44 protein-coding genes, 2 tRNA genes and 3 pseudogenes are annotated in these 49,694 nt (G+C 58.7%); 31 read left to right on the forward strand and 18 right to left on the reverse strand.

Annotated features, from left to right (window positions below; translation table 11 throughout):
* Nucleotides 1–192: 192 nt before the first annotated feature.
* Nucleotides 193–855, reverse strand: coding sequence for a DUF3386 domain-containing protein (locus ACVWZ1_RS09465; RefSeq protein ID WP_011431401.1), 663 nt, complete (start codon nucleotides 853–855; stop codon nucleotides 193–195).
* A gap of 326 nt (nucleotides 856–1,181) precedes the next feature.
* Here ACVWZ1_RS09465 and mutL point away from each other — a divergent pair, with 326 nt between their 5' ends.
* Both mutL and ACVWZ1_RS09475 read left to right on the forward strand, forming a co-directional pair.
* Entirely contained in the window at nucleotides 1,182–2,930 is a 1,749-nt protein-coding gene (mutL, locus tag ACVWZ1_RS09470; protein WP_457503235.1) for a DNA mismatch repair endonuclease MutL, read from the forward strand.
* Nucleotides 2,931–2,966: 36 nt separating this feature from the next.
* A complete protein-coding gene (locus tag ACVWZ1_RS09475; protein WP_414407907.1) occupies nucleotides 2,967–3,818 on the forward strand; it encodes a vitamin K epoxide reductase family protein in 852 nt (283 codons plus the stop codon).
* Here ACVWZ1_RS09475 and ACVWZ1_RS09480 read toward each other — a convergent pair.
* The 5 genes from ACVWZ1_RS09480 to ACVWZ1_RS09500 all read right to left on the reverse strand — a co-directional run bounded on the left by ACVWZ1_RS09480 (nucleotide 3,794) and on the right by ACVWZ1_RS09500 (nucleotide 8,827).
* Complete coding sequence (locus tag ACVWZ1_RS09480) at nucleotides 3,794–4,891, reverse strand: GGDEF domain-containing response regulator (protein ID WP_457466352.1); 1,098 nt, start codon at nucleotides 4,889–4,891, stop codon at nucleotides 3,794–3,796. The two genes, ACVWZ1_RS09475 and ACVWZ1_RS09480, sit on opposite strands and share 25 nt — an antisense overlap.
* Nucleotides 4,892–4,943: 52 nt before the next feature.
* On the reverse strand, nucleotides 4,944–5,831 hold the full coding sequence (gene btpA / locus ACVWZ1_RS09485) for a photosystem I biogenesis protein BtpA (protein WP_457466350.1): 888 nt from the start codon (nucleotides 5,829–5,831) through the stop codon (nucleotides 4,944–4,946).
* A gap of 31 nt (nucleotides 5,832–5,862) precedes the next feature.
* Complete coding sequence (locus ACVWZ1_RS09490; RefSeq protein WP_457466348.1) at nucleotides 5,863–7,008, reverse strand: quinone-dependent dihydroorotate dehydrogenase; 1,146 nt, start codon at nucleotides 7,006–7,008, stop codon at nucleotides 5,863–5,865.
* Nucleotides 7,009–7,130: 122 nt separating this feature from the next.
* Nucleotides 7,131–8,444 (reverse strand): O-antigen ligase family protein, encoded by a 1,314-nt coding sequence (locus ACVWZ1_RS09495; protein WP_457466346.1) that lies wholly within the window; start codon nucleotides 8,442–8,444, stop codon nucleotides 7,131–7,133.
* Entirely contained in the window at nucleotides 8,444–8,827 is a 384-nt protein-coding gene (locus ACVWZ1_RS09500) for a 2Fe-2S iron-sulfur cluster-binding protein (protein WP_011433852.1), read from the reverse strand. The genes ACVWZ1_RS09495 and ACVWZ1_RS09500 overlap by 1 nt, the downstream gene beginning before the upstream one ends.
* A gap of 197 nt (nucleotides 8,828–9,024) precedes the next feature.
* Between ACVWZ1_RS09500 and ACVWZ1_RS09505 the strand changes: the two genes are divergently transcribed.
* Nucleotides 9,025–9,468 (forward strand): phosphomannose isomerase type II C-terminal cupin domain, encoded by a 444-nt coding sequence (locus ACVWZ1_RS09505; protein WP_011433853.1) that lies wholly within the window; start codon nucleotides 9,025–9,027, stop codon nucleotides 9,466–9,468.
* Nucleotides 9,469–9,519: 51 nt separating this feature from the next.
* Here ACVWZ1_RS09505 and ACVWZ1_RS09510 read toward each other — a convergent pair whose 3' ends face one another.
* Together ACVWZ1_RS09510 and ACVWZ1_RS09515 are read right to left on the reverse strand one after the other, a co-directional pair.
* Entirely contained in the window at nucleotides 9,520–11,961 is a 2,442-nt protein-coding gene (locus tag ACVWZ1_RS09510) for a M48 family metalloprotease (RefSeq protein ID WP_457503237.1), read from the reverse strand.
* 206 nt (nucleotides 11,962–12,167) lie between these two features.
* Nucleotides 12,168–12,614 carry a Fur family transcriptional regulator gene (locus tag ACVWZ1_RS09515; RefSeq protein WP_457503238.1) on the reverse strand — a complete coding sequence of 149 codons (447 nt, stop codon included), beginning with the start codon at nucleotides 12,612–12,614 and terminating at the stop codon, nucleotides 12,168–12,170.
* A gap of 356 nt (nucleotides 12,615–12,970) precedes the next feature.
* Between ACVWZ1_RS09515 and ACVWZ1_RS09520 the strand changes: the two genes are divergently transcribed.
* A complete protein-coding gene (locus tag ACVWZ1_RS09520; RefSeq protein WP_414389207.1) occupies nucleotides 12,971–13,351 on the forward strand; it encodes a hypothetical protein in 381 nt (126 codons plus the stop codon).
* 210 nt (nucleotides 13,352–13,561) lie between these two features.
* On the forward strand, nucleotides 13,562–14,767 hold the full coding sequence (locus ACVWZ1_RS09525) for a D-alanyl-D-alanine carboxypeptidase (protein ID WP_457503239.1): 1,206 nt from the start codon (nucleotides 13,562–13,564) through the stop codon (nucleotides 14,765–14,767).
* 154 nt (nucleotides 14,768–14,921) lie between these two features.
* Here ACVWZ1_RS09525 and ACVWZ1_RS09530 read toward each other — a convergent pair.
* Nucleotides 14,922–14,994: transfer RNA gene (locus ACVWZ1_RS09530), tRNA-Ile, on the reverse strand.
* Nucleotides 14,995–15,080: 86 nt separating this feature from the next.
* Here ACVWZ1_RS09530 and ACVWZ1_RS09535 point away from each other — a divergent pair.
* The 16 genes from ACVWZ1_RS09535 to ACVWZ1_RS09610 all read left to right on the forward strand — a co-directional run bounded on the left by ACVWZ1_RS09535 (nucleotide 15,081) and on the right by ACVWZ1_RS09610 (nucleotide 28,804).
* Nucleotides 15,081–15,620 (forward strand): TMEM165/GDT1 family protein, encoded by a 540-nt coding sequence (locus ACVWZ1_RS09535; protein WP_457503240.1) that lies wholly within the window; start codon nucleotides 15,081–15,083, stop codon nucleotides 15,618–15,620.
* Nucleotides 15,621–15,636: 16 nt separating this feature from the next.
* Entirely contained in the window at nucleotides 15,637–16,005 is a 369-nt protein-coding gene (locus ACVWZ1_RS09540; RefSeq protein ID WP_457440506.1) for a TMEM165/GDT1 family protein, read from the forward strand.
* 100 nt (nucleotides 16,006–16,105) lie between these two features.
* The gene (locus ACVWZ1_RS09545; protein ID WP_011433860.1) at nucleotides 16,106–16,255 is read left to right on the forward strand and encodes a hypothetical protein; all 150 of its coding nucleotides are present in this window, start codon (nucleotides 16,106–16,108) and stop codon (nucleotides 16,253–16,255) included.
* Between the two features lie 98 nt (nucleotides 16,256–16,353).
* Nucleotides 16,354–17,115, forward strand: coding sequence for a UMP kinase (gene pyrH / locus ACVWZ1_RS09550; RefSeq protein ID WP_011433861.1), 762 nt, complete (start codon nucleotides 16,354–16,356; stop codon nucleotides 17,113–17,115).
* Between the two features lie 451 nt (nucleotides 17,116–17,566).
* Nucleotides 17,567–18,619 carry an endolytic transglycosylase MltG gene (gene mltG, locus ACVWZ1_RS09555; protein ID WP_457503241.1) on the forward strand — a complete coding sequence of 351 codons (1,053 nt, stop codon included), beginning with the start codon at nucleotides 17,567–17,569 and terminating at the stop codon, nucleotides 18,617–18,619.
* 132 nt (nucleotides 18,620–18,751) lie between these two features.
* Complete coding sequence (locus ACVWZ1_RS09560; protein WP_457503242.1) at nucleotides 18,752–20,005, forward strand: RNA-guided endonuclease InsQ/TnpB family protein; 1,254 nt, start codon at nucleotides 18,752–18,754, stop codon at nucleotides 20,003–20,005.
* 24 nt (nucleotides 20,006–20,029) lie between these two features.
* Nucleotides 20,030–20,503: a YqeG family HAD IIIA-type phosphatase gene (locus ACVWZ1_RS09565; protein WP_414329713.1), complete on the forward strand. Its 474-nt coding sequence runs from the start codon at nucleotides 20,030–20,032 to the stop codon at nucleotides 20,501–20,503.
* 449 nt (nucleotides 20,504–20,952) lie between these two features.
* On the forward strand, nucleotides 20,953–21,600 hold the full coding sequence (locus tag ACVWZ1_RS09570; RefSeq protein WP_414343347.1) for a thermonuclease family protein: 648 nt from the start codon (nucleotides 20,953–20,955) through the stop codon (nucleotides 21,598–21,600).
* Between the two features lie 618 nt (nucleotides 21,601–22,218).
* A complete protein-coding gene (locus ACVWZ1_RS09575; RefSeq protein ID WP_457503244.1) occupies nucleotides 22,219–23,169 on the forward strand; it encodes a LysR substrate-binding domain-containing protein in 951 nt (316 codons plus the stop codon).
* 184 nt (nucleotides 23,170–23,353) lie between these two features.
* A complete protein-coding gene (locus ACVWZ1_RS09580; RefSeq protein ID WP_457503245.1) occupies nucleotides 23,354–24,268 on the forward strand; it encodes an alpha/beta fold hydrolase in 915 nt (304 codons plus the stop codon).
* A gap of 163 nt (nucleotides 24,269–24,431) precedes the next feature.
* Nucleotides 24,432–25,433, forward strand: coding sequence for a zinc-dependent alcohol dehydrogenase family protein (locus ACVWZ1_RS09585; RefSeq protein WP_414374213.1), 1,002 nt, complete (start codon nucleotides 24,432–24,434; stop codon nucleotides 25,431–25,433).
* 33 nt (nucleotides 25,434–25,466) lie between these two features.
* Nucleotides 25,467–26,036: a hypothetical protein gene (locus ACVWZ1_RS09590; RefSeq protein ID WP_414374212.1), complete on the forward strand. Its 570-nt coding sequence runs from the start codon at nucleotides 25,467–25,469 to the stop codon at nucleotides 26,034–26,036.
* 69 nt (nucleotides 26,037–26,105) lie between these two features.
* The gene (locus tag ACVWZ1_RS09595) at nucleotides 26,106–27,701 is read left to right on the forward strand and encodes a bifunctional aminoglycoside phosphotransferase/ATP-binding protein (RefSeq protein ID WP_457503246.1); all 1,596 of its coding nucleotides are present in this window, start codon (nucleotides 26,106–26,108) and stop codon (nucleotides 27,699–27,701) included.
* A gap of 46 nt (nucleotides 27,702–27,747) precedes the next feature.
* On the forward strand, nucleotides 27,748–27,879 hold the full coding sequence (locus ACVWZ1_RS09600) for a hypothetical protein (RefSeq protein WP_457503248.1): 132 nt from the start codon (nucleotides 27,748–27,750) through the stop codon (nucleotides 27,877–27,879).
* A gap of 139 nt (nucleotides 27,880–28,018) precedes the next feature.
* Entirely contained in the window at nucleotides 28,019–28,672 is a 654-nt protein-coding gene (locus ACVWZ1_RS09605) for a Crp/Fnr family transcriptional regulator (protein ID WP_414417624.1), read from the forward strand.
* Nucleotides 28,673–28,731: 59 nt separating this feature from the next.
* Nucleotides 28,732–28,804: transfer RNA gene (locus ACVWZ1_RS09610), tRNA-Phe, on the forward strand.
* Between the two features lie 315 nt (nucleotides 28,805–29,119).
* On the opposite strand, the gene ACVWZ1_RS09615 is transcribed toward ACVWZ1_RS09610, so the two are convergent.
* On the reverse strand, nucleotides 29,120–30,229 hold the full coding sequence (locus ACVWZ1_RS09615; RefSeq protein ID WP_414357451.1) for an RpoD/SigA family RNA polymerase sigma factor: 1,110 nt from the start codon (nucleotides 30,227–30,229) through the stop codon (nucleotides 29,120–29,122).
* Nucleotides 30,230–30,549: 320 nt separating this feature from the next.
* On the opposite strand from ACVWZ1_RS09615, the gene ACVWZ1_RS09620 reads away from it, so the two are divergent.
* Entirely contained in the window at nucleotides 30,550–30,807 is a 258-nt protein-coding gene (locus ACVWZ1_RS09620; protein WP_041436246.1) for a helix-turn-helix domain-containing protein, read from the forward strand.
* Between the two features lie 81 nt (nucleotides 30,808–30,888).
* Here the strand turns inward: ACVWZ1_RS09620 and ACVWZ1_RS09625 are convergent, their stop codons facing one another.
* The gene (locus tag ACVWZ1_RS09625) at nucleotides 30,889–32,151 is read right to left on the reverse strand and encodes an RNA-guided endonuclease InsQ/TnpB family protein (protein ID WP_457503249.1); all 1,263 of its coding nucleotides are present in this window, start codon (nucleotides 32,149–32,151) and stop codon (nucleotides 30,889–30,891) included.
* A gap of 436 nt (nucleotides 32,152–32,587) precedes the next feature.
* On the opposite strand from ACVWZ1_RS09625, the gene ACVWZ1_RS09630 reads away from it, so the two are divergent.
* Nucleotides 32,588–32,947 (forward strand): hypothetical protein, encoded by a 360-nt coding sequence (locus ACVWZ1_RS09630; RefSeq protein WP_457503250.1) that lies wholly within the window; start codon nucleotides 32,588–32,590, stop codon nucleotides 32,945–32,947.
* Between the two features lie 54 nt (nucleotides 32,948–33,001).
* On the opposite strand, the pseudogene ACVWZ1_RS09635 reads toward ACVWZ1_RS09630, so the two are convergent.
* From ACVWZ1_RS09635 to ACVWZ1_RS09660, 6 genes and pseudogenes are all read right to left on the reverse strand, one after another.
* A pseudogene (locus ACVWZ1_RS09635) lies at nucleotides 33,002–33,985 on the reverse strand (Glu/Leu/Phe/Val family dehydrogenase); the annotation flags it as partial.
* Between the two features lie 210 nt (nucleotides 33,986–34,195).
* Nucleotides 34,196–34,337 (reverse strand): annotated as a pseudogene (locus tag ACVWZ1_RS09640) (glutamate dehydrogenase); the annotation flags it as partial.
* A gap of 71 nt (nucleotides 34,338–34,408) precedes the next feature.
* Entirely contained in the window at nucleotides 34,409–35,080 is a 672-nt protein-coding gene (locus ACVWZ1_RS09645) for a diacylglycerol/polyprenol kinase family protein (protein ID WP_457503251.1), read from the reverse strand.
* Nucleotides 35,081–35,089: 9 nt separating this feature from the next.
* Nucleotides 35,090–35,419, reverse strand: a complete 330-nt coding sequence (locus ACVWZ1_RS09650) for a c-type cytochrome (RefSeq protein ID WP_457503257.1) — start codon at nucleotides 35,417–35,419, stop codon at nucleotides 35,090–35,092.
* Between the two features lie 263 nt (nucleotides 35,420–35,682).
* Nucleotides 35,683–37,530, reverse strand: a complete 1,848-nt coding sequence (locus ACVWZ1_RS09655; RefSeq protein ID WP_457503252.1) for a glycoside hydrolase family 3 N-terminal domain-containing protein — start codon at nucleotides 37,528–37,530, stop codon at nucleotides 35,683–35,685.
* Between the two features lie 118 nt (nucleotides 37,531–37,648).
* Nucleotides 37,649–39,064: a RecQ family ATP-dependent DNA helicase gene (locus tag ACVWZ1_RS09660; protein ID WP_457503253.1), complete on the reverse strand. Its 1,416-nt coding sequence runs from the start codon at nucleotides 39,062–39,064 to the stop codon at nucleotides 37,649–37,651.
* Between the two features lie 311 nt (nucleotides 39,065–39,375).
* On the opposite strand from ACVWZ1_RS09660, the gene hisB reads away from it, so the two are divergent.
* The 8 genes from hisB to ACVWZ1_RS09700 all read left to right on the forward strand — a co-directional run bounded on the left by hisB (nucleotide 39,376) and on the right by ACVWZ1_RS09700 (nucleotide 48,932).
* Complete coding sequence (gene hisB, locus ACVWZ1_RS09665; protein ID WP_011432314.1) at nucleotides 39,376–39,996, forward strand: imidazoleglycerol-phosphate dehydratase HisB; 621 nt, start codon at nucleotides 39,376–39,378, stop codon at nucleotides 39,994–39,996.
* A gap of 2 nt (nucleotides 39,997–39,998) precedes the next feature.
* Nucleotides 39,999–41,711 (forward strand): alpha/beta hydrolase, encoded by a 1,713-nt coding sequence (locus ACVWZ1_RS09670; protein WP_414357443.1) that lies wholly within the window; start codon nucleotides 39,999–40,001, stop codon nucleotides 41,709–41,711.
* Between the two features lie 85 nt (nucleotides 41,712–41,796).
* Nucleotides 41,797–43,635: an ABC transporter permease gene (locus ACVWZ1_RS09675; protein ID WP_414374197.1), complete on the forward strand. Its 1,839-nt coding sequence runs from the start codon at nucleotides 41,797–41,799 to the stop codon at nucleotides 43,633–43,635.
* A gap of 46 nt (nucleotides 43,636–43,681) precedes the next feature.
* A complete protein-coding gene (locus ACVWZ1_RS09680; protein WP_414357441.1) occupies nucleotides 43,682–44,605 on the forward strand; it encodes an ABC transporter permease in 924 nt (307 codons plus the stop codon).
* A 617-nt stretch (nucleotides 44,606–45,222) separates the two neighbouring features.
* A complete protein-coding gene (locus tag ACVWZ1_RS09685) occupies nucleotides 45,223–45,375 on the forward strand; it encodes a photosystem II protein Y (protein ID WP_457387433.1) in 153 nt (50 codons plus the stop codon).
* A 34-nt stretch (nucleotides 45,376–45,409) separates the two neighbouring features.
* Nucleotides 45,410–46,510, forward strand: coding sequence for an NAD(P)/FAD-dependent oxidoreductase (locus tag ACVWZ1_RS09690; protein WP_457503254.1), 1,101 nt, complete (start codon nucleotides 45,410–45,412; stop codon nucleotides 46,508–46,510).
* Between the two features lie 189 nt (nucleotides 46,511–46,699).
* Complete coding sequence (locus ACVWZ1_RS09695; protein WP_011432318.1) at nucleotides 46,700–47,605, forward strand: 6-carboxytetrahydropterin synthase; 906 nt, start codon at nucleotides 46,700–46,702, stop codon at nucleotides 47,603–47,605.
* A 10-nt stretch (nucleotides 47,606–47,615) separates the two neighbouring features.
* Nucleotides 47,616–48,932 carry a DNA double-strand break repair nuclease NurA gene (locus tag ACVWZ1_RS09700; RefSeq protein ID WP_457503255.1) on the forward strand — a complete coding sequence of 439 codons (1,317 nt, stop codon included), beginning with the start codon at nucleotides 47,616–47,618 and terminating at the stop codon, nucleotides 48,930–48,932.
* 1 nt (nucleotide 48,933) lies between these two features.
* On the opposite strand, the pseudogene ACVWZ1_RS09705 reads toward ACVWZ1_RS09700, so the two are convergent.
* Nucleotides 48,934–49,694: pseudogene (locus ACVWZ1_RS09705) on the reverse strand (RNA-guided endonuclease InsQ/TnpB family protein); the annotation flags it as partial.

Consider the following 49,694-nt stretch of genomic DNA (forward strand, 5'->3'; position numbering starts at 1 on the left):
GTGAAGACTTCTTTACTACTGATCAATCCATCCTCCTTCCGAAGTTGGTTTGCTAAGTGCTGCTATTGTACCCCTTGAGTCCTTAACAGGCTGTACCCTGTGGCCATCTGTTTTGAGCTTGGCTGTGAGCACCTCATCACCTTCTATAATGAGAGATGCCCACAGCCGCAAAGAAAAACTTATTTTTCTCAGCTATTCGAAAAATCGAATATTAGAGAAGAGGAAAAGTTGAGGGGATGAACTTTTTTGGCCATCCTGCTCTTCCCAAATTCTTCTCTCAACCAGAATCCAATACCGACCTATTTTTTGATAACGATCTTCGTAGATCATCTTTGCTTGAGTTTTTTCTCCAGTTCCTGGGCTACAATACTCAGCAGTGTAGTGAGTGGGTAGGTAGCCCTCACCTGTATCGTAAAACTCTTGAACTGAGACTGTAATTGTCCGATTGGCAAGATGGCGATGTACCATTTGAATGTGCTTGCCCTGAACCCAGTACCTATCGGTAGAAGATAAGCCCGAAACAAGAACTTCAGTGATGTCTGAATTTTGTGGCTCTCCATAGGCAAAGGTGTGGCCACCGTGTTCCTCGTCGAAGGAATGACGAACGCGATGCACCATGACTTCCCACATCTGTTCCCGTATTTTCTGGCGGATCTCCTCGTCCTCGACGCCGGCAACATCGATCTTCATGTTGCGGTCAATACTCACAACTCCTGAGAAGGAGAGGCTGCTGTCACCTTCTTTGGGAAAGTAGGTTATCTCAGCTCGGTAGCCAGGAAAGTCTTTGTCCCAGGTGTAGCGATTCTCAAAAGCCTCCTTGAATAGCTCTCGGGCCGGAGCTTGCTGTGCTGCCATAATCTCCTCCTTAATGAGAAATTTTACTATTTAAATCCTAGTAGAGGCTGATGGCTGGCCTTGGGATTTTAAGGTTTCCTTATGACTGGCCACCCGCTCAGCTCTCTTGTTCTCGAAGTTTCTCGAAGTTCTTGGCGGTTACCGATGGGCAGGAAGGCGGAACCTCAATCCTTCACTTGGCCTGAGGGGAGCCTTGAAGTTAATGAAAACCATTGGCAAGGCGCTGTCCACTGGCAACAGAGGGAGAGAGCTAAGCTAAAGCTCGGCGCTGTTGGCCTTTTGGCGACAAGCTGGCAGGAAGAGAGTCTGCTTTCTCAACTCACTCCATGTCCAAAATCCAACCCCTGAACCCAGAGCGGATCGCCCAGATGGCCGCGGGAGAGGTGATCGACTCGCTGGGGGCTGCTCTGCGAGAATTGCTGGAAAATGCCCTCGATGCTCAGGCCACCCGCATTCAGGTGGAGATCTGGCCCAGCCGCTGGCAGGTGCGGGTGGCCGATAACGGCCAAGGGATCCCCGCTTCGGAGCTGGAGCAGGTGGCCCGTCGCCACACCACCAGCAAGTTGGACGGTTGCAGCCTGGGGTTTCGGGGCGAAGCCTTGCACAGCCTGGCCCGGCTGGGATCCCTGACCATTCAGACCCGCCACGTTTCTGATGCTCACGGCTGGCTGGCCGCCTACGATCGACAGGGGGAGTTGGTTCACAAGCAGCCGGCAGCCACTGCCTTGGGAACGGTGGTGACGGTGGCGGATTTGTTTGCCGACTGGCCGCTGCGCCGTCGAGTTTTGCCCCAAACTCGCTCGCTCCTAACCCTGGTGCAAAATGCGGCCCTAGCCCATCCCTGGGTCAGTTGGCAGGTGCATCAGGAGGGGCAATTGCTGCTCAGCCTCTGGCCGGGAAAGTCTCTGCAAGATCTGCTGCTGCAGGTGTTGCCGCAGGTGGATCCCTCAGATCTGCGCTATCGGCGGATCCAGGATGGGGACAGCGATTGGGAAGTGGTGCTGGGCCTACCGGATCGCTTGCATCGCCCTCACCCCGATTGGATCCGCGTGGCCGTCAACGGCCGGTTTGTGCAGATGCCCGACTGGCAACGGCTAATCCAGTCGGTTTTTCACCACGCATTGCCCCGCCACCGCCATCCGCTGGTGGTTGTTCACCTGGGCCTGCCCCCAGAACAGGTGGATTGGAACCGTCATCCTGCCAAAAGCGAGCTCTACCTGGAGCATCTGACGGCCCGCCAGGAGCAGTTGCGCCAACACCTGCATGCCCTTCTGCAATCGGGATCCGAGCAGGCCAGCCGCCGCTCTGTGCATCTGATCCGGGCCAGCGAGGCCAAGGTGGTCTATCGAGTCTCGCCCGATTTTCAGAGCCATCTTCCTCCCTCTGACCGGCCAACTTCTCCCTTGCCTCCCCTCAGGGCGCTGGCCCAACTGCATCGGATCTACATCTTGGCGGAGCATCCCCAGGGGCTATGGCTGGTGGAGCAGCACCTGGCCCACGAGCGAGTTCGCTACGAGTACATCCGGCAGCATTGGCAACTGGTAGCACCGGAGACGCCCATAACGCTGCAAGGACTATCGCCCCAAGCCCTGGAGCGGTTGGAGCAGTTGGGGCTGGAGCCAGAACCCTTCGGCCCCAATACCTATCTCATCCGACGCATTCCTCTGGCCTTGGCATCGGAAGATCCAGAGGAGGTACAGGGATCCCTGCTAGAGCTCAGCCGTTGTCAAGATGTGCAGGCAGCCCAGGTGGCGGTGGCCTGTCGAGGGGCCTTGCGCAATGGGATCCCACTGACCCTGGAGCAGATGCAAAAGCTGTTGGAAGCCTGGCAGCGCACCGCCAACCCCCACACTTGTCCCCATGGTCGCCCAGTGTATCTGGCCTTGGCAGAAAAAGATCTGGCCCGTTACTTCCGCCGCCGTTGGGGTCTCTGCGACCGGCCTATCTCCGACTCCAAACTGGGATCCCTGTGGGGGCTGGATCCGCTGGGAGACAGGTTTGCTGCCCAGGTGCGGCGCTCAAGCGGCTCTTCTGCGTCGGAGCCCACGGACGAGGCCAGTTCTGCCCCACTATAATCGGGGGTGTCCAACTGCTGAAACCCCTGAAACGCCATGGCTTCTTATCTCAAACTCAAAGCCCAAGAAGAGACCTGGCTGCAGCGCCATTCCCGTCTGATCTTGGCGATCCTGGCCGGCCTGGGATCCCTGTTGACGGCCTATCTCACCTACACCAAGCTGACGGAGCAGCCCGCTGCCTTCTGCACGGGGGATGGGGGGTGTGACCTGGTGCTCTCCAGCCGTTGGGCAGAGTTTTTGGGGATCCCGACCGCGGCTGTTGGCCTGTTGGGATTTTTGGGAGTCTTGGCGCTGGCGGTGCTGCCGGATGGGATCCCACTGGTGAAGCGGTGGCGCTGGCCGGCCCTGTTTGGCTTGGTTTCCGCCATGACCGCCTTTGAGATGTACATGCTTTACCTGATGGTGGCGGTGCTGCGGCAATTCTGCATGTATTGCACCACCGCGATCATCTTGGTGGCGGGGCTGGGGCTGGTGACCGTGCTGGGCCACCGCTGGTTGGATTGGGGCAAGCTGGTCTTTGGCTACATTCTCATAGGCTTTCTCACGTTGGTGACCACGATTGGGGTGTACGCCAACCAAGTTCCCCCGCCTAGCCCCCTGGCGGTAGGGTTGGCAGCCCACCTGCGGCAGATCGGCGGCACCATGTACGGGGCCTATTGGTGCCCCCATTGTCAAGATCAGAAAGAGCTGTTCGGGGCAGCTTTCGACCAAGTGCCCTACGTGGAGTGCTCCCCCAACGGCCCCGGCACTCCCCAAGCTCAAGAATGCACAGAAGCGGGGATCACCAGCTATCCCACCTGGATCATCAATGGCCGCACCTACACAGGCGTTCGCTCTCTGGAAGCCTTGGCAGTGGCCTCTGGCTATCCGCTGGAAGAGGGCAGATAAACCTCTGGGGTTGGGGTGAGGATGTGAACTCGGTTGCGCCCCGCCTGCTTGGCCTGGTAGAGCGCGCTATCCGCCTGCTGCAAGGCGGTTTCCGGTTCTGGGCAGTAGTCTTCGCTGAGCACGATCCCACCAATGCTGAGGGTAACCGGCAAGCTGCGCTTGGGGGAGATGTCAATTGGCCGTTTGGCAATAGCCTGCCGCAGAGACTCTGCGTAGCGACCGCAGCAGGGGGGGCTAAGCCCGGGCGTAACGCAAACAAATTCTTCTCCACCGTAGCGGTAGAGCAGGCTGGAAGGCCGCAGTTGATTTTGCAGCCGCCCGACGATGGCCTGCAGCACACAGTCGCCGATGTAGTGGCCGTAGCTGTCGTTGACCTGCTTGAAATGATCCACATCCATCATCAGCAGGCAGAGATAGCGGTAGCGAGCCTCCCCGCGGGGCCCCACCTGCTTGAGCAAATGGGGCAGCGCCTGATCCAGAGCTCGCCGGTTCAACGCCCCGGTCAAGGGATCCGTCAAAGACAAAGACTCCAACAACTCATTGCGGGCTCGCAATTGCCGGTTGGCCTGGGCCAAAGCTTGGGTGAGCCGCTGGAGACGTAACCCTGCCCGCACCCGCGCCCGCAGCTCCTCAGGATCGACCGGCTTGGTGATGAATTCATCCGCCCCCGCATCCAGCCCCTCTACCCGAGCCTCAACTTCAGAACGGGACGTGAGCAAAATGAAATAGACGAACTGCCCTGCTGCGGATCCCTTGAGACGGCAACAGAACTCTACCCCCGACATCTCAGGCATGACCCAGTCGCAGATCACCATGTCGGGCCACTCGCTCTCTTCCAAGCTTTGCAAGGAATCCCAAGCTGCTCGGGCGCTTTCCCAGCTTTCCACGTAGTACTGAGAGCCTTTGAGAACATTGATAATGTAGCAACGAACCACTGGGTCATCATCGACAACCCAAATGCGGGGGGTGCGAGCCGGAACAGAGCTCCAAAAGGCTTCTTCTTCTGCAGGCCCAAGAGCCGAACCAGAAGGGTGGTATACAGAATCCAAGCCCTCCAGATCAAGGGATGGCATAGCTAAAGAGGAATCGCCCATTGTAGTCGGATCCCAATCTTAGCGCCAACAGCTAGTTGGAACCAGAACCGGGAGCGGCCAAATAAGCATGGTTGGAGACCCGCTCGCGGATCCCAAGGTGCAGTGCTTCCACAAACTGCCGCACCCGAATCGGGTCGATCATGGGAAAGGGATCCGAATAGCCTGCCGGCATGCCTGCGGAACGGGAAGACCGCTTCAGAGAACTGGCCACAATCACGCCATCTGCCCGCCGGATCAGGCTGCCGATGTTTTCAGCAGTAGCCCCCGAGCCGATGAGCAGCGGCACCTGAGGAGCAACTTTGCGGGCCAGCTCCAGCTCCTCCAGAAGGGGTGGCTTGCCGGTGGCCCAGCCGGAAAGGATGATGGCATCGGCCAGGCCACGTTCCACCGTGTCGGTGATGGCCGCATCCAGACTGATGGGACCTAGGGGTTGGGCGTGTTTCACCAGCACATCGGCGAAAATCTTGATGTTAGCCCCCAGCTCCCGGCGATAGCGCAGCAGGCGGTAGGCATTCCCCTCGATAATGCCTTGGTCGGTCACCATCGCCCCGCAGAGCACATTCACCCGGATGAACTGCGCCCCCACGCAGGCGGCAATTGCCAGAGCACTGCAGCCATCGTTGCGCAAGACATTGATCCCAACCGGCAGCGAGACCAGGGTTTTCAGCCGCTGGACGATGACGGTCATGGCGCTGACCACCGCTGCGTCCACCCGATCCTTGGCAAAGGGGGCATCGTAAAAGTTCTCGACAAGGATCCCGTCTACCCCTCCTGCAGCCAGGGCAGTAGCTGCCTGTTCTGCCTGAGCGATCACCCACTCCAAGTCCCCCCCCCAACGGGGTGAGGTGGGCAGCGGCAACAAATGAACCACCCCAATGACCGGATGGGGGGTTTTGAAGAGGTGTTGCAGCAGGTTCACCGGCAAGCTTCCTCAGGGATCCCTAACGATCTTACGCCTGGATCTGACCCACAGGGGTATTCTCTGGGGGAAGTGTAACATCAGGGCTGGGGGGAGAAGAGCGGGCTAGGCCTCGGAGCAATTGCGGCACCATCCCCGGCCCTTCGTAAGCCCAGCCGGTGTAGACCTGCAGCAGGCTGGCTCCCGCTTCCAGTTTCTCCAAGGCGTCGGCCAAGGTGAAGATGCCCCCCACTCCGATGATGGGCAATTTTCCTTGGGTGGAGCGGTGGATGTAGCGGATGACTTGGGTGGAACGCTCCCGCAAGGGGGCACCGCTGATCCCGCCGGCTTCTGCAAGGATTGGCCTAGACTCCGCCCGTGCAAAGGGGATCCCGTGGCCAGGTAGGAAACGGGTCTTCAGGTTATCGCGGCGGAGGGTGGTGTTGGTGGCCACAATCCCGGCCAGTTGATGGTCTTGGGCCAGCTCCAGGATGCTGTCGATGTCGGGCCAGTCCAGATCGGGGGCGATCTTCACCAGAAGGGGTTTTCGCTTCTGATTTTCCTGCTGTAAGGCAGACAGGATGGGCTCCAGTTGCTCAGCAGCTTGCAGGGATCGCAGCCCCGGCGTGTTGGGGGAGCTGACGTTGACCACAAAGTAGTCCCCCAGATCCTGGAGCAGCTGGAAGCTGGCCAGGTAATCGGCAGCCGCTTCTTCTAGGGGGGTGATTTTGGCTTTGCCCAGGTTAATTCCGATGGGGATGGGACGTTGGTGTAGCCGACGCAACCGTTCGGCCAGAGCCGCCGCCCCTTGATTGTTAAAGCCCATGCGATTGAGGGCAGCGCGATCTTGGGGCAGTTGAAACAGGCGAGGTTTGGGGTTGCCCGGTTGGGGCTGAGGAGTGATGGTGCCCACCTCTACAAAACCAAATCCTAGGCTGGGCCAGACGCCCAGAGCCAGGCCATCTTTGTCGAAGCCCGCAGCCAACCCAAGGGGATTGGGAAAGGTAAGGCCCCACAGCGACACCGATAGCCGGGGATCCCGGTAGCAAAACAGTCGCTCCAGAGCCGATAGGATCCCGGTGGCCTGGGTGGCATCGATCCAATGCAAGGCGCGCAGCAGGCCCATCTTGACCGCTTCCGGGTCGGCTCTCAGCCCAGAAAAAAGCAGAGGCCACAACACATCTCGGTACAGGTTCACCGCAAAGACCCTCTACAGGTAAACTGCCCCTTGGCTGTAGCTTGCTTCCGCGTCGCAAAAATCGGTGAGCAACTGATGGACTCCGGGCTCACTGCCAGCTAAGGGATATCCCATTGCAGCACTCAACGGTAACCTCTCTGGGCTTGCTCTTTGCCGGAGATGGAGTCCCTTTGCCGCTCAAGGCTGGCTCCCCAAACTGCCCCCAAGAGTAAGGTTACCAGCAGGTGAATGCGGCCATCCAACATCACCACGTCCAAAAGCCCTGAGGCAAAAAATGCCGTCAAGGCCAGCAGCATCCCCAACAGGACGCTTTCTTGCGAGCGCCGCCAAGCTTGCCATCCCCGCGCCAAAATCCAGCCCCACAGGATCAGATGGCCCAGCAACAGCGGGATCCCACCCTCAGCCGCCAGGTGCAGGTACAAATTGTGGCAATGGCCCAGCAGCTCCGGCGGATCTTGAGCATTGTAAAGAGCGGCAAAGCTTTGCCAGCCCCAACCGGTCAAGGGCCGCTCCTGCACCATCTGCAGGGCGAATTGCCAAGCATCCAGCCGGTTGGCGGTGGAACTAAAGTAGAGCGATTGAGGATCGAAGGTGTCTGCCAGACGGCTCCAAATCAATCGGGGCACTACGGCCCGCCAGCCCGGCCAATCCCAAGCAGCAGCCAAACCAGCCAACCCTATGCCGACCAAGATCCCGATCCCCCACCAACAGCGCCGTAGGGCCAGCCCTATCACCAGCGCCAGCCCCCCCGCTCCCCAGCCGTTGCGAGAGGCCGTCAGCAGCAACAAGAGGGATCCCAGCCCCAGCACAGCTCCCAGCCCTACTGCCTGTGGCCAGTCTCTATCGGCTCGATCCAGCCACAGCCCTGCCGCCAAACACAGGTGGATCACCAGGTAGATGGCCAGGATATTGGGGGAAGTAAAAGCTGCCGCCGGTCGCTCTCCCCCGGCAACCCCCGTGATCCAAACCGGCCCCCAGAAGAAGTGCCCCTGCCATTCCCACAGCACTTCTCCCCAACCCAAAAGCAGCATCAGCCCGCTGCCCAACACCAACATCTGGGCCAAACGCCGACGGCCTACAGGATGGAACTCCGTCCCGCTACCGCGAGAGGCCAGCGCATCGGCAAAGGCCGGCAGCATCAACAAAAAAGGCCAGTAGTTGAACATCCCCGGCAGGCTCAGTCGCCAATCCTCCCCCCAAAAGGCCACTCCCACCGCAGCCAGGCTCAGGAGAGCCGCCAGTCCAAATAGAGGATCCCGCAGGATCCGGCCACCGCAGCGGGTATAACCCTGAATCGTTCCCACCAAAGCCAACAGCAAGCTGGGGGCCAGATTCACCGGGATCAGCGCCGCTGCCGCCAGCAGCCAGCCCCTCGGCTGAGAGGGCAAGGGATCCGGCGACAGTTGTTGAGACGAAACCGGTGCCGAAGAAGACATCACTCATCCTCGATGGGGATCCCTGGCCTGACCTGCCCCTGGCCGAAGTAGCGCCCAAATTGCAGCTCGTACACCTCATCTTCATCTTGGGTTTCTACCCAGAGCTCCGAGCGGGCATAGCCCACGCACAACAGCCCATACCCCTGCTCCTTCAACTCCCGCGAAATGCCCATGGCTTCCGGCTGGTACAGGGATCCCCGCCGTACCCGCACCGCACAGGTGGTACAGGCGCCGTTGCGACAGGCAAAGGGCAGTTGGATCCCTTGGGCCTCGGCGCTGGCCAAAATGTATTGATCCGCCGGCACCTGGATTAGATAGTGAGTGTCCCGTTGGCGGTCATGGATGTGAACCGGGTAAGAAGGGACAGAAGAGGAAGAACGCATGGGGAAGTGGCCTTTTTGCAGAGCAGAAATCTTTTTCATGATTCCACAGGATTTTAACCACTGCCCTACCAAACCTGAACCGGCTGGGGATCCCCAGGAGCTGAAGCCGATCTGTTGGTGGTTCTAAAGATAAACAAACAGACTTCGAGTTGGTTGTTGAGATAAGCTACAGGTAGGCCTCCCAAGGAGAGCATCCCATGCTGGAAACCCCCAATGCCAATCTGGCCTCACCGGAAAAACCTTCGCCTTCCCTCTCTGCCGAAACCCTCAACAAGCTGATCGAGAGCAATGCTGAAAGTCGGCCTTGGGGGAGCTTTACAGTGCTGGAAGAGGGCCCTGGCTACAAAATCAAGCGGATCGTGGTTTTGCCCAAGCATCGCCTTAGCCTGCAGTTGCACTACCATCGCAGCGAACACTGGATCGTCGTTGCCGGCACCGCCAAGGTCACCTGCGGAGATGAAGAAAAGCTCATCACGGCCAACCAATCCACCTACGTGCCCCCTTGCACCAAGCATCGTCTGGAAAACCCCGGCGTCATCCCTCTGGTGATTATCGAGGTGCAAAACGGCCAGTACTTGGGCGAAGACGACATTGTCCGCTTCAGCGACGACTACGCCCGGGTTAACGGTGGGCAAAAGTAGCCAATCTCAAATGGCCTAGGCGAGCTCTTCGCTGCTGAGGATCGCGCTCCTCTAGAACAGCATCACCAGCAGGGCAACCACCAACAACAGCACAGCCCACATAGCCTGCCAGAAGGGATGGTAGCTGGTGATGGGCTGGCCATGGCGGGTTTGGAAGCGGGCCAGATCCAGGTAAGGGGCCACCCCCCGTCGGAACCACCCCACTGCGGATCCCTCTTGGCCGATTACCCCCCCTGCCTGGCGCGCTCCAAACAGGAAGTTGCCCAGCGGCCCAAAGCGGGAAGCATAGCGCAGGAAGATCATCCCTGTCTCATCCTGGAACTTGAGATCGGAGCCAAAGCGATAGCCCGGATCCCCCCGCCCGATCACCCGCCCCTCCAACTGCATCGGCAACCCGCGCAAGGGGCTGGCGTAGGGATTGCTCATGGCCTTCAACACGGTCAACGCTGGCGGGTTTTCTAAGCTGGGGTACATCACTGTCATCTTCAGCAGCAGGCCCAAGCCCACCCCCATCAGGATCAGCCCGGCAAACATTTCATAGAAGCCCATCCGCAAAGCCGGGATCCCGAGCAGCGCCCCCACAATCGCCCCCAGCCACTCGGCGTTCAACAGCAGTATATCCAGCAGAAAGTTCCCGTAGAGCTGTTGCCGGTTGAGCTGCTTGCCCTGGGCAACCACGCTGGCCATGTCGAATTCCACCGGCAGATCCAGTTGCTCCGCATAGGTGCTCAGCGCCCGCACCCGTTTGCCCGTGAGGGGATGGGTGGAGTTCAGCTCCATCCACCAGGCCCAAGGGTTAAACAGATCCCACAAAAATACCCTGCCCACCTGGCCGGGATCCGAGGCAACCCGGTAGGCCGTCCCTGCTATCACCGCCGCCTTGGCATCGTAGATCCCCAAAGCCCGCGTTCCTTCCAGCAGGCGAGCACTGCGCTGTCGGGTTTCCTCATCCCGCTCCCGCTCTCCCTCTTGCACAATGCCGTAGGCAATTTTCACCAAAGCCCGCGAGAGCCCATTGGGGTTGCCGGTGGTTTCGGCAGCAAAGTGGTCGGCAAAGTACTCCCGCACCCGCGACAGATAGAGCAACAAGTAGGAGCCGGCCACATAGAAAAAGTAGGCGACCAAGGCCAGGGAGCGGAGGCTGCCCCTTTTGCCGTTGTCGCGCGCATCCCGCATGTAGACGTAAAGAAGGTAGAGAATCTGCACCAACGTGGAAGCCAGGGTCATGACGGCGAAATCCCAGTGGATCACATGCCCCAGCTCGTGGGCATAGACCGTAGCCACCTCTTCATCTTCCAAGTAGGTGAACAACCCTTCGCTGACGACGATGCGGGCCGTATCCGGCAGGCTGCCGTAGGTGAAGGCGGTGGGGTTTTGGTCGCGGATCAGCCCCAGCTTCGGCTGCTTCAGCTTGTACTGGCGGCAAACCCGTTGAATCACCTCTGCACTCTCTGGGCTGCGACGCCCAATTTCCGCCAAGCTCACCCATTCGGTGCCATAGAGGCTGTGCTGGATCCAGTCCATCAGCCAGGGAGACAAGAAGAAAATCAAAGCGTTGAAGGCGAGGGTGAGCAGAACGGCAAGGATGAAAAAGCCCAAGGAAAATCCCCCCTCTGAGACGCCCAAGATGGCCAGGAAAAGCACAAACACCATACCGAACAACAGGCTCAGAGTCACGCCTGCGGCCATTGTCAGGTTGCCGGCAAAGCTGGCCAAAATCAGCGAAACCCCCACCTGAGGGGCGCGGTAGCTGCGCTTGGTTTGCCCAGTTTTGAGACCTGAGGTGGCGGGATCCAATTCCGCTAGGGTGCGGCTGGGGTTGAAGCAATAGCGGCTCAGCCAAACGCTCAGTAGACGCAGCTCGTGGGGATTCAGGCTTTTCAGAGGCTCCAGCCACAAGGCCGCTTCCACCGACAGCATCACCGTCGAGACGGCGCTGGGATTGCGAAACAAGGTGGGCAGGAGGGGCAGAACCTCCTGCTTTTGCCCAGAAGTGAGGCTGTGAAAACCCAAAACCGCCTGGCGGAGCAAACCAGGCGGCTGAGGAAGGTCGGCGGTAAGCAACTGGCGATCGCTGACAAAGCAGTGGCGGCTTAGATCCGGACTCTCCGGGGACTCCGTCCCACTGACGGGTTCGCGAGAGGGTCGCGTAGCGGTAAAGTGCTCTGCACTGCTAACACAACCGGGATCCACCTTGTCTGTCGCCGGCTCCGGATCCAGCCTCACCTGAGTTTTCCAGTCGGCAGCCTGCTGGCCCATGGGGCGGCTGTAGAGGGCCAACCGTTTGACTTGGGGGTAGCGAGTGGGAATCGCCTTCTGGAACCAGGCCGTCAACTCCTCATAGTTGAGAGCAAGGCCGGCAGGGCGGTTGATCATAATGACGAGGGCGTAAGCCTTGTGACTCTCCTGGAGCGGTTGGGCTTTGGCCTGTAACCTAAGGCAGGGATTGGCCAGCGCCTGCTCCAGCCACTGCACCACTTCCTGTTCGTTCATGGCCCTCTCCCGGATCTAGTGGGGTGAAGAAGAAGATCAACTATTCATCAACCATTCAACTGTTGCCTCGGTTGCCGACTGCCGATTGGCCTCACGGGAGCTATTCTGGCATTTCCTCCCGTTGACGGGATCCCCATCCTCCTACCAGCCCAGTACAGTTCCCCTTCTGGGAAAGCCTCAGAACCTGAGCCCTAGGGAATTTTTGGCTACAAAATCGAGCGCTGCCCTTCTGGGCTGATGCCGATGATGGTGAGCTGGCAATCCAACACTTTGAAACCGTACTTTTCGGCCACCTTCTGAGTAATGTTAAGAATGGCGTTGTTTTTGAACTCGATCACCTTGTTGGTCTTGACGCACACCAGATGGTGGTGGTGGTGGGGGGCCGGCTGGTTGATCTCGTAATGTTTGTGCCCTTCGGTCAGTTCCAGTTCTCGCAAAATGCCCATGCGGGACATCAGCTTGACGGTGCGGTAAATGGTGGAAAGGCTAATGTTGTGGCCGTCTTCCCGCAACTTTTTGTGCAACTCCTCCGCGCTCAGATGCGTGCCCTCAGGCAAGTTTTGAAACGTTTGCAGGATGATCTCCCGCTGCCGAGTGGCTCGCCAGCCTTTGGCATTGAGCTCTGCCTTGAACGCCTCTTCGGTGTAGACCATGATGCCGCCCCTCCGCTGTTGGGCAACGTCGCCGTAACAGTCAATAAGTTCTGTAATTGATAATAACTTCATTTATGACGACACCACCCGACTTGGTTGCTGAAGACATCGTTCAGGCTCAGTTCAGGCCCAATAGAACAGGGACGCAACTGAGGCGCATGGGCTGCCGGGAGAGCCTCGGGAAGGGTGCGGGAAACCCAATCCCTCATCCATCCGGGATGAGCTAGCCTACAGAGCAGAGCCATGTGGCGGACTGTTTCTGGTGTTCGGGCGCGCCTAGGCTAACATACTCAAGAAAAGGCCCGCGGCATCCTGACAGCGTTGGCAAGCGTAGTGATCGGGGAAGGAAAACGAAAATGCGGTTTGAGCAGCCCAAAACCTATTCCATTTCTCTGGGTGGCTGGGGGTTCTGGCTGGGATCCCTGGCGTTGGCAGCTTTGCTGACCAGTGTCGGGCTGGGGTGGCTGGTCGCCGGATTGGTAGCTCTGTTGCTGTTTTTGCTGTCCTTGCCGGTATTGGTGCTCCTGGCCTTTCGCTGGTGGGCGCGCCGCTGGATTACCACCGATCGCTGCCCGGTGTGTGGGTCGGAATCGCAAGCCATTGAGGGCAGCCATTTCTTTTGCCCCAATTGTGGAGAGCCGCTGTTTGTTGCAGACGGACGTTTTTATCGGCAAACGCCCCCCGGCACCATCGATGTAGAGCCTGTGGAAGAGGGTGGCTGGGAATTGACGAGCTGATGCCCCCTCGGTTGCCGGGATGTTTAGAGGGTGTTTTCCGTGAAAAGTGCTATGAAAAGTGCTATGCCTGCGGCACCCCATGGTGCTACACAACACTGCTGCTCCGCAACGCTGACGCCACGGCACGAACGACATCTGTGGGGCTGGCCCGGTAGGCGGCTGGTTTCGAGCTGGGTTGGGCTGCTCTCGGCGGCCACTCTGTTGCTGAGTTTGTCTCCCACTTCTCAGGCGACGGAGCAGGGATCCCTGCAACCTCAGGTGGAAACCTATCTGGCTCAGTTGGCCGGTCGGGGGTTTTCGCCCGCGGCTCAGGGGGTTTGGCTGCAGATGGAGGCCCGTTCCCGACAGCAAGACAGAATCCTTGTTTTGGGACAGCATCAGGGATCCACACCCTTGCCGGCAGCTTCTTTGACCAAGGTGGCAACGACCCTGGCCGCTTTGCAGCACTTTGGCCCACAACATCGCTTTGTTACCACCTGGCTGGCCACTGGCCCCTTAACTGCTGAGGGAGTTCTACAGGGGGATCTCTGGGTTCTGGGGGGGGAGGATCCCTTGTTCGTCTGGGAGGAAGCCTTCTCCGTCGGTAACCTGCTCAATGCCTATGGGATCCGCCAGGTGCGCGGGGATCTGGTGGTGGTGGGCCGCTTTTACATGAACTTTTCCCGGGATGTGGCGCAATCGGGATCCCTGTTGCGGCAGGGGCTGGATGCGCGGCGTTGGCCGCCAGAAGCGGAGGTCCAATTTTCAACCCTGCCCCCCGGCACACCCAGACCGCAGGTGGAGATCTTGGGTTCGGTGCGGGTTGCCCAGCAGATCCCGCCCGGCGCTCAGGTTTTGCTCAGACATGAGTCCCCCCCCCTCATTCACCTGGTCAAGCTGATGAACCTCTACAGCAACAACTCCATGGCCGAGATGTTGGCCGATGCGGTGGGGGGAGCAGACCAAGTGGCCCAAATCGCTCGGGCCATCGCCGGGATCCCGGCAGAAGAGCTGCAACTGATCAACGGCTCCGGGTTGGGGGTGGAAAACCGCATTTCTCCGCGGGCCAATGTAGCTTTGCTTCGAGCGATCCAATCTCTTCTGGAGGAGCAGGGGCTCACTCTGGCGGATGCTTTTGCCGTCGTTGGCCAAGATGTGGGAGTGTTGGAGCGGCGTCTGTTGCCAGGGATCCTAATTGCCAAGTCGGGCACCTTGAGGAGCGTCAGCACCTTGGCGGGTGTATTGCCAACCGCGCAGGGGGACATTTGGTTTGCCCTGATGAATGGCGGATCCGATCTGGTCGGCTTTCGCACCCAGCAGGGACAATTCCTCAGCCAGCTCCAGTCCCAATGGGGATCCCCCACCACCTTGCCTGAGCGTTGGATCCCTCGCTCTGGAGATACGGGATCCCGCACGGAGCTGAACCCGCGTCTTTGAAACTGTGCCCAACCGGTTCTCTCTCAGCCCAGAGTGACCTCGGTCGCGTTAGCGGAACGCAGTCCTATGTCCGCCCTCCCAGTTTGGGAATTGAGATCGACTTGGCCCGCTGTCAACAGCCCTCAACCCAGAAACCTCGTCCAGCAATTCCCGATGGGGCGTACAGGGATCGAACCTGTGTAAGGCAAATTATGAGTTTGCTGCCTAAACCGCTCGGCCAACGCCCCTGATTCTTCTACTCTAGCGCTCTTGCCTTCTCCAGAACCGGCTGAAAACAGGATAAGCTGCATGTCGGTGGTTAGGGTCTGACGCCATGGCTTCGCCGCGTTCTTGGCAGGGGCAAATGGCCCTGGGCTTGGGGCTGATTGTTTTGTCCTCGGCTCTCTGTTTCGGTTTCTTGGCCGTTGGGCAGCACTATCTCTACGGGGATGGATCCGCTGTGGATTTCCAGCCTGCCGGGGAGAGTTTGGCCTTGTCTTCCGCCCCCGAGATTGGACTTCCGACGACACCGCCCCTCCCTAACCCCCCCTCTTCCGACGGCAATCTCCCAGAGGGATCCCCACTGCAACTCTGGTTTGTTACTTTTTTAACCGTGTTTGTGGCGGAAATGGGCGATAAAACCCAGTTGGCAACCTTGCTCATGAGTGCCCAATCCCAATCTCCTTGGGCGATCTTTTTCGGTTCCGCCGGTGCCTTGGTGACCGCCAGTTTTTTCAGCGTGGTGCTGGGAGAAGGTCTGGGCCAAGTCATTCCCCCGGGCTGGCTACAATGGTTGGCGGGTGCAGGGTTCCTGGTGATCGGGGGCTATGTATTGTGGCAGGAATGGCGAGGGGATAATCTCCCAGAAGGCTAGCCCCCCTGAGAAACCAGTGCCAACCCAGCAAGATAGGGCGGAGAAGAACGTGTTGATCCAAGACAACGACAGCCAAACTCCATCTTTTTTGCTGCGGCAAATGGCCGGACGGGCCGCCCTAGTGAGCTTTGGCTCGATTCTGCTGGCCGAAATGGGCGATAAAACCCAATTGGCGACCCTGCTCCTCAGTGCCCGCTCGCAAAACGCTGGGGTAATCTTTTTGGGCGCTGCTGCTGCTTTGATCAGCACCAGCCTAATTGGGGTGTGGGCAGGAGCTTGGGTGGCCCGCCTGATCCCACCTCGCTGGATCAAAACCCTGGCAGGCGTGGGGTTTGTTGTGATGGGCCTAGTCTTGTTGTGGGGATCCCTGCCAATAGCCGGTTGAGCAGAAAGCCCCAGAAAAGTTCCAACCAGGCATGTTACGATGGGGAGCGCCTTATTTCAGCACTCCACCACATACCGGATAACCGGTTAGGAAAACCAGCATGGCCAAAAAACGCAACCTGAAGCGGGAAAAAGCCGAGCGCAACCGCGAATATGCCAAACAGTTCCAAAAAAGTCGTGCTCGCAATGGCCGCCGCTTCCGTTCTGCCCCCCGCGACAACGAGGCCAGCGCTGGCGAAGAACAGCAGTAAGGTTGTTTTTGTCGAGATGCTCTGTCGGTCAATCCTGTGAGCGGAGCTAGTTCAACAAACCTGCTATCGTATGCAGGGGTGGGCCGGAGCGGATAAGCATGAAATATCGACGGATTCTACTGAAGTTGAGTGGTGAAGCCCTGATGGGGGAGCGCCCCTACGGGATCGACCCCGAGGTCTTGAAGTCCATTGCCGGCGAAGTGGCCTCAGTGGTACGGGCCGGTGTGCAGGTGGCGATTGTGGTGGGAGGGGGTAACATCTGGCGCGGGCGCAAAGAGGCGGCTGCCCAAGGGATGGATCAGGCTTCTGCCGACTACGTAGGGATGCTGGCCACCGTCATCAACGCCTTAACCCTGCAGGATGCCATTGAGCGAGCCGGGATCCCCACCCGGGTGCAGACGGCCATCGCCATGCAGGAGGTGGCGGAGCCCTATATTCGTCGCCGCGCCATTCGTCACCTGGAAAAGGGGCGGGTGGTGATTTTTGGGGCAGGATCTGGCAACCCCTTCTTCACCACCGATACCACTGCGGCCTTGCGGGCGGCGGAGATCGATGCCGAGGTGATTTTCAAAGCCACCAAGGTGGACGGAGTTTACGATGCGGATCCCAAGACCCACCCCCAGGCCCGCCGCTACGATGTTCTCAGCTATCAGGATGTGCTGAACCGCGATCTGCGGGTTATGGACAGCACCGCCATCGCCCTCTGCAAGGAAAATCAATTGCCCATCGTGGTCTTTGACCTGACTACCCCTGGCAATATTTATCGAGTGGTGCAGGGAGAACCCATCGGCACTTGGATCGGACAGCGGACGGTCGAGAACAACGGGATCCCCAGCCCAGGAGAGTTGATCCCAAGTTAGGGGGGAAATCGGCCTTGAGAGTCCGGCGACGCCCTAGCCAGGATTGAGTCCGAAGGATAGCCTGGCTCAAGGGTGTGCTCAGGCCGTTTGGAGGGAAAGGCAATGACAGATCAGCTAGAAATTGCAGGAGCCCCGCACTGTACCCGTAGGGTCGGTGTCGGGAGGAATGCTATAATAATACTGCGGACACCAGAAACGGTTGTTTAAGGCACTGGTAACGGTCGATTGGGGGTGCTGTAAACCACCCCAGAGGCTCGTGGTTGGCTTGCTAACTGCAGGGCTACTAAAAGCCCGCTCCGTACCGCCTAGCGGTTGGTGTCGGGTAGTTTACGTTCAGCATTCGGCCCAAAAGGATCCCGTCTTGCCCAAATGCTCTGCTGCCCAAGGCGCTATACCCAGGTCACCCCATGTTGCTACGCAACGCTTACGCGAACGCTGGGGTCGGCGTCTTTTGCAGAGCTTGATTTTCCTGTTGGTTCTGGTCGGGGGATTGGGCTACTGGCAGTGGCAGACCTGGCTCCAGCCGGTGGGCGGCCCAGAACCGATCCAAGTAACAATCCAGCCGGGCAGCAGCAGCCGTCTGATCGGGCAAAAACTGCGCCAAGCAGGGGTGATTCGCTCAGCTCTGGCTTGGGAGCTGTGGAGCCGCACCTTCGGGCGCGACTGGGTGTTTCAGGCGGGCACCTACGCTTTGGATCCCAACCAGGACATGCTGGCCGTGGCCCAGCAACTGCGGCAGGGAAGGATCCTGCAAAGACGTCTGACCATCCCGGAGGGTTGGCGCATCGAGCAAATGGCAGAGGCTCTGGCCCAGCGCAACTGGCTGGCAGCCGATGCCTTCATTGCCGTGACCCGGGTGATTCCCCCCCTCGATTGGCTGCCCCCCCACTTGAGCTCTCTAGAAGGCTACCTGTTCCCAGACACCTATCTTTTCCCCATCGAACAGGTGGAGGGATCCCTGCCGGATCGGGAAAAGGCCCAGATGGTGGTCGACGCCATGCTGCAGCGATTTGTCGCGGTGGCCCTGCCCCTGTTTCGCCAGCACACCACTTCCCTGTCTCTGCACGAGTGGGTTACCCTGGCCAGCATTGTGGAGCGGGAGGCCGTGGTGCCGGAAGAACGCGCTTTGATTGCAGGTGTCTTTCTGAACCGGCTTAAGAAAGGGATCCCCCTGGGAGCCGATCCGACGCTGGAGTATGCCTTGAATATCCGGCAAACCCCAGATCGCCGCCTCACCCTTGCGGAGGTGCGTACCCCCTCTCCCTACAACACCTACCTCAACCCGGGCTTGCCCCCTGGTCCCATCGCCAGTCCGGGCTTGGCCAGCCTAAAAGCCGTTTTGCAGCCTGAGCAGACCGACTATCTCTACTTCGTGGCCCGCTACGATGGCACTCACATTTTCAGCAAAACCCTAGCAGAGCACGAGGCAGCCCAATTGCAAATTATTCAAGAGCGTCGGCAAGCTGCCCAGGGATCCCACCATAGTCCTCAACCCAGTCCTTAGCCGAGGAGGGCTGACAGCAGTAGGCCGAAAACCTTACAGTAGTCAACATTGGCTACCTAAAGCTGGAAGAGGCTGGTGAGCGCCAAGCCAAAAGTTGCACGAAACTCATGGACGCTCTGCGGTGTGGCGGACATGTTACTGGGCTTCCAAACACAACTCATCCTCAACCACAAGCAAACAACTCTAGCAGCTCAACATGCTGGGGTAGCCCGCCACGCCTACAACTGGGGCCTAGAGGTCTGTCGGCAAGCCCTGGAGAACCAGCAAAAACTCCCCACCGCCATTGACCTGCACAAGCGCCTGGTAGCTGAAGTGAAGCAAGCGCATCCCTGGTACTACCAGGTCTCCAAATGCGCCCCTCAGCAGGCACTCCGCAACCTGGAGCAGGCCCTTAAGCGCTGGCGCAAGGGGCTAGGTCAGTTTCCCCGCTTCAAGCGCAAGGGGGTGCAGGACAGCTTTTACCTAGAAGGCAGCATCCGCATTTCTGGCAACCGCATCAAGGTGCCCATATTTGGTTGGCTGCGCTGTGCAGAGCTGCTTCCGGCGACCACACCCAAGAACGTGGTCATCAGCCTTCGCGCTGGGCGTTGGTACATCTCCTTCAAGTACGAAGCTCCAACACCCCAGGTGGAGAAGACCGGAGAGGTGGTGGGAGTGGACTTGGGTATCCATCACCTGGCCACCTGCTCCGGCGGGGAAGTATTTGCGAATCCCAAGCCCTACCGCAAGGCCAGGCAGCGGCTGGCTAGGCTGCAACGGCGGCTGAGCCGCAAGCAGAAGGGATCCACCAACCGCAAGAAGGCGGTGGTGCAGTTGGGCAAAGCTCACAAGCGGGTGGCAGACATAAGGACTCCGTCCCGCTTACGCGATCGGCAAGACAGTCTGCACAAGCTGACGACTTACCTGGCCAAGAGATACCGGGTGGTGGTGGTAGAGGACTTGCAGGTAAAGAACCTGCTCCAGAACCGCAAGCTGGCGGGATCCCTGTCAGACTGTGGGTTCTACGAGTTGAGGACTCCGTCCCGCTATCGCGAACGGCGACAGCTAGAGTACAAGGCCCGGCTCTACGGCTGTCAGGTGGTGGTGGCGGATAGGTTTTATCCGTCCAGCCAACTGTGTTCAGGGTGTGGGCACCGACAGAAGATGCCACTGCAGGAAAGGGTGTTTTGCTGCCCGTGTTGTGGTCTGGAGCTAGACCGCGACTTGAATGCAGCCCTAAACCTGTTGCGGTGGTACAGAACTACCCCAAGCTCTGGGGGAAGTGACGCCTGTGGAGACTCCTCTGGCGGGGTGGTGGGGGTGAACTCTGCCGCTAGTCATGGGTCGCTGAAGCAGGAAGGAAGCAGAAGCGCGGCAGGCACTGAACACTCTGGCAGTGTTTGTTAGCGTTTCGTAGGTCTTTCGGAGCGGATGGTACACAAACCTTGGTTCAAGCTCCTGCAACCGGATCTGGTGGTGGCCGGCACTGTCTTAAAGTTGCGGGCAGAAGACCTGTGGGCCTGGCAGGTAAAAGGCATCATCTTTGACGTAGACGGTACACTGGTGCCGAGCCGACAAGTTGAGGTGGATCCCGCTGTGGCTGCTTGGCTGGAGCAGTTGCGTCCGCACTTTCAAATTTGGCTGGTGAGCAACAACCTCAATCGCAGCCGCATCCAACAAATCGGAGAAAGCCTGAACCTGCCCTACATTCACCGCGCTGGGAAACCCTCACGGCGGGCCTTGCGGCGGGCCGTAGCCCAGATGGGCTTGCCGGTAGAAGCAGTGGCTATGGTGGGAGACCGCCTGTTGACGGATATTTTGGCGGGCAATCGACTGGGGTTGGTAACCGTGCTGGTCAACTCCCTCTTGTCCGAAGCAGTCGAAAAGAACCCTGCTACCCTCTAGGGGCTGCGCTTTTGAGAGATTTGAGAGTTGGACAACTGTAATGTTTCAAACTGAATTGAAAAGGTTTCCAAGCACTCCCCCTTTCCTTCGCAAAGAGAGAAGACCAAAAGACAATCCTGCTGCTCGGAAGGACTTAGTCACTTCAGTTTAGGGTGAGACGCCTGGGCAGCTGAGAAAAGCCCTGTGGCCCCATGCATGTTTCATGCATGTTTTAGGTGTGGGTACAGTGTCCCAGTTTGAATCGAAATGACCAACCACAGGTTGTCAGCGCTGACAACTGCTGACCGGATGGGTAGCACATCTAAAAATCAAGACAAAAATCGAGAGAGATTTTCCAGACCTGACCCATCTGCCCCAATTTTTTGTAGAGTGACGGCAGGTGAGCCGGATCCCGCGTTGAAGCCCAGTAGGCGGCGGTGTGAGGGCGGTGTGAGATCCAAAGGTCAAGCATGCGAACCATCCCTATTGTCAAGTCCGCCATGCAACGGCTAAAGTCCATGCTGCAAAAATCCCTGCGTTCTGCTCCGACTTCCCCCCGCTCCAGATCCCTGCTGGCATCCAATGGACGGAGCCTGATCAAGCTGGGCAGCTTTCTGGCCTTGCCTTTGATATTCTCGACATTGCCCGGTTGGGCTTTAACATTGGTGGCGCGTCCAGATCTGCGCGACCTCAAACGTGCAGCCGTGGTTCGGGTGGTCAACTACAACACCCTGGTTGTCCAGCTTGAAGGAGACTTGAATTTGCGGCTGGTGCAACTGATCGGGATCGATCCCTTGCCTGACCCGATCAACCCCAACTGGACGGAGTTGCGCGGACAAACCCCTCTGGCAGTTTACAATGCCGGCCAATATCTGCAGACTGCTCTGCTGGGACGTGAGGTGTTTTTGGAGTTGGATCCTGCCCTAGCCCCTGCTCCCACCTTGCCTGCCTACGTTTGGCAAGCCAATACCCTCATCAACCAGGAAATGCTGTTTTTGGGGCATGGCCTGTTGTCGCCTCAAACCGATGGCTTGAAGTACGGCCCCATTCTTACTGAAGCTGCCGATGCAGCCAAAAGACAAGGACGCGGCTATTGGACAACCTACGGCCCTCGCTAGAGACCAAGCCAAACCCAGAGCTGGAATTGCCGGCCTGTTTGTTGAGAATAATCTCAACAGCCATCTTCCGCCGGTCGGTGAGAGCATGACTCTAGTCAATAATAAGCTCAACTATACTGAAAATAATGTATAATATGTTCAGTACGGATTACTACCAGTTGATCTTTCTGTTTACTTCCGAGTCTGCCAACATGGTAGCCAAAGCAAAGCAGAAAATTGGTAGTAAGACGACACGGAAACTGCGCTTTGGGTATTCTACTCAAAGCTTTGCGGGATACCGCCATTCTGGTTGGAAACAAACAGAATGCTATCGCTGCATAGTTGAACAGTGATGTGTGGCTACGCCACGCAAGCGAACAGCAGTGTTCAGCGTAAATGTATCAGGTAGGTATTGTGGGCATAGCTGCTCCGAATGGCAGAGAAACAGCCCGAAGATTCTGAGCTCTCCTCTTCACTCTTGGCTGGTCACCCCCCAGAGCCGAGCTGCCGGGAAAGGGTTGAGCTGCTCTCTTGGGATTTCTCGCTTGTTTATGATGATCTCGTGTGGGTTTCCAAACGCGGGCTGCCCAGCTTTTCAGGGAAACGTAAGGGATCCCACTGTGGGGTTTGGAGTTCCCTATGGCGGATGAGTTGCCGTTTACTCTAGATCAGCTCCTCATCGTGCGGGCAATTGCCCAGCAGGGTAGCTTTCGCCGTGCTGCCGATAGCCTGTTTGTCTCCCAGCCTGCCGTCAGCTTGCAAGTACAGAACCTGGAGCGACAGTTGGGGGTGGTGCTGTTCGACCGCAGTGGGCGCAAGGTGGAGCTGACGGATGCCGGGAAAGTGGTGCTGCAGTACAGCGAGCGCATCCTCAAGCTGTGCCGTGAGGCCGTCGAGGCCCTAGCGGATTTGCAGAAAATGGAGGGGGGGCATCTGGTTTTGGGGGCCAGCCAAACGGTGGGCACCTATGTAATGCCTTCTTTGATCGCCCAATATCACCGCCGCTATCCACAAATTTCCGTACAGCTCTTGGTGCAATCCACGCGGCGAATTGCCCAGAAGTTGGTGGACGGCCAGTTGGACGTGGCCATTGTTGGCGGGGAGATCCCCTTTGAGCTGCAGCGGCACTTGAAGGTGATGGCTCTGGCGGAAGATGAATATGTGTTGGTCGGTGCTCCCGGGTGTGCCATCGACTCTCCGGCTCTTGTGGATCTGCTGGCTTTGCCCTTCATCACCTTGGATCCCCAGTCTTCCACTCGGCAAACCATCGATCGGGTGCTGAACCGCCACGGCATTAACCCGGCCCAATTGAACGTGCGGCTGGAACTCAGCTCGATTGAAGCGATCAAAAATGCCGTCCAGGCGGGGTTGGGGGTGGCCTTTCTGTCCATGGTGGCAGTGGGATCCGATGTGGAACAGGGACGGTTCCAAAAGCTGGTGGTGGAAGGGCTGCAGATACGGCGTACCCTCTGGCTGGCTTTTAACCCAGAGCGCTATCAATCGCAGGCAGCCACCCGCTTCCTCCAAGGGCTGCTGACCCGCCAAGACTGGCTGAAAACTCCCCCGCCCCATTTGCAGTTGATCGGCTAAGTTGCGATGCGTTACGGCCTTTTCCGAGTTGATGGGATCCCAGGTAGATTCCGGTGGATTGAGCAGGATCCCTGTTCAAAGAGATACGAGAGATATTTCCGTATAGGTGCATTCGCTGTAGCCAATGCTGCTCCGGAAGAAACTGCATCTGCTGAATCTGTCTGTGTCTACTGACCCCAAGCCGATGACCAGGCAAACGCTGTTGGAACGACTCCCCCTGGCCCAGCGCTTGGCAGAGTTACAAGCCCGCGTTCAAGGGATCCCGCTGCACAGGGTGGAATTGAAAGGGCTGAGCATCGCAGGGGCAGAGTCCTGTTGGGCTGCCTATCGAGAGTGGGGAAAGGGGATCCCACTGCTGTTTCTGCATGGCTTTATGGCCACTCACGCCAACTGGTGGCCGCTGATGCAAGAGCTGGGAGACGAGTATCGCTGCATTGCCTTAGATTTGCTGGGGTTCGGGCAGTCCGGCCAACCGGCTTTGCGCTACGACATCGCTGCAGAAGTGGAGTTTGTGCGCGGATTTGTCCAAACGCTGGGCCTAGCTGCTCCGGTTTTGGTGGGCCATTCCTTTGGGGGATGGGTGGCGGCAGCTTACGCCGTGCGGTATCCGCTGCGGGGGTTGGTTTTGTTGGCTCCTGCCGGGATCCGCGACGACGGCTTTGTGAGACGCTACAACCATCTGCGGCCCTTGCTTTGGGAAAGCGCTTGGGTAGATTGGTTGCTGCGGGCGATCACCCCCTTGGCCCGCTGGTGGCATTGGGAAGACCAACTGGCCCAGCTCTTGTGGTTGCGGGGATCCCTGCGCCAACAGCCAGTCGCTCGGCAATTTCTTCGACAACGTCTGCGCCCGCAAGCTGCCGTCGATACGGTTGAACGTTATCTCCAACACATTCAGGCCCCCACACTGGTGATCGCCGCCGAACAGGACGACACCATTCCCCTCTGGCACTGCCAAACCTACGCAGAAGGGATCCCTGGGGCTCAGCTCAAGATCTTGCCCGGCGCCAGCCACGCCATCCCTGCCTTGCATGGGGAACAAGTGCTGCCCCTAATTCGGGAATTTCTCGACACAGCCCTTTCCGCCCAATGGGGGCTTTGAGCTGGGGGTGTAGCGTAACGCCTGACTCTAGAATGGACGGAGAGCGTCTGCAAGACTCCGCAGTGTTGCAAAGCAACACCGCCAATCTCCTCACCACTGGAACAAACTCTACCTTGCATCCTTTGAGCGGTTCAATCCAACTGGAACTGATCAACTTGAGCGCATGAAAGCCGTAGTCATGAGTGTGCCCGGCGGGCCAGAGGTTCTGCAGCTTCGAGAAGTACCTGAACCTCAGATTCGCGGTGAGCGGGAGCTGCGCATCCGCCTGAGAGCAGCCGGCGTCAACCCCATCGACACCAAGCTGCGGCGACGGGGCACCTTTTATCCAGAAGAGATGCCGGCCATTTTGGGGTGTGACGGTGCCGGCATTGTGGAAGCTGTGGGATCCGGAGTTAGGCACTTTGCGGTGGGAGACGAGGTGTACTTCTGCCACGGGGGTCTGGGCAAGCAGGCGGGGAATTACGCTGAGCTGATCGTGGTGGACGAGCGTTTTGTGGCCCCCAAGCCCAGAACTCTGAGCTTTGCAGAAGCTGCCGCTGCCCCGCTGGTGCTGATCACCGCCTGGGAAGCGCTGTACGACCGGGGACGTCTCCAGGCCGGCCAAAGTGTGCTCATCCACGGGGGAGCGGGTGGAGTTGGCCATGTGGCCATTCAACTGGCCCGTCTACGGGGATCCAAAGTGGCCACCACCGTGAGCACCCCGGAAAAGGCGGAGTTTGTCCGTTCCCTAGGCGCCGGCTTGCCCATCTTCTACCGGCAGACAGACTTTGTGCGCGCCGTTTTGGACTGGACAGGGGGGGAGGGGGTGGATCTTGCCCTGGATACCTTGGGCGGCGCGGTGTTGGAGCAGACCTTCCCCGCAGTGCGCGTGTACGGAGATATCGTCACCCTGCTGGCTCCGGCTCCGGAGACGGACTGGCGGGTGGCCCGCGACCGCAACTTGCGGGTGGGATTTGAGCTGATGCTCACCCCGATGCTGAAAAGCCTGACCAACGCCCAACAAAATCAGGCGGAAATCCTCAGGCAATGTGCCCGCCTCATCGACCAAGGCCAACTGCGGATCCAGCTCAGCCACACCTTTCCTCTGGCCGAAGCGGCTGCCGCCCACCGGTTGCTGGAGCAGGGATCCGTTCTGGGCAAAATTGCCTTAACCATCCCCCAGTAGGCATGCTGGAGAAAGCCCGTTGAGGATCTGCCCATGGTTGCTCCTCTCACCCCCCACCTGCTGGAGAACGAGAGCTTCTACGAAAATGCCCTCTGCTGGCTAGGGCGACCCCAGACGGCCTATCGACTGTTGAGCGAAGCAGTTTTTCCTGCCATCTCCTCTTGGGTGCGGGGGGAGGTAGATAGCCACTCTTTTAACCACTGGCAACTGGAGGATGTGCGCACCTTTCTGTATCCGGTGGTGGCTCTGGGGGATCAAGAAACCCTTGTTCTCTCCAGTGAAGCCCTGCTCCTCTGCGGCATCGGCAACTATTACAACCCCTGTGACTTGGCCATTGTGGTGTTTGTGCAGCAGCCCCAAGAGCTGTTCAGCCAACTGATGCAGCGCATTCGCCGGGCCGAAGCCACTATCAGCCGCGGGCCAGACGTGCGCATGCTCTCGGAACAGGTAAACCTGGCCAAGCGCGGACAAGACTACATCAACACCAAATATCTGGTCTGGCCCTACGCCCTTTCCAGCGCTGCTCAAGATACGCTAATTCAGCAGGGGATCAGCCTTATTCGTCTTTCCCCTCAGGAAGCCGCCTTGCCCTTTGGGGAATAGGAGAGTCTGCTCTGTTGGCAGAAGGTAGGGATCCCCGTCCAAGCCCTTTTTCCATCTCTATCGTTTTTCATGGTCGATACCCACCTGCCCCCCTTGATCCAAGCGATGCTGGATCCCGCCTTCTACCCCCATCCGGTACAGGATCCCATTCGGCTTATTCAAACCCACATTTCCTATATTCTGCTGACAGGCGACTATGCCTATAAAGTGAAAAAGCCTTTGGACTTTGGCTTTTTGAACTTCACCACCCTGGAGAGGCGGCGCCACTTTTGCCAAGAAGAGCTGCGCATGAACCAGCGCGGTGCTCCCGGCCTTTATCTGCAAGTGTTGCCCATTGTCCAGACCGATGGCCGATTTCAGTTCAACAGCAGCGGCGAGCCCATAGAATACGCTCTGCAAATGCGGCAATTTCCCCAAGAGCAACTGTTCAGCAACCTGTTTGAGCGGGGAGAGCTAACGCCGTCCTTGATGGAGGAGCTGGGGCGGGTGGTGGCGACGTTTCATGCCCAAACCGAGACCAACGACTACATCCGCAGCTTTGGCCGGCCAGAACGGGTGCGAGAAGCCTTTGACGAGAATTACGCCCAAACCCAGCGCTACGTCGGCGGCCCACAAACAGCTCAGCAATATCGAGAAACCCAAGCCTACACCGATCGCTTTTTTGCTGAGCGGCAGGAGCTGTTTCAACAAAGAATAGAACAAAACCGCATTCGTGAATGCCACGGAGACCTGCACCTAGGCAACATCTGTTTTTGGGAAGGGAAGATCCTGCTTTTTGATTGCATCGAGTTCAACGAAGCCTTCCGCTTTGTGGATGTCATGTACGACGTATCCTATGGGGTGATGGATCTGGATGCCCGCCATCGCCCCGATCTGGGAAACGTCTATTTGAACACTTACCTGGAAGAAACCGGAGATTGGGAAGGGCTGAAGATCTTGCCTATTTATCTCAACCGCCAAGCCTACGTGCGAGCCAAGGTCGCCTCTTTTTTGCTGGAGGATCCCAATGCAGCAGAGGAAGCCAAGGCCACAGCCTTTAGCACCGCCGCCCGCTATTACCGTCTTGCCTGGGAATACACCCTCCCCAAGCGGGGGCAGTTGTTCCTGATGTCGGGATTGTCGGGATCCGGCAAAAGCACGGTAGCCCGCCACTTGGCCCGTCAGCGGGGAGCCATTCACATTCGCTCCGATGCGGTGCGCAAGCATTTGGCCGGGATCCCTCTGCGGCAACGGGGGGGGCCGGAGGTTTATACCCCGGAGATGACCGATAAAACCTACCGCCGCTTGGTGCAGTTGGGAGTAGAGCTGGCCCAGGAAGGCTACACCGTGATTCTGGACGCCAAGTTTGACCGGCAAGCCCTGCGGGGGATGGCCATTGATCAGGCCCAACGCCAAGGGATCCCACTGCGCATCCTCCACTGCTACGCCCCTGAACCTGTTTTGCGGGAGCGCCTGCAACGCCGCAGCCCAGCTCCTCAACCCCTCTTGGCCCCAGCTGGTTCCAGCGATGGAGATCAGCAGCACTCTGCCGACATTGCTGATGCCACCGCCGAGATGCTCTCCCAACAGCAGGCCCACTGGCAGGATTTTTCCGATTCGGAACGGCCTTTTTTAAAGGTTTTGGATACCAGCCAAGATTGGCCATCTCAACTTCAGCAGGTCTAGATCTCGACTCAAACTGCACAAACTCGAGAAAATTGCTATCAGCAAGATGGATTTTGCCGTTTCTGGGTTAGAGAATGGCAGCAGCTTTTTTGGGCAGGGATCCCTTTCCAAAGTAGCGGTCAAAATTGGGTCTAAAGCCCTGCCCTATCGCTACGCAGTTCGCCTCGGCGGGCCATAGACCTGAGAGAGACGGTAGGCTGAGGGGCATGTTGACGTGTCTGTGCAGGCCTACCCTTTTCCCATCCCACTCAACCAGAACCAACCCCGTGCAGGAGGATCCAACAGTGAGCGATGTAACTCCAGATGACCTTCGCCTGATGCTCCTGTTCGAGGGCTTTCCTCCTGAGAGGCTAGAGCCGCTGGCCGGGCAAATGTCGTTGCGCTCCCACCCAGTCAATCAGGCCATCTTGTTACAAAATGACTGGGGTAACGCCGTTTATTTCATCCTGGAAGGGTGGGTCAAGATTCGCACCCATGATCTCGAAGGCCGGGAGATCACCCTCACCATTCTTGGTCCAGGGGAAATCTTCGGGGAAATGGCTGCTTTGGACGAAGCGCCTCGTTCTACCGACGTTGTAGCTCTAACCGCCACCAAAGTCAGTTGTCTGTCGGCCCAACACTTCCTGGCTTTTTTGGCTTCTGATCCTCAGGCCGGCATCCGCCTTGCTCAGCTCATGTCGCGCCGCTTACGGCAGATCAACCGTCGTCTGCAGTTGCGCGAGGCCAGTAGTACGGCCCGTGTTGCCGATATCCTGCTGTTTTTGGCCGAATCCCGTGGCCGGGTTAGCCGAAGTGGCGTAGAGATCCCCAACTTGCCCCATCGGGAGCTGAGCAGCCTAAGTGGCCTAGCCCGGGAAACGGTCACTCGCGTCCTGTCCAAGCTGGAGCAAGAGGAGCTGATCCGCCGGGATCGCACTCGAGATGTTCTCTGCATCCCCCAGATGGAGGCTTTGGAGAAATTGATTGGCTAAATTGGGGGCGCCACCAGTTGTCGAAAGCCCTCTCGGCATCGTAAGATAGTAGATCCAGAGCCGGGATAGCTCAGTTGGTAGAGCAGAGGACTGAAAATCCTCGTGTCACCAGTTCAAGTCTGGTTCCTGGCATCTGGTATGAGTATGCTGAGGCGGGCTTGGGTCAACGACCTGAGCCTTTTTACTATGCCGGTGATCAAGGGCAGAAATGCACAAAGGCCAAGGCGCTGGCAGTATCGTGCCTTAACACTGGAGAAAGCAGATCGTCCGAGTTAACAGCCAGAGAAGTTGCCCGCTAAAGTCGTCTTGACCAGATCTGGCCGTGGGGATAAGGGATCCTTATCATCGCCGCTGCAAGGGGCTATGGTGTTCAACCCAAGAAGATTGAAAAAAGGCTATCCCTGGGCAGAAGCTGGCCCGGAAATCGGTCTGCCAGGCCTGTAGCCACTAGCGAATGTACTGAGCCAAAGCCCGCGAAGAATAGCCCACCCGCAATTTGCGCAGGGCATCTCGCTCGATCTGACGAATCCGCTCCCGCGTCAGGTTGAAGTGATCCCCCACCTCCCGCAGGGTTCTTGCCTGTTGCCCATCTAACCCATAGCGCAACTCCAGCACCTGCCTCTCAATCGGCTTGAGGGTTTGCATGGCAGAACGCACATCCTGCTGCATGGATTGCACGAGGATCCCTTGAAAGGGCTGCTCTTGCCGCTCATCTTGCAGCAAATCTCCAAGGCGGCTTTCTCCTTCTTGGCCGACCGGCACATCCAGCGACAGGGGCAAAGCAGCAGCCTGCTGGATCATGCGCAGTTTCTTGACTTTAATGCCCAGGGCTTCTGCCAGCTCCACTTCGGTGGGCCGCCGACCCTGTAGCTTCATCAGCTCGCGGTTGGTGCGCTTGAGCAGGCGCACTTTGTCGACCATGTGTACCGGCAGGCGAATCGTCCGTGCTTGATTGGCAATGCAACGGGTAATGCCTTGGCGAATCCACCAATGAGCATAGGTGCTGAAGCGAAACCCCCGCTCCGCATTGAATTTTTCGGTGGCCCGGATCAACCCGATATTGCCCTCTTGGATCAGATCCAAAAACGGCACCCCCCGATTGAGGTATTTCTTGGCAACGCTGACCACCAGGCGCAGGTTGGCGTTGATCAGCTTGCGTTGAGCTTGCTCCCCTTGTCGGATGCGGGAGCGTAGGGTGGATACGGAAATCTGCAGGGCCTCGGCCAAAGCCTCGTCACTGGGATCCTCCCCCCGCTGTTGCCGCCATTCCTGCCGGGCTTGATCGATGAGGAGCTTTTGCTGAATTTTGCGCGACAGCTCGATTTCCTCAGCGTGATCGATGCGGGGCACGCGACCGATGGTATTCAGGTAGTGATCGACAGCGTCCTCGTTCAACCGGGATCCGCCGGCAACCGGCTCTGGATCAACTTCTGCAAGAGCATCTTGGGGGGCAGACTCAGGGTCGAACCAGAGATCGTCAAACTCCTGAGGCGAAGAGGCAGAGTGTTCAGGATGAGGACGAGAAAAAACCACGGCCAGGTGAGGAGAGAACTTCATCTCCCAGTCTAAAAAGGTTTCTGCTGCTGCTGCGAGCGAAAATCGATCATGACCCTCTTTTTTGTCCGGAGATTTTTCCGTTTAGATGCGGGAACAGCAGGGATCCCGTCCGCCAAGTCCTTGTAGGCAAGGGGTTGCCCGGCAAAAAGCGGTAAGCGATTTTCGATCTAGACCTTGAGATAAGATTGTTCCTGAGCCAGTCAGCTCAACGGCTGCCGGGTGGGATCCCAGGAAAAGGGAACCTTGCCAGCTCAGGCTACCATGTGAGGATCCCTCAACTTCCTCAGTCTGGAAAAGAATATTTACGGCTTTCTGCTCCTATGGAGTCTAACGACCGGCACCATCCATCGGCCAACTTGATTGGGGAGCGGGTGCGCTGGGTACGGGAGAAGCTGCAACTCACCCAAGATCAACTGGCGGGTCGCTTGGCCAAGTACGGTGTGCAGTTGGACTACGTCAAAATTGGCCAGGTGGAAAAGGGAAAACGGCGCGTCATCGACAAGGAACTGGTGGCCTTTGCCAAGGCGTTGGGGGTATCGGTCACTTGGCTGCTGAGCGGAGATGAATCCCACCTGTAGCGGCCTGCGGGAAAGTACATCCGATACAGGGATCCCGAACAAAAGGACGTGAAGATACGTGACATCCTCCCGACGCTGCCCCTACGGGTACAGCGCGGGCTTCCCAACCTCGCGGTTAGGCATTCCTGCCCCACGCCACTTATCTAGGTCATAGACCCCCGACAGACCGACTTGACAGGCGGTTTCCCTTCCCCAGAGTCCCTGGGCTACTACATTTTCTAGCCCACGATGCAAAACCATTTCTGCGGCGGCATGATCCCGATGCGTCCGATACCCACACTCAGGACAATGATGCTCCCTAACCCCCAACCCTTTGCTAACAGTAGCAAGGCAATTAGGGCAGGTTTGACTGGTTCCGTTGGGGTTGACCTTGGCAAAGTACACCCCCCGCTTCCAGCACACCCATTCCGTCAGAGACAGAAATTGCCCAAAGGCGGTATCAACACAATCTTTTCGCAGCATTCCCCGTGTCAAGCCTGTGACATTGAGGTCTTCTGCAAAGATGGTTTGCGCCTGGTCGCAAAGTTTATGAGCCGTTTTCAGATGGAAATCTTTGCGACGGTTTGCAATCCGATGGTGCATTCTAGCCACTTTGATTTGCGCCTTCTCCCAGTTTTGAGAACCCTTCTGTTTTCGTGCCGCTCTGCGTTGCAGCAATTTCAGCTTGCGTTGCATCGACCTAAAAAACTTGGGCCGCTCCTGGAAGCTGCCATCTGAGACCGTCAAAAACCGTTCCAATCCCAGATCAATCCCAATCGCACGACCGTGAACCGGAGCATCGGAAACCGATATGTCCGATTCGATGGTAACGACGACATACCATTGCGTCCCTCTTACCTTGGACAGTACCCTCACCTGCTTGACCTTGAACCCATCTGGGATAGGACGATGCAAGTTGATAGGCACTTTTCCTATCTTTGGTAGCTTGATACTGCTGCCGGAGATGGGATTGTCCTTGAACTGGGGAAACACAAAAGACTTTAATTGGCCTTGTTTCTTGAAACGGGGGAACCCATATCCCCGCTTCTGGAATGCTTCCCAAGTATCGTGCAGTCTGCGAATCGTAGTCTGCAAAACCTGAGAATGTACCTTAGCCAAATGCGGGAATTGCTTCTTTGCTTTGGGTAGGTTATTTTGCTGGCGATGATAAGACGGGAATGGCTCATCGGCAGGAATGATGTATTCCTTCTCCAGTGAGCATCTGTCTATGGGACACTTACGCGAAGCAATCCAGTCCTTGAGTTCGCGCAAAGCGTAGTTGTACACGCTTCTGCACGTCTCAAGCCACGACCGCAGTTCAGCCTGCTGCACGGCATCTGGATAGATCCGGTAAGTGTAGTTCATGGTCAGCATAGTGATAGTTTACCACAAGCTATAGCTACTGGTAAATGCCTATGCGCAGAGCGCAGGCTACGCCAATGAGGGGAGGCGGCAAGCGCGGGGAGTCCATGTATCCCGACGCTCACCCTACGGGTAGAGCGCGGGACTTATAGCCCCCCGAACCCCCCCATCAGTTAAATACCTTGTACTCTCGGACGTGATCTCAGTCATTTTCCCTGTAAACACGGTAGGCTGGACTCATGAATAGATTGGCTTGAGGCCAAACCCCAGCTTTTCCTTGACCATCCGCGGGGGTGGGAAAAGCAGAGAGATACAGCGCCGCGCCGGAAGTACGGGTTTTTCCAAGAAGGATCGGGATCACAGGCTTCTTCACCTAAACTTGATATTGTTGACTTGGCGTTAAGCTCCCGCCGTTTATCTGTTTGTGTGAGGTTTGCCGATGCTCTCTTTCTTCTTCAACTCCAACAAGGCCAACAGCCGACAAACCGGAGGCCACCGTGTGCCTGCTGCGAGCAAAACCACAGGCACGCAACGGATCCCTAACTACAACCGCCTTTCTGCCCCCCATGAGGTGCTCAAGCAGGAGAAGCAGAGGAAGCGGGAGCAAGAGTTTACCGAAATGGAGCAAAACATCAATCGCATTCGCTACTTCTACCAAAAAGCAGACATGCCCCTGGAGATGCGGCAAATTCTGACCTACCGTAAGCTGATGGAGCTGGACTACTTTACCCCACAGGCGGCAAAAGAGCTGCTCAAGCAATGGCAGCAGCAGGAAGAGCAAGAACGCCGTCGGGCTTGAGAAAAGGGCAATCGAACCTTGGCAAGTAGGCTTGTTGAGCCAAGAGTTCCCGGTCTACGGGTAAAGGCCGCGATCCTGTAGGGCTTGCGCCACTCGGCCTACCCCCAGGGTGTAGGCAGCCAGTCGCAGCGACACTTGCCGCCGTTCAGCCTCTTGCACCACCCGTTCAAAGGCACGTACCATCAGACCTTCCATCTCTTGATTGACCCGCTCCTCATCCCAGAAGATGTAAGAGAGTCCCTGCACCCACTCCAGATAGCTCACCACTACCCCACCGGCATTGGTCAGAATATCCGGCAATACCTGGATCCCTCGCGATTCCAAAATCCGGTCGGCGGCAAGGGTGGTTGGCCCGTTGGCAGCTTCTGCCACGATCCGGGCTTGAATTTGGTGGGCATTGGCTTCGGTAATTTGGTTCTCTAGAGCGGCAGGGATCAACACGTCCGCTTTTTGCACCAGTAGGTCGGCGTTGCTGATGGGCTCAGCCTGTGGAAAGCCCGCCATGCGGCCTCCCCGTTCCTTCATGTAAGCTTTGAGGGCAGGGATATCCAGTCCATTAGGATTGTAAAGGCCCCCAGAACTGCCGGAAACCGCCACAATCTTAGCTCCCGCCTCATGCAGCAAGCTGGCCGCTGCTCCACCCACATTGCCAAAACCTTGGATTAACACCGTTGCCCCTGCCAGGGATCCACCGCGTCGGGCCAAGGCTTCCCGTACCGTGATCATCACCCCCCGTCCGGTGGCCAGTTCTCGCCCCCGAGATCCCCCAATCGAGAGAGGTTTGCCCGTCACTACTCCCGGCACCGCATGCCCGACATTCATGGAATAGGTATCCATCATCCAGGCCATCTCACGGGCAGAAGTTCCCATGTCTGGAGCGGGAATGTCCTCTGCAGGGCCGATATCCTTGATCAGCTCGCTGGTATAACGGCGGGTAATGCGCTCCAGCTCCGAGACCGAATAACGCCTCGGATCGATAGGGATCCCCCCTTTGGCCCCACCGTAGGGAATGCCCATAAGGGCGCATTTCCAGGTCGTAAACTACCCGACACCAACCGCTAGGCGGTACGGAGCGGGCTTTTAGTAGCCCTGCAGTTAGCAAGCCAACCACGAGCCTCTGGGGTGGTTTACAGCACCCCCAATCGACCGTTACCAGTGCCTTAAACAACCGTTTCTGGTGTCCGCAGTATTATTATAGCATTCCTCCCGACACCGACCCTACGGGTACAGTGTGGGGCTCCTGCAATTTCTAGCTGAGGATCGCCACCCAGCCGGGATCCAGTTTCAGCTCGCCAGCTGCCCAATCTAGGTAGCTGCAGGCCTGGGCAAGGGGACAGATATGGGCGGGAGAGGGAGGGGCAGAAGAGGCCAGCGCAGGACTTGCAGCCATGGCGAAGAGAAGCAAGGGCTGTTTCCACACTATACCGCCGGGAACCGGAGAGGAACGTTCCGTAGCAAGCGTTACAAATAGTTGAGGATCTGGATCAAGACGAAACAGAGGCCGGCACTGGCCAGGGGCACGGTCAGGTTATCCAACCCCCACCAAGAGAACACCTCCAGTCCCATAGCCATCCCTCCCACTAAAAGGCTCACTCCGAGCAAAGGGAGAGAGAAGCCAAAGTACCCCAGCAGCAGAGCTGCAATCACCAAGCTGCTCACCGCCCACATGGTCAGGGATCCCTCCCAGCTTTTTTGAATGGATCCCAGTTGGTAGGGGTGTTTGCCCCAAGTTTTGCCCACCAAGCCCGCCAGGGCGTCGGCCCACGTCATCACCAATATGCCGATCACCGCGAAAACCTGTCGCTGTGGCCGCCAAAACCAAAACAGCAACAGACCAATGCTGATGGCGTAGAAACAGGTGCCAAAGCTGCGGCGACCGACCCCATTTAAGCTGGGCAAGATGGCCACCCGGTAGGAGAGCAGCGCCAAGCCGGCGAACACCAGAGAGAATCCCACCCCCAGCCAGCGGGGCACTTGCAAGGCCCAAGCCAACAAAATGATATTGCCCACGCCGATGTGGATGACCTTACGCACCCATTCCCCGTCCACCTGGCGGGAGCGCAACCATTCCGCAAAAGCGAATACGGAGGCCAGCCAGAGAGCATAGCAAGCAAGCTGCTGAGGCAGGCCCATGAAACGGCCTCAGAGGGTTTTCAAGTAGCTGAGCAAATCCGCCATCTCCTGGGGATCCGGCTGGAACTGGGGCATGGGAGGCGTTTTGCCACCGGTCACCTGCTGAATAATAAACCGATCCGAGCGGCGGCTGCTCACCCCCCGCAGACTGGGCCCCACTCGCCCATCCGCTTCTTCTCCGTGGCAGGCTGCACAGTTGAGGGCAAACAAGGATGCACCATGGCTAACCTGCCCCTGTAAGCTGAGGACGGCTTCCGTGTAGGGATCCAGACGAGCCTCAGCACTTAGCCAAGCCCAGGTCAATATCGCCAGCCCCAGGCTGAGGAGGGCAAGACCCAGCCGAGTTTTTTGAGACCAGACACTTGTAAAGAATCGCTGCAAGGATTTGAGGAAGGGTTGTAAACGCTGTTGGGATGAAGGCTGAAGTCGCTTTTGCTCAAAGCCGACGCAACTGCCAGTTGATGACTGGCTGCTGCGGGATTGAGTGGTCTCTGAGAGGGAGGGAGACACAGACAACGCTGAGAGAAACCGTTTCAATCTTTTACATTTCAACCAACACGATAACTCAGGAGCCTTTCCCTGCCAATAATCTGTAATGGCATTTACTTTTTCTTAATGGTTTGCCGAGCTGCCTGAGATTCCGATCCCTCTGAGAGGGTGCAGTTGGGAAAGAGCCGCTCCATCACCTCCGCTTGAGCCCAGGGATCCCGGTTGAGGCTGTGGATGGCATTGGCCCATGGAAAGTGCGCCTGCAGGCGGCGGTAGAGAGATAAATTACCATAAATGACGACCGCTGCCACCCGCTCCCGATGCTGTTGCAGCCAATCCAGCACATAGTTGGGCAAGGGATCCCGAAGGAAACCTTGGAAAATCAACCCTGGGGCGTTGTCTAGAGCGGCTTCCAACCAAGGCAGGGGGGTAAGGGCATCGCTGAGCACAGGAAGCATGCCTAAGGCAGCCGGAACATGGAGGGCGGGAGACTGCAACTGCACATCGGCAGCACCCAAGGGGGGATCCTGCCAGATCCAGTTCAACCATCCGGGCTCTGCGGGCGGGCTGAGGGGCCGGCCTCCTTCCACGCCACCACGGGCCATAGCCGCTTGACAGGGGGCGATATCCTTCTCGGCCAAGAGGGATCCCAGCTGTGCGGCTCTGTGCAGAGCAGAGGTCAGGTGGGAGCGCCTGTTGAACAACTTTCCCAACGCCGTTCGCGTCCGCGGAACGGAGTCCTTGTCCTTGGAGATGGGATCCCCCAGCAGCAAAGGCTTCAGTTGCTCGGCGGGAGAGCCACGGTTGAGGGCTGGATCTGTGGGATCCTTGGCTCCCATCCATCCGCCAAGGGCGCTGAAGTCGGTTTCCGCCAAGGCCGGCCACACCTGTTGGAGGAGAGCTGAGGCGGCAGGTAGGATTCGCTGTTTGGCCCGCAGAACCCGCGTCACCGACTGGGCAAGCTGGTCTGTGCTGAGGGATCCCTGTTGCACCGCTTCCAAAACGGCTGCCAAGAATGCCATCGGATCGGGGGGGGCCAAAATTAGGTCGGCACCGGCCTGGAAAGCCCGCACGACCAATGAGTTGGGCCCGTTAGCATTGGCCAGCTCTGCCAAGCAGCCTTGATCGAGGCTGTCCACAACAATAAGCCCGCCAAACCCCCATTCCTGGCGCAACAGTTGGGTTAGCCGCCCCGGCAGCAGGGTGACAGGCCAGCGCTCATCCCACTCCGGCAGCACCACATGAGAAACCAAGATCGCCCCCACCTGCTCCACCAAACCTCGAAAGGGCAGCCAAGGCCCCTCTTGGAGCTGGGCTAGGGTCAGGGTTAATCGGGGGCACCAGGGGGTGTCTGTTGTCTTTGGGGATGGCTTCAGTTCGGCCTGAACCGGATCCCTCCAGCCTTTGCCCGGAAAAGAGCTGGCTGTGGTTAGGATCCCGCCTGTGCTGCCCGGGGTGGCTTGCTCACATCCGCGCACAAAAGCTCGCGCCAGTTGCAAAGCAGACAGGGGATCCTCCGCCAGCGCCCCTTCCCCCAGCGGCTCTGCCACCGGGTTGAGCAGCCAATTGATGCCGATGGCTGCCGCCTCCCGCGCCGTGATCCGCCCCCACTGCTCGGCCCAGCGTTCTGCCTCTGATCCCAGACGGCTCAACCCCAGGGGATGGGGAAAAGAGGTAGCCCCCTGTAGGGCCAGCCCACGACCGGCCTCTGCCGCCACCAAAAGGGGCAGAGCCGCCCAAGACTGGGCCTCCTCGATCAGCAGCAGGGCCTCGGCCACGTGGCCATCCGTGAGCCAGATGCCCCCGATCCCCACCTCCTGGATAAGCCGTTTGAGGATCTCTCGGGGAGGAGACTGGGATCCCAGACGGGCCGAGACCGGCACCACCAACAGTTGCGCCACCTGCCGGGCTAGGGATAAGGGTCGATCCAGTTCCTCAAGCGGAGATCCGGAAACACTCATGGGCACAGCCGGAAGGTCGTCAGCAACGGGAAAGCTGCAAGATTCTGATCCCTTTGCAGAAAACGCAGATCATGATAACCACTCCTGCCGGTTGTGGCTCGCACTTGGCTGCTGAGGGCTAACGAGAAAGCCGACAACGGTCACAGGTGCCACAAGGCAGGCCGGGCTGCTCCCCAGGGTAGCCAAAATAGGGCAAGATCGCCTGCCACCGACAGCCGCGGGCGTGGATGAGGGCTTCCATCCCTTGCCAGGGATCCTCTCGTCTTAAAGGCTGCCAACGGCGGTGCAACACCTGAAAGTGAAAGGGATCCGGCCAGTGCAGGCAGCCCATCTCCTGCAATAGACCCAGGGCCACCCGTACCTCTCCAGGCGGCAGGTCGGCGTAGGATCCCTGCTGAGGCAAGGTTTGGAGCAGGTGGCGTGCTCGGGCCTGAAGGCGCTCCTGCTGGGAATAAAAATAGGCCTGGCGCTGGCGATCGCTGGGATCCAGCAGGCCCGTCGGCTCCGAGAGCAGCATCAGGGCCCGGCAAGGGCCACCATCCCGACCGCCTCGTCCCACCTCTTGCAAATAATCCATCAAGGTGGGCGGGGGATGAAAGTGCAGTACCCAACGCACGTCCGGCTTGTTGATGCCCATGCCAAGGGCGTTGGTGCAGACCAGAAAGCGCAGTTCCCCCTGCAGCCAGGCCCGTTCCAGCCGACGGCGGGATCCCGCTTCCAGCCCCCCGTGATAGGTGGCGGTTTTTAGGTTCTGTCGGCCCAGCCACTCGGCCAGCTCTTCCCCATCCCGTCGGGTGCGCACATAGACCAGACCCGACCCGGGATTCTCGCCCAGGAATCGCAGCAGACGGCGACGACGATGCGCCGGGCTCCAGGCTATCGCGACATTGAGGGAGATATTGGCCCGCAGGGGATCGGCGCGAATGTGCTCCGGATCCCGCAGCTCTAGGATTTGGCTGAGGCGGCTGCAGGTTTGGGGGTCAGCCGTGGCGGTAAAAGCGGCAATGGGAAAGGAGGACTTCACCGGGGCCAGAGCCGGGCGCAGCAATCCCAGACGGCGGTAGTCGGGCCGGAAGGATCCCCCCCAATGCACCAACGTGTGGGCCTCATCCACGATCAGGCCGTTGATGTGCACCTGAGGCTGTTGCAGCCGTTGCCAAACGGGGGGGCTGAATAGAGTCTCCGGCCCCAAATAGAGCAGGCGCAGTCGGTTTTCCTCAAGGGCCTTCAACACCCGCTTGCGCAGGGCCGGATCCAGTTCGCTGTGGAGACAGGCCGCCGGCAGCTTGCGTTTCCAAAGATCCTGAACTTGGTCTTCCATGAGGGCGATTAGGGGTGAAACCACCAGCATCACCCCCCTTTGCAGCAGAGCTGCTAGCTGAAAGCACAGGGATTTGCCAAACCCCGTCGGCAACACCACCAGCGCGTCGCGCTTGTCCAGCAGAGCCTGGATCACCTGATCCTGCGGTGGGCGCAGCGTCTCGTAACCCCAGTGTTGCTTGAGGGCCTGTTGGATTTGCTGCCAATCCTGCAAACGGCAACCCCCTTTTCAACAATTTCCTTCAGCAATCTACAGCGATTTCGGGAGAAGCTGTCTTATAGGCTATTTCAAATCCCGCTGAACCTGCTAGCTCCCCTCTCCCAAGGGGTGAGGGCGCAGAGGATCGGCCCCACCGGCTTGCCTGTAGGGGATCCCTGTCACACCTATCCCCGTGTCCAGGGGGCTGGGATCAGGATCCCCGGCAGAGAAGGGATTCTCACCTGCTGCATGGGTGAAGGTGTCGATGGCGGCGGGCTTGTGCGATCCTAGAGCTGGGACTTCCCGCCTGCTTCGATACTTTTCCCATGACTGCCCTCGACTCCTCGCGCCTGCTCCAGCCCAGAACGGCCTCTGTTCACCGTCGCACTGGAGAAACGGATGTCCAAATTCATCTGAACCTGGATGGCAGCGGGCGCCATGAGATCGATACTGGGATCCCCTTTTTGGATCACATGCTGGCCCAGCTCAGCACCCACGGGTTGATCGATTTGCAGATCAAGGCCATAGGGGATCTGCACATCGACGACCACCACACCAACGAAGATGTGGGCATCACGCTGGGACAGGCTCTGGCGCAGGCTTTGCAGGATCGGCGGGGCATTCATCGCTTCGGCCATTTTTGGGCGCCTTTGGATGAAGCCCTGGTGCAGGTGGTGCTGGATTTTTCGGGTCGCCCTCACCTCAGCTATGGCCTGGAGCTGCCCACAGAGCGCATTGGCCGCTACGAAACCCAGTTGGTGCGGGAGTTTTATCAGGCGGTGGTCAACCACGCCCAGCTTACCTTGCACATTCGCCAAGCTGCCGGCCTCAATGCCCACCATATTGTCGAGGCCAGTTTTAAGGCGTTTGCCCGCGCCCTGCGCATGGCCGTAGAACGGGATCCCCGCCGACAAGAAGGGATCCCTAGCTCCAAGGGGGTTCTGTAGCCGTGCGGTGGCTGCAGGGGGTGTTTGCCTTGGGCCTAGGACTGGCGACAGTTTTGGCTGGGCCGGGCCGGGCGTGGAGCGCAGAGCGCTTGGGGGTGTTTCTGCCGCCTTTGATTGAGTTCTCTTTGCCCGTGGAGGATCTGGCCCGGTTTGCCCACAATGGCGCGGTAAGCCGGCAGTTGGATTTTTATCTGCGGCGGCTCACGCCAGAGCAACAGGCAGCTTTGGCGGATTTGCTGACACGTAATTTTGACCTTGACCAGGTTACGGTCAGCCAGTTTACCTACTCTGCGATTGGCGAAGATCTGCTGCGGCGGTTGACCCTAGTATTGCATGGAGATGGAGAAGCAGAGTTTTATGCATTGCGGGCGGCATTGATCCTGGCGGCAGGGGATCCCGAGGGGCTGACGTTGGTGAATGTGTTGCGCCGCTACCCGCTGGAGAAGTTGCAGATCGATCTGGATATGAGCATTCGCTTGGTGCGAGAGGCCGGTCAACTCTTCCGCCAGCGGGATCTGGTGATCGCAAGGCTGCGAGAAGAGGCCGGGCGGAAAGCTGAGTGGGCATCTTCCAGCGCTTCTCTCAGCATGGCAGCCCAAGACTCAGCTCAACCTCACCTTAGCCCCGAGCAGCCGGGTGAGTTGGAGTGGCAGGTGGAGCGCTTCCAGTTGGTCAACCCTTGGCGCGATACGCCTGTGTCGGTGGAAGTCTATCTGCCGGAGGGGAAGGGGCGTATCCCCTTGGTGGTGATCTCCCACGGCATTGCCTCTGACCGCAATACCTTTGCCTACTTGGCCCGCCATTTGGCTTCTTGGGGGTTTGCGGTGGCGGTGTTGGAGCATCCGGGCACCGATGTGGAGCGGGTGCGCAGCTTTTTGTCAGGGTTTGGCTCTTTGCCGGGGCCCTATGAGTGGGTGGCGCGGCCCCAGGATATTTCTCTGCTGTTGGACGAGCTGGAACTCAGGGCACAGCAAGATCCCAGCCGCTGGGGCAGGCTGGATGTAAAGTCGGCAGGACTGTTCGGCCAGTCTTTGGGGGGATACACGGTGTTGGCGGCAGCAGGGGCTGCGCTCAATCCAGCCCGCTTGCAAGAGAACTGCCAGACATCCCATTCCTTGGAGCTGACCCTGAATGTTTCTCTGTTGTTGCAATGTCGGGCGATAGAGGTGTTCCAGGCTTCCAACCTGGCCGCGCAGGCGGGGCAGTTGGCAGATGCGCGCATTCAGGCGGTGTTTGCCCTCAACCCCCTCACCAGCACGGTGTTTGGCCCAGAAGGGCTAGGCCAAGTGGGGATCCCGGTGATGATAATGTCGGGCAGCGAAGATTACTTTACCCCCGCCCTAGCAGAGCAGATTGAACCCTTTACCTGGCTGGGATCCCAGCAGCGCTATTTGGCGATAGTGGAGGGATCCACCCATTTCACCTTCCTGGGTGGGGGTGGCCAGGGGGCCTTCCCGGTGCCGCAGGAGTTGATCGGGCCAGATCCCCAGTCAGCTCGCCCCTTGCTCAAGGGCTTGGCCACTGCTTTTTTCAAAACCTACCTGGCGGCGGGATCCGACTCCGGCGGGTTTTCTGAGTATTCGACTTATCTCAACTCTGCCTACGCCGAATCCCTGACCCCAGCACCTCTACGCACCACTTTGATTCGAGACTTGAGGCCAGAACGGATCCAACTGGCCTCGTTCGCGACGGCGGTGCGGAGCACTTTCCCGTGAGAAGTGTCTTGAGCTGAGGAGCTGAGAAGAGGGCTGGCTGCTATCTTTTCGGATTATTCCCTTTGGTTTTGCTGAATCTCTGCCCATGCTGCTGTTGCTGACCAATCTGAGCGCCGTTTTGCTGTTTTTGCTCTGCCCCTGGTGGGTGCTGAGGCGGGAGTTCGGCGGCACAGGGGTGCTGGCAGGAACCTTTGGCCTCATCGACCCGCAGCAGTTGGGGATCCCGGATACTTTGGCGGTGGGTTGGATCCCAGGGTTGAGCTGGGCCTGGGTGCTGTTGGCGCTGTTGTCGTGTCTGGCCCTGGGGATCAAAGAGCGGCAAGTGCGGGCCCGCTGGCTGTACAGCTTGGGGGTGGGCGGTCTAGTTCTGTTTGGGCTGGGCTTGCTCTGGTTTTATGGGGCAGTGGGGGCGGTGAACAGGGCGGCCCTGGCGGAAGGGATCCCGCCAACTCGGTTGCCGTTGCGGCGGTTCAGCCCTTCTTTGGCCAGCTATGCCAGCTTTGCCTATGCCCTGCTGCTGTTGCTGCTGGGGCGGCTGCAGTTGCCGGGGGGAAAAGCCTTTTTGGTGCGGCGGCGGCAGATCATCGTCCCCCTGACTGCCTTGGGGGCGGCGGTGGCAGCAGGGGCGGTGGTGGTGGGGTTGCTGCGGCCCGGCCTGGGCTCCTCGCCCGATTCGCCTTTTTTTGTAAAGCTAAGCACCAAACTGGACTTGATCACCTACACCTTTCAGGTGCTGTTTAGCCCCATCACTCATCTGCCCGGGTTGTTCCAGAGTTTGCTGCTGGCCACTCCTCTGATTTTTACGGGGTTGGCGGTGGCCTTTGGCTTTCACGCGGGCTTGTTCAACATCGGCGCGCCGGGACAACTGACGATGGGAGCCATTGCCACCATGCTGGTGGGGGTATACCTGCCGGGGCCAGGTTGGCTGACTTTGCCCCTCTCGGTTTTGGCGGCGGCTGCCGGTGGAGCCCTTTGGGGTGGGATCCCCGGTTGGCTCAAGGCCCGCTTCGGCACCCACGAGGTCATCAACACGATCATGATGAACTACATTGCCGCCTCAATCTTCTTGTTTTTAATTTCGGCCAACCAGTACCGTTTTTTCGGCTATCCGGTCACTTTGCCCTTCAAGGCCCCCGGCCCAGAAGCCCGTAGCTACGAAATTCGCCCCGAATCGCGGCTGCCCTCGCTGCTGGAGTTGCTGGGGCTACAGGGATCCGGCCCCGGGACGCTGTCTTGGGCTTGGCCCTTGGCCCTGTTGGCCGGGGTGGGGTTTTACCTGCTCTGCAGAGGCTGGCCCCTGCAAAGACGATGCATCGGATCCCTGGCGGCAGGGCTGGGGGGATATCTGCTGGGGGGCATCTTGCCCGGTTGGCCGGTGGAGGTGCCCACAGGGTTGGCCGCCATCCGCTTGAACGGGGCCTTTTTGATTGCGCTGCTGGCGGTGGCAGTGGTGAATGTCTATCTGTGGGGAACCTTGGAGGGCTATGAGCTGCGGGCCATGGGCTTTTCTCCCAGAGCGGCAGAATATGCCGGGGTGGACTTGGGCCAAAAGCAAATCTGGGCCATGGCCATCTCCGGCGCCTTGGCGGGGCTGGCTGCAACCCACTATGTTCTGGGGGCCGGCCTCGAAGAATACCGCCTCAAGCAATCCTTGCCTGCCCAGGTCGGTTTTGATGGCATTGCGGTGGCCCTGATGGGGCAAAACTCTCCTCTGGGCATCGTCCTCACAGCACTGCTGTTTGGGGTACTCTTGACGGGGGGGCTGCGGCTCAATCTGGAATTGGGGATCAGCCGAGAATTGGTGACCGCTCTACAAGCTTTGATCGTCTTGTTCATTGCAGCAGGTGGCCTGTTGCCCGGCTATTTCACGGATCCCTTGCAGGCAGCCCAGGTAGAAATGGACTGCGATGAACGCTCAACTTGAGTACCCCTGAGCGGAGATCTCGCTTGCGCTGGCGTTGCAGAGCACTATGGCAACTCTGTTTTGGGCTTTGATCCCGGCTACCCTGCGCTCCACCACCCCTCTGTTGCTCACGGCCTTGGGGGGCATGTACTCGGAACGCAGTGGCGTGGTCAATATTGCCCTGGAAGGGATCATCTTGTTTGGGGCTTTGGCGGCGGCAGTGACCACCCAACGCCTGGAGGCTCCCCTTCTGGCCCAGACTCCAGCAGCCCAGGTGGGTTGGATCCCTTGGGTGGGTCTGTTGGCCGGCGCCTTGGGGGGAGTGGCCATTGCCTTTGTGCATGCGCTGATGTGCATCCGCTACAGAGCTGATCAAATTGTCAGCGGCACCGCCATCAACCTGTTGGCCATGAGCGTGCCTTCGCTGGTGCTGCAATCCTTCTACGGCAACACCACCAACTCTCAGGAAATTGTCAATCGGCTGCCGTTATGGCATGGGTTTAGCCCCTTGGTGTACCTGGCCTTTCTGTTGGTGCCGATCTCCTGGTGGTTGCTGTTCAAAACGCCCTGGGGCTTGCGGCTGCGAGCGGTGGGAGAGCATCCTCAGGCTGCTGCCACCATGGGGGTGGATGTCCTGGGTATGCGCTACGCGGCGGTGCTGCTCTCCGGCTTGTTGGGGGGCCTGGCGGGGGCTTATCTTTCCATCGGCTTTTTGAACCAGTTTGTCCGCAACATGTCAGCAGGAAAGGGCTTTATCGCCTTGGCAGCGATGATCTTCGGCAAGTGGCATCCCTTCGGGATCTTGGGCGCAACGCTGTTGTTTGGAGCCACCGACGCCCTGGCCATCCAACTGCAGGGAGGAGATGTGATGCCGCCCGTGTTGATCCAGGCTTTGCCCTTTGTGTTGACGATGGGGGTTCTATCGGGAGTGCTGAGCCGCACCCGCCAAACCCGCCCGCCGGCTGCCCTGGGCAAAATCTACAGCAACTGAAAGAGAGCCGAGAGACAACCCTTTCTAGCGCACAGTCATGATGGTCATCTCGATTCAAACTAGGACACTGCACCCACACCTAAAACGTTGGTCGCGTCGGCGTTGCGGAACAGTAATGCACTCGGCCAAAGGCTTTCCTCAATAGCCCAGGCATCTCACCCTAGACTGAACACCGCAGTCTAGAAATGGTCTAGAAACAGCTTAGAAACCCTCGGAAAGGCAGAGGGGCGCCAAGATGGGCTCCGGGGAACTCCCCAAAACAGGGATCCTCTCATGGGCAGCAATATCAAACTGGCTCGGTTGCTGGCTTTGGCGGCAGTTAGCGGTTGATCGGGGTCGATTGTACGCCCCTGCTGGGTACGCTAGTTCTGGACGCGATTCTCGGTGTGGGCCTGTTGGCTCCCGCCTCAGCAGTCCAGATGGGGCAAAGTCTGTCCGGTAGGGATCCCCATTTAGGTTTATTCTGGACTTAGCCATCTTTCCAGAGTTGCACCTCAGCTTGTGCGGGATCCAGAGTCGAAAATGGTTTCACCCTATCGGGATTCCGGCAGTTGCCAACCCTGGAGGCTCTTGTTCCGAGCAGTCGGTAAATCTATGTTAGGGGGGGGATGAAAACCATGGACATTGATCTTCGTCCGCTGATCGTTTTGTCGCCCATTGTTTTGGTGGTTGCCTGGGCTGCTTACAACATCATCAAGGCTGCCATCAAGGGGGAGGCCAAGCTCTTCGGCGAAAAAGGCAACAACCCCTTTGGCAGAGGGGGGAGCTGAACGTGCGGATCCGCTCACAGCCGGCAGGCTCAGTATGCTAGGTGAGGAGACCCAGGCAGCGGTAACGCCCTCCGAGGGGACAAGCCCAAAATCCGCTGATGTGATTGTCATCGGGGCGGGAGTGGCCGGCTTGGTGTGTGCAAGGCAACTGCTGCGGGCAGGGCTCCAGGTTCTGGTGCTGGAAAAATCGGCAGGCTTGGGCGGGCGCATGGCCACCCGTCGAGTTGAACATGCTGGACAAACGGTGCCGGTGGATCATGGAGCTCAATACCTGACCGCCGACTCGGATGGCTTTCATCGCTGGGTGAAGGAGCTGCTGGGCCTGGGGCTGCTGACGGAATGGACACGCTCGCTGCATGTGCTGGATCGAGAAGGGCTGCGCCCGGAGGATCCCAACGATGAAAAACCGCGCTATATCTGCCCTCAGGGCATGACGACGCTGGCCAAACACCTGGCTGCCCCGCTGTCGGTACACACCCAAACTCGTGTGGTCAGCCTCAAACCTTTGGTAACCACCTGGCAATTGAAAGCGGAGAACGGCCAATGCTACGAGGCTGCTGCCTTGGTGGCGACAATCCCGGCCCCCCAGTTGCTGCCTTTGCTCCGCGAAGGGATTCCCCCGGCTGATAACCTGTTGTCTCTGCTGGGATCCGCCCAGTATCAACCCTGCCTTGCGGTTTTGGCGGGCTACTCCGAGAACATACCGCCACCGCCCTGGAAGGGGATCAAGTGCTTGGAAGATCCAATGTTGGCCTGGCTGGGACTGGATAGCAGCAAGCGCCTACAGCCACTCTCGCCCGTGGTGGTCTTGCATGGGGGAGCGGAGTGGTCATCTCTGTACCTGGAGGCCAGCCCACCTGAGCTGGAAAAGGCCGGTCGAGAATTGCTGGCCCACGCGGCCCAACGGCTGGATCCCTGGCTGGCTTCGCCACAATGGATGCAGGTGCACCGTTGGCGCTACGCATTGCCTTTGGAAACCACGGGATTGGCCAGCCTAAGCACCCGTATTCCCGCCGCTGAGGGATTGCCTTTGGTTTGTGCCGGCGATTGGTGCGCCGGGGGTCGCATAGAGGGGGCTTGGCTCTCAGGGCAAGACGCTGCCAAAACCCTGCTTGGAATGCTTTCCGGGAAATGAGGGGATGCAGAGGGTATGCACGGGCCGACTCGGTCGGCAGGGGAAATGCCTGGCCTGGCGCAGGACGGAGATGACGGCAAGACCACTGGGAGGGCAGGCTGAGGGCCGCCGAGAATTTCCACCCTCTGGGCCGGGGAGTGTGCCAAGCTGAAAGGGTGGATCCCCTGGCAGATGCTCTCCTCTCCACTCATGTCCAGAATCTGTACAATCTACCGCCGTGCGCAATTTGCCGCCAGCCATCGGTACTGGTTGCCCGAACTCTCAGAAGCCGAGAACTTAGCCCGCTTTGGCCCCAATGCCCGTTTTCCCGGCCATGGCCACAACTATGTGCTGGAGGTGGGCATGAGTGGTGAGGTGGATGACTATGGGATGGTGCTCAACCTCTCGGAGGTGAAGCAGGTGATCCGGCAGCGGGTGATTCAAGATCTCAACTTTGCTTATCTAAATCAAGCTTGGCCGGAGTTTGCCCAAACCTTGCCCACTACCGAGTTTATCGCTTACGTGATTTGGCAACGCCTGGCCGATGCCTTGCCCCTAACCAGCGTCCGTCTGTACGAAGATCCTGAGCTTTGGGCCGAATACCGAGGAGAAGCCATGCAAGCCTACTTGACTGTTGCCACCCATTTCAGCGCCGCCCACCGCTTGGCTCTGGATCACCTGAGTTTTGAAGAAAACAGCGCCATCTACGGCCTCTGTGCCCGTCCCCACGGCCACGGCCACAACTACGGCCTGGAGATCACCGTCAAGGGATCCATCGACCCGCGCACGGGGATGATCGTGGACTTGGCGGCCCTGCAGCGGCTGATCGAGGAGCAGGTGGTGAAGCCGCTGGATCACACCTTTTTGAACAAAGACATTCCCTACTTTGCCCAGGTGGTGCCTACTGCCGAAAACATCGCCCTCTACATCCAGCGGCTGCTGACTCTGCCCCTGCGGGAGCTGGGGGTGCAGTTGCATCGGGTTCGCCTGCAGGAGAGTCCCAACAACAGCAGCGAGGTCTACGGGGAGTTTCCGCTGGAAGAGCTGCTCAACTCCTCAGAAGGACAAGATGTGGCTTCTTCCGCTTCTGGCAGCCGTATTGCCATGCAGGGCTGATGCGGCCATCATGTTGGATCTGGTTAAGCTGAGCGGGCAAATTCCTGCGTTCACCCGGCACCTGCAACAGGAGTCGAAAGCCAGCCAAGAACGCCTCCGCCAAGCCTGGCAAGTTTTCGAGCGCTGGCAGCAGGAGCCGCAGGTTTGGCAGTCCCGCTGGGTGGAGTGGGGATCCCATCTGTCGTTTGTTTGCGCCAGCCCCGCCGAGCCGCCGGAAGCCTGGGGATCCCTGCCCAAGGTTGAACCTCTGCAGGGGCGACACACGGTGGTGGCCACGGATGGATCCCAGATTTTGCCCAGCCATCACGAGATTGCCTATTGCTCGCTGATCAATGTTGGGCGCGTGGTTCTCCACTACGGCACCCAGGAGTGGCCGCTATTGGACAGCCAGCCCCTGCTGCTGTATGGAGATGGGCCCCTTGCCCAGCAAAACCGCTCAGACTCCCCTCTCTCGGAACCGCGGGCAGAAGGGTTGCCGAGCGCCCCCCTTAACCGGCGAGACTCTCGCCCACGGCGCACCCCAGGTGAACGCAACCCCGGCAGCGGAACGGAGCCTTCGTTGGGGCCGGAAGAGGTGCTGGCCTTACGACGCTCCCGAGCAGAACTGGAGGAGCTGGCTCGTTTGGCCCTGTCGGTGCCCCGTCGCCGCACCACGCTGGCGCTCCTGGATGGATCCCTGATCCCCTGGGGACTGGAACCTCTGTCCCAGTCGGCCCGGCGCCCCTGGTTGGATCCCATTCTGGCGACCTTGGAGCAGTTGCGGGCGGCCCGCATTCCTCTCGTGGGCTACATCAGCGCCTCCCGCAGCAGCGAAACCCTCAACTACCTGCGCTTGGGGCTGTGCCCGTACCTGGGCTGTGACTGCTACCGCTACTGTCCCGGCGAGAAGTCTCCTCCCTGCCATCCCTTCGCCCCCCTGGCAGACCGCGTCTTTTGGGGATCCCTGCTGCAGCCGGGAGAGCGCAGCCCCCTTTGGCGCAGCGGCGCCAGCGTGTTGGACACCTTCGGGGAACACCACGTCCACTGTTGTTACCTCAATGTTGGCGAGGGATCCCTGGGCCAAGCCGAAATTGCTCGCCTGGAGTTTCCCGCTTGGGTGGTCCAGGATGCGGAGTTGCTGCAGCGGGCTCTGGCAGGGGTGCTGAGCCAAGTGCACAAGGGCTTTGGCTACCCCATCGCCTTGGCGGAAGCCCATCATTTGGCGGTGGTGAGAAGCGGGGATCGGCAGCGGTTTTTTGCCTTGATCGAGCAGGAGCTGCTCCGGGCCGGCCTGCGCCACGTGGCCGTCTCCCGCAAGGAAGCCCAGAAGCGGAGTGGCATTGCGTAAACTACCCGACCCTGACTGCTTCGCAGTACAGGGCGGGCTTAAGGCCTCCGGCCCGCTGGCGCGAACGGTAGCCCTGCAGTTGGCAAGCCAACCACGTTCGCGAAGCGAGCCGTAGGCTTGACCTCTAGGCTGGTTTACGGCAGCCCCCAAGAGCGCAATCACCTTCGCACCGTTAAAATCCGCATCCCCTTCCCAACCGCAATGCCCGCATTTGAACTGCTTACCCTCGCGATAGGATTGAGCGGAGTCGGGATGAATATGCAGGCACTTGTGGCAGATCTGCGAGGTATAGGCCGCAGGGACAACTACCACTTTGACACCCGCCCTCACAGCCTTGTATTCGATAAACCGCCGCAGCTGGTAGAACGCCCAGCTATTGCTACGCCGCCGCTCCTCACGACTGCGGGGCTGTTGATTGGTGCGTTCTCGAATGCCGCTCAAGTCCTCAATTGCAATGCAGGCAGAAAGAGATTGAGCTGCTTTAACGATGCGCTTAGCGATACTGTGGTTCACCCAAGCTTGAAAGCGTCTCTCTTTGCCAGACAGCCGTTGCAGCAGTTGACGGCATCGCCGCCTGCAACTGCGGGTGCCCTTACTGGCCTTGCGCTGAAGAGACGCTCTTAACCGACAGTAGTGATCTCGGACTTTGTTCAGCTGCTGTCCATTCCAGTTGTCTCCTTCGGAGGTATGTGCAATGTCTCGCCGTCCCAGGTCAACACCAATCACCTTGTCGGTGTTCTGGTGCTTGGGGGGCTCTGCCTC

The organism is Thermostichus sp. MS-CIW-25, from assembly GCF_054060015.1.

Coding starts and splice junctions, on each gene's coding strand:
- ACVWZ1_RS09620 (WP_041436246.1), top strand. CDS start 30,550: ATGGAGTCTAACGACCGGCACCATCCATCGGCCAACTTGATTGGGGAG.
- ACVWZ1_RS09700 (WP_457503255.1), top strand. CDS start 47,616: ATGTTGGATCTGGTTAAGCTGAGCGGGCAAATTCCTGCGTTCACCCGG.
- ACVWZ1_RS09500 (WP_011433852.1), bottom strand. CDS start 8,827: ATGCGTTCTTCCTCTTCTGTCCCTTCTTACCCGGTTCACATCCATGAC.
- ACVWZ1_RS09495 (WP_457466346.1), bottom strand. CDS start 8,444: ATGTCTTCTTCGGCACCGGTTTCGTCTCAACAACTGTCGCCGGATCCC.
- ACVWZ1_RS09510 (WP_457503237.1), bottom strand. CDS start 11,961: ATGAACGAACAGGAAGTGGTGCAGTGGCTGGAGCAGGCGCTGGCCAAT.
- ACVWZ1_RS09580 (WP_457503245.1), top strand. CDS start 23,354: ATGACCAGGCAAACGCTGTTGGAACGACTCCCCCTGGCCCAGCGCTTG.
- ACVWZ1_RS09560 (WP_457503242.1), top strand. CDS start 18,752: ATGTTACTGGGCTTCCAAACACAACTCATCCTCAACCACAAGCAAACA.
- ACVWZ1_RS09630 (WP_457503250.1), top strand. CDS start 32,588: ATGCTCTCTTTCTTCTTCAACTCCAACAAGGCCAACAGCCGACAAACC.
- ACVWZ1_RS09690 (WP_457503254.1), top strand. CDS start 45,410: ATGCTAGGTGAGGAGACCCAGGCAGCGGTAACGCCCTCCGAGGGGACA.
- ACVWZ1_RS09675 (WP_414374197.1), top strand. CDS start 41,797: ATGCTGCTGTTGCTGACCAATCTGAGCGCCGTTTTGCTGTTTTTGCTC.
- hisB (WP_011432314.1), top strand. CDS start 39,376: ATGACTGCCCTCGACTCCTCGCGCCTGCTCCAGCCCAGAACGGCCTCT.
- ACVWZ1_RS09520 (WP_414389207.1), top strand. CDS start 12,971: ATGCGGTTTGAGCAGCCCAAAACCTATTCCATTTCTCTGGGTGGCTGG.
- ACVWZ1_RS09570 (WP_414343347.1), top strand. CDS start 20,953: ATGCGAACCATCCCTATTGTCAAGTCCGCCATGCAACGGCTAAAGTCC.
- ACVWZ1_RS09685 (WP_457387433.1), top strand. CDS start 45,223: ATGGACATTGATCTTCGTCCGCTGATCGTTTTGTCGCCCATTGTTTTG.
- mutL (WP_457503235.1), top strand. CDS start 1,182: ATGTCCAAAATCCAACCCCTGAACCCAGAGCGGATCGCCCAGATGGCC.
- ACVWZ1_RS09615 (WP_414357451.1), bottom strand. CDS start 30,229: ATGAAGTTCTCTCCTCACCTGGCCGTGGTTTTTTCTCGTCCTCATCCT.
- ACVWZ1_RS09565 (WP_414329713.1), top strand. CDS start 20,030: ATGGTACACAAACCTTGGTTCAAGCTCCTGCAACCGGATCTGGTGGTG.
- ACVWZ1_RS09505 (WP_011433853.1), top strand. CDS start 9,025: ATGCTGGAAACCCCCAATGCCAATCTGGCCTCACCGGAAAAACCTTCG.
- pyrH (WP_011433861.1), top strand. CDS start 16,354: ATGAAATATCGACGGATTCTACTGAAGTTGAGTGGTGAAGCCCTGATG.
- ACVWZ1_RS09545 (WP_011433860.1), top strand. CDS start 16,106: ATGGCCAAAAAACGCAACCTGAAGCGGGAAAAAGCCGAGCGCAACCGC.
- ACVWZ1_RS09535 (WP_457503240.1), top strand. CDS start 15,081: ATGGCTTCGCCGCGTTCTTGGCAGGGGCAAATGGCCCTGGGCTTGGGG.
- ACVWZ1_RS09475 (WP_414407907.1), top strand. CDS start 2,967: ATGGCTTCTTATCTCAAACTCAAAGCCCAAGAAGAGACCTGGCTGCAG.
- ACVWZ1_RS09590 (WP_414374212.1), top strand. CDS start 25,467: ATGGTTGCTCCTCTCACCCCCCACCTGCTGGAGAACGAGAGCTTCTAC.
- ACVWZ1_RS09605 (WP_414417624.1), top strand. CDS start 28,019: ATGCTCCTGTTCGAGGGCTTTCCTCCTGAGAGGCTAGAGCCGCTGGCC.
- ACVWZ1_RS09625 (WP_457503249.1), bottom strand. CDS start 32,151: ATGAACTACACTTACCGGATCTATCCAGATGCCGTGCAGCAGGCTGAA.
- ACVWZ1_RS09585 (WP_414374213.1), top strand. CDS start 24,432: ATGAAAGCCGTAGTCATGAGTGTGCCCGGCGGGCCAGAGGTTCTGCAG.
- ACVWZ1_RS09480 (WP_457466352.1), bottom strand. CDS start 4,891: ATGCCATCCCTTGATCTGGAGGGCTTGGATTCTGTATACCACCCTTCT.
- ACVWZ1_RS09600 (WP_457503248.1), top strand. CDS start 27,748: ATGGATTTTGCCGTTTCTGGGTTAGAGAATGGCAGCAGCTTTTTTGGG.
- ACVWZ1_RS09680 (WP_414357441.1), top strand. CDS start 43,682: ATGGCAACTCTGTTTTGGGCTTTGATCCCGGCTACCCTGCGCTCCACC.
- ACVWZ1_RS09595 (WP_457503246.1), top strand. CDS start 26,106: ATGGTCGATACCCACCTGCCCCCCTTGATCCAAGCGATGCTGGATCCC.
- ACVWZ1_RS09575 (WP_457503244.1), top strand. CDS start 22,219: ATGGCGGATGAGTTGCCGTTTACTCTAGATCAGCTCCTCATCGTGCGG.
- ACVWZ1_RS09655 (WP_457503252.1), bottom strand. CDS start 37,530: ATGAGTGTTTCCGGATCTCCGCTTGAGGAACTGGATCGACCCTTATCC.
- ACVWZ1_RS09515 (WP_457503238.1), bottom strand. CDS start 12,614: ATGGTCTACACCGAAGAGGCGTTCAAGGCAGAGCTCAATGCCAAAGGC.
- ACVWZ1_RS09465 (WP_011431401.1), bottom strand. CDS start 855: ATGGCAGCACAGCAAGCTCCGGCCCGAGAGCTATTCAAGGAGGCTTTT.
- ACVWZ1_RS09695 (WP_011432318.1), top strand. CDS start 46,700: ATGTCCAGAATCTGTACAATCTACCGCCGTGCGCAATTTGCCGCCAGC.
- ACVWZ1_RS09645 (WP_457503251.1), bottom strand. CDS start 35,080: ATGGGCCTGCCTCAGCAGCTTGCTTGCTATGCTCTCTGGCTGGCCTCC.